The organism is Bradyrhizobium sp. ISRA442, from assembly GCF_038085055.1.
In the GTDB taxonomy this organism is placed as follows: Bacteria; Pseudomonadota; Alphaproteobacteria; order Rhizobiales; family Xanthobacteraceae; genus Bradyrhizobium.
This window is the reverse complement of sequence record NZ_JALGCN010000028.1, coordinates 1-57671: the sequence shown is the minus strand read 5'-3', so window position 1 is coordinate 57671 and position 57671 is coordinate 1. Positions and strand designations below refer to the sequence as shown.

Here is a 57671-nt window from a genome sequence, read left to right as displayed (position 1 = left end):
TCTCCAACGGCGAAGCGCAGAAGGCTGGCGCGCCATTCCCGAAGATCCGGCCGCAACGCTACTACTTGAAGCAGACCTTCGGCCTCGGCGGCGAACAGGAAGAGGTCGCTGACGCGCCGAACCAGCTTGCGGGCAAGCGCGACATCGACCGCGTCACGCTGATCGTCGGCCGCTTCGCCGTCGGCGATTTCTTCGACGGCAATTCATACGCCAAGGACCCTCGCGCCGACTTCATGAACTGGGCGATGTGGGCGTCGGGAGCCTATGACTTCCCCGCCGATCTTCCCGGTTATACCCGCGGCGCCGTGGTCGAGCTCAACCGCAAGGATTGGGCGATCCGCGCCGGCCTGTTCCAGGTGCCCGCCGCGCCCAACAGCGACGTGCTCACCTTCAAGACGGGAGGCACGGTGGTGGAGTTCGAGGAGCGCCATGCGATCTTCGAACAGCCCGGCAAGCTGCGCGTCGGCGTTTTTGCCAACAGCGGCAACACCGCCAACTATCGCGAAGTTTTGGACCTCGCCGCGGCCAATCCGGCGCTCGACATCAACGATATCGCCACCGCGACCCAGCGCAACCGGCCCAAATACGGCTTCTACGTCAACCTCGAGCAGCAGATCGTCAAGGACGTCGGACTGTTCGCCCGCGCAAGCTGGAACGACGGCCAGAACCAGATCCTGTCCTTCACCGACATCGATCGCAGCCTCTCCGGCGGTGTCTCGATCAAGGGCAGCCGCTGGGGACGGCCGGACGACACGGTCGGCGTCGGCGGTGCCATCAATGGGCTCTCGGCCCCGCATCGCGACTTCCTGGCCGCAGGCGGCACGGGTCTGTTGATCGGCGACGGACAGCTCAACTACCGCCACGAACGCATCCTCGAAGCGTACTACGCCTATTCGGTGATCAAGAACGTCACCCTGACGGCCGACTACCAACTCATCGTCAATCCCGCCTACAACGCCGACCGTGGCCCGGTCTCGATTTTCTCGGGCCGCCTGCACGCGGAGTTCTGAGCGGCCGCTGGCCGCATCGGCGGGAACAGTCCAATAGCCTGGGTGCGGCAATTTGATCGGAACCGGACAAATCCCGCAGTGATTGCCTATATTGGATGTTCGGACTGGCGTGCGCCGGACCGAATTCCAACCCATTGCGTACTATGCTCTCTGTCGAACTCGTCATCGTCGTCGTCCTGATCGTCATCAACGGGCTGCTGTCCATGTCCGAGTTGGCGGTCGTCTCGTCCCGCCCTGCCCGGCTCTCGCTGCTAGCCGCCAAGGGCGTGCGCGGTGCCGAGCGGGCGCTGACGCTGGCCGCCGATCCCGGCAAGTTCCTCTCGACGGTGCAGATCGGCATCACGCTGGTGGGCGTCCTGTCCGGCGCCTTCTCGGGCGCAACACTCGGACAGCGGCTGACGCAATGGCTGGTCGAGCTCGGCCTGTCGCCCGGCATCGCCGACATCGTCGGCGTCGGCATCGTTGTCACCCTCATCACCTATGCGACCCTGATCGTCGGCGAACTTGTGCCGAAACAGGTGGCGCTGCGCGACCCCGAGAGCATCGCGGTCAAGGTCGCACCCGTCATGGACTGGTTGGCGAGGATCTCGCTGCCGCTTGTCGTCCTGCTCGATCTCTCCGGCAAGCTGATCCTCACGCTGCTCGGCCGCGGCGGCAAGGCGGAGGAGAAGGTATCGGAGGACGAGATCCATCACCTCGTCAGCGAAGCCGAGAGCGCGGGCGTGCTGGAGCCGGGCGAGAAGGAGATGATCGCCGGCGTGATGCGGCTCGGCGACCGGCCGGTCGGCGCCGTCATGACGCCGCGCACGGAGGTCGACGAGATCGATCTGAACGACGATCCGGAAGAGATCCAGGCGTTCATCGCGAAAAGCCCGCATTCGCGCTTTCCCGTCTCCGACGGCGACCGCGACAACCCGATCGGCGTGCTCCAGGCCAAGGATTTGCTGGTCGCCTATATGCGCGAGCGCACGCCAGATTTGCGCGCGCTGGTGCGCGAGACGCCGATCATTCCGGCTTCCGCCGACGCGCGCGACGTGCTCGCGATCCTGAAGGCGGCGCCGGTGCATATCGGCCTCGTGCATGACGAGTACGGTGCCTTCGAGGGCGTGGTGACGGCAGCCGATATTCTGGAGTCGATCGTCGGCGCCTTTCATTCGGAGGAGGGCCCGCCGGAGCCGGCTTACGTCCAGCGTCCGGACTCCTCGCTCCTGATCTCCGGCTGGATGCCGGTCGACGAATTCGGGGAGCTCCTCGGCATCGAACTGCCGCCGCACCGCTACAACACGGTGGCAGGCCTCGTGCTGCAACAATTCAACGTGCTGCCGAACGTCGGCGACGCCTTCGACCTCGGCGACTGGCATGTCGAGGTGGTCGATCTCGACGGCCGAAGGATCGACAAGATTCTGGCGAGCCGGAGGGACGCGCGGGCGGCGGCGTGAGTGGCGAGCGGTGAGATCCGTCCGCACTACGAGTAGAGTAAAGCGCTGCCTCACTCTCCATTCGTCGTTCCGGCCTTCGTCGGGACGACGACTGAGTTTGAGGGACGAGCCCTCAAAATCCCAATAACCTCAATCGAACTTCACGCCGATGCGCTTTTCCTTGCGCCAGACGACGTGGCAGGGCACGTGCGTGCCGTCGGCCGGGACGACCAGTGTGAAATGCGCGGGGATGCCGACCGGGCTCGTGACATCGAGCGCGGCGCCGGCCGCCGACAGATTGCGCACCGTGCAGTCGATCGCGCCGCCGCCGAACTCGATCGTTCCGGCCTTCAGCACACGATGCCTGGTTTTGTCGCGGCGTTCGTCCATGGGGCGAATCTACATATAAAGTTGAATTAAACGTTAAGCCTCCGCACCGCTCGCGGCCAGTTTACCCGGTCGAAAGCTCACGTTGTCCTGCGGTGGGCCGGCGCCTCATAGCACCGGTTGGAAGGTCTCCGCCCGTGCCATCCGCCAGGCGTCGCGGAAGCGCGGATCTTCCGTACCTTCGAGCAGTTCGCCCGGGCGCAGCGACGGATAGAGCTGCGCGAAAGACCTCACCTCGGTCGTCGAGCTGCGCTGGGTGAAGTGGATCGGGCGGAGCTGCTGCGGATGCTCGAGACCAGCGGCCGCGATCAGCTCGGCCAGCGAGTGCAGCGTCGCGTGGTGATAATTGTGCACGCGGTCGATCTTGAGCGGCACATAGAGCGCGCGCGCCCGCGTCGGATCCTGCGTCGCCACGCCGGTCGGGCAGCGGTCGGTATGGCAGCTCAGCGATTGGATGCAGCCGAGCGAGAACATGAAGCCGCGCGCCGAATTGCACCAGTCGGCGCCGATCGCCATTGCTCGCGCCATGTCGAAGGCGGTGGCGATCTTGCCGGACGCGCCGATCTTGATGCGGTCGCGCGCATTGATGCCGACCAGCGCGTTGTGGACGAAATTGACGCCCTCCCGCATCGGCATGCCGAGATGATCCATGAATTCCAGGGGCGCTGCACCGGTGCCGCCCTCATTGCCGTCGACGACGATGAAGTCGGGGTAGATGCCGGTCTCCAGCATCGCCTTGCAGATCGCCAGGAACTCCCAGGGGTGACCGATGCACAGCTTGAAGCCGGCCGGCTTGCCGCCGGACAGTCTGCGCATCTCCGCTATGAATTGCATCATGCCAACCGGCGTGGAGAAGGCGCGGTGCGAGGCCGGCGAGATGCAGTCCTCGCCCATCTTGACGCCCCGGATCTTTGAAATCTCCTCCGAGACCTTGGCCGCCGGCAGCACACCGCCATGGCCGGGCTTGGCGCCCTGGCTGATCTTGAGCTCGACCATCTTGATCTGGTCCTCGCTCGACACGCGCGCGAACGCCTCCGGATCGAAGCTGCCGTCGGAATGACGGCAGCCGAAATAGCCCGAGCCGATCTCCCAGATGATGTCGCCGCCCATCTCGCGGTGATAGGGACTGAAGCCGCCCTCCCCGGTGTCATGCGCGAAGCCGCCCTTCTTCGCGCCGGCGTTCAGCGCACGTACGGCGTTCGGGCTGAGCGCGCCGAAGCTCATCGCGGAAATGTTGAAGACCGACGCCGAATAGGGCTTCTTGCAATCGGGACCGCCGATGGTGATGCGGAATTTGTCCTCCGCACGCGCCTTCGGCGAGACCGAGTGATGCATCCACTCATAGCCCTCGCGGTAAACGTCCTCCTGGGTACCGAACGGACGCTTGTCGAGCTCCATCTTGGCGCGCTGATAGACCACCGCACGGGTATCGCGCGAGAACGGCATGCCATCCTTCTCGCTCTCGAAGAAATACTGCCGCATCTCGGGACGTATCTCTTCGAGCAGGAAGCGTATGTGGGCCGAGATGGGATAGTTGCGCAGGACCGCGTGGCTCTTCTGCATGAGATCGCGGACGCCGAGCAGCGTCAGCGCGCCGAACATCAGGATTGGTATCAGCAGGATGTCGAAGATCTTGCGGTCGGCGAGGCCGATGCCGATCAGGAGCGCGGTGACGACCGCGCAGATCGTCAGGACGATGAAGCGCGGCGAGAAGGGAAGCAGCAGAGTTTCCATAATCCCCTCGTCCATCGCGGGCTTGGGCGACCTCTGCATTTTGTCATCGATGGGCACGGCGACACCCTCTTATCCAGAATGGCGGGACACACTACGCCATTGTCCCGTCTACGGATATGACGCGGCCGGTGGCCGGCGCAAATCAATCCATCCGATGGGCAGGGTCTTTTGCGGTGCAACAGACGACAGGTCAGCGACCATGCGGCATCGCCTCCAGACTTTGGAGCGAGCCTATAGCAAGGCCCGCGCGAAGGCCGCCAAAAACAAAGTCGAGGGATGGAGGTGGGTGCGGGAGATTGGCGGAGAGTGAAGCGAGTGCTCGAGATGCGCCGAGAAATCGGTCCCCGGACTCCAGCGTCTTCCCGGCGAAGGCCGGGACCCATAACCCCAGGGAGAAGTTGGGGCGCGAAACTAGTGGTTACTGGTCTTCGCCAAACTGCACCCTGGGGCTATGGGTCCCGGATCTGCGCTTCCGGGACGACGACGTTTGGGTGGCAACGCCTCAAATCGACGACTGCAACGGATCGAAGATCATCGCCAGCGGCGATCAGCGCTCCACGAACGCCTTCTCGATCACGAAATGACCGGGCGCGCTGCCCGAGCCTTCGACGAAGCTGCGGCCTTCGAACATGTTGCGCAGCTCCTCCAGCATCGCGGGGCTGCCGCACATCATGATGCGGTCGGTGGCGATGTCGAGCGGCGACTGGTCGATGTCGTTGAAGAGCTGCTCGGAGTTGATGAGGTCGGTGATGCGGCCGCGATTGCGGAACGGCTCGCGGGTCACGGTCGGGTAGTAAACGAGCTTCTCGGAGAGCAGCGGCCCGAACAGTTCGTCGTCACGCAGGCTGGCGACGAGCTGCTCGCCATAGGACAGCTCGGAGACCTGGCGGCAGCCATGCACCAGCACGATGGTCTCGAACTGGTCGTAAACGTCGGGGTCCTTGATCAGGCTGGCGAACGGCGCAAGCCCGGTGCCGGTCGACAGCAGCAGGAGCCGCTTGCCGGGGATGAGGTTGTCGGTAACGAGCGTGCCGGTCGCCTTGCGGCCGACCAGAATGGTATCGCCTTCCTTGATCTTCTGCAGGCGCGAGGTCAGCGGGCCGTCCTGGACCTTGATCGAGAAGAACTCGAGCTCTTCTTCGTGATTAGCGCTCGCCATGCTGTAGGCGCGCAGCAGCGGGCGGCCATCGACCTCAAGCCCGATCATCGCGAACTGGCCGTTCTGGAAGCGGAAGCCGGAATCGCGGGTGGCACGGAAGCTGAACAGCGTATCGGTCCAGTGGCGGACGGAAAGAACCTTCTCTCGGTAAAACGCGCTCATTTTTTCGATATTCCGAATATTTGCGGCTTTGGACAAAAGCGTTACCCGGCCTCTGACAACGAGACGAACACCACTTGCCATGGCGGAGGATTTCGCGTGTGTGATCTACGCCATTGAGGCCAATAATCAACCTCGTTCCGGCTGCAATTGACGCAGGTCAAATCGGCATTGACCGTTGATTTGACAGGAAAATTAACGATTTCCTCTGGATAGGTGCATTGCGGCAATTTCTTTGCTCAAAGGACCTTCCGGGCAGCAGATAATTTCCATTTCGCTCGCGAGAATTTCATTAAGAATAGCTCTGATTTTCGCTCGCGTTTGGCGCCCTTTCCCGCATTTTTGCGGTGTTCGGCAGGTGGAACGCGACATGACAGGCGGCGAGCGGATCTTCGTCCAGGCGATCAGGCGCTACTGCGCCCTTAACGACATCGCGGTCGATGTCCGCCCCGGTGGATGGCTGATCGCGATGCGCCGAGGCGAGAGGCGCCACTTCGCCTTCGGCTATGATATCGGCCTCAACAGCGCCATCGCGCATCGCCTTGCCAACGACAAATCCGCGACCGCTGAGGTGCTGGCGCTTAGCAGCGTGCCCTGCATTGCCCATCACCTCTTCCTCAATCCCAGCATGGGCGAACATGTCGCCGGGGCCGCCTGGCGCGAGGCGATGCGCGCGCTGCTTGCGCAGACCCCGCAAGGCGTGGTGGTGAAGCCCAATGAGGGCACCTCGGGACGCCTCGTGTTCAAGGCAACGAACCCCGACGAACTCGATCGCGCCGTCAGCGAGATCTTCTCGTCCAGCCTCGGCCTCGTGATCTCCCCCTACGTCGAAATCGAGGAGGAGGTCCGCGTCATCCTGCTCGATGACAGGCCGCTGATCGTCTACCGCAAGGAGCGTCCGTCGGTCGTCGGCGACGGCGTGCACACATTGCGCGAACTGGCGAACGCGGCGGGACACGGCCGGTGTCTCGGCGAACGCGAAGCACAGGCGCTGGATGCGATCGTGCCCCAGGGCGAGCGGCGCGTCCTCACCTGGCGGCACAATCTCGACATCGGCGCGCGGCCGGTGCTGGTCGGCGACGGCGACGTTCGCTCAGCCTGCGTGAAGCTCGCAATCGACGCCGCAAGCGCCATCGGCATCGCCTTCGCATCGATCGACGTCGTCCGCGCCGATGGTGCCTGGCAGGTGCTGGAGATCAACTCCGGCGTGATGATGGAAGCGCTGGCGAAGCTGTATCCGGACCTCGTGCAGGCGACCTACGGTGCGGCGCTGGATCGGGTGTTTGGGGAGAGCGGTGATTGAATTGATGCAGCAAAGCGCGCTGCACCCTCTCCCCTTGTGAGGGGAGAAGGGACAGCAGCGAGATTGCGGCCCGTTCGTCTCAGCGCAAATCCCGCTAATTATTCGCGCTCGGCGAGTCGTCCATCGCCTTGAACGCCTCTTCGAGCTGCAGCGAGATCGGCACGTTCAGCCGCTCGCCGGTGGGAAGCCGTGCGGTGAACCATTTGTTGTAGAGCGGGACCAGGTCGTGGTTTGAGCCGAGCTTGCGGAAGGTACGCTCCACCACGGCGGAGAGCTGCGGCTCGCCCTTGCGAAACATGATGCCGTAGGGATCATAGGACAGGTAGTCGCCGGTGACGCGGAACTTGTCCTGCGCCTTGTGGCGCACGATCAGGCCGTAGAGCAGGATGTCGTCGGTCGCGAAAGCGTCCGCCTTGCCCTCGGCGAGCATCTGGTACGACTGCTCGTGATCGTCTGCCGTGATGATATTCAGCCCGAGCGAGAACTTCTTGTCGGCCGCATGCATGGCTTGCTCGTTGGTGGTGCCCTTGGTCACCACCACGGTCTTGCCCTTCAGGTCGGTGACGGCGGCGACGCTGGAGGCCTTCGGCACCATCAGCTTGGTGCCGGCGACGAACATCAAAGGCGAGAAGGCGACGCGCCTGCCGCGCTCGGCATTGGCCGTGGTCGAGCCGCATTCCAGGTCGATCTTGTTCTGGAGTACGGCGTCGATGCGGTCGTCGGAGGTGACCTTGACGTACTCGATTCCGAGATTGGGATCGTCGACCTCGATGCCGATCTCCTCCACGATGGCCTCGCACAGCTCGAGGCTGTAGCCGATCGGCCGGTTGGCCTGGTCGAGGAAGGAGAACGGCGGCGAGCTCTCGCGGTAGCCGAGCCGCACGGTATGCGCATTCTTGATGGCCGACAGCGTCGGGCTAAGCCCTTCGCTGCCGCCGCTCTGCCCCGAGGCGCCGGTTGCCAGCAGACACGCCGCCAGCAACAAACCGCCACCCGCAATCGCCATTGAAGGGCGCATGACGCACTCCCATCAATGGCCGGCCATCGCGGGCACTTCGCCGGGCACCATGTCGCCCGGCACGGCATCGTCCGGTTCCATCGCGTGCTCGGGCCCGAGTTCTCCCTCCCACTTCGCCACCACCGAGGTCGCGAGCGTGTTGCCGATCACGTTGGTGGCGCTGCGGCCCATGTCGAGGAAGGTGTCGATACCCATGATCATCAACAGGCCCGCCTCGGGGATGTTGAACTGCGCCAGCGTCGAGGCGATCACCACGAGGGAAGCGCGCGGCACGCCGGCTACGCCCTTCGAGGTGATCATCAAGGTCGCCAGCATCGCGAGCTGCGTGCCGAGCGGCATGTCGATGTGATAGCTCTGCGCGATGAAGATGCTGGCGAAGGTGCAGTACATCATCGTGCCGTCGAGATTGAAGGAATAGCCGAGCGGCAACACGAAGCTCGAGATCCGCGACGAAGCGCCGAAGCGGTTGAGCCCTTCCAGCGTCTTCGGGTAAGCCGCTTCCGAGCTCGCGGTCGAGAAGGCGATCATCAACGGCTCGCGGATCAGCTTCAGCAGATGACTGTAGCGCGGCCCGATCACGATGAAGCCCACGATGACCAGGATGGCCCACAGGATCATCAACGAGAGATAGAAGCCACCCATGAAGACGACGAGCTTCCAGAGCACCAGGAGGCCGTTCTTGGCCACCGTCGCCGTGATCGCAGCCCAGACCGCGAGCGGCGCGAACAGCATCACGTAGCTCGTGACCTTGAGCATGATGTGGCCGAGATCGTCGATCAGCGCGAGGATCGGCTTGGAGCGCTCGGGCATCGCACCCATCGCCACCGAGAAGAACACGGCGAAGATCACGATCTGGAGAATCTCGTTCTGCGCCATCGCGTCAGCGATCGAGGTCGGGATCAGATGGGTCAGAAATTTCTCGATCGAGAACGCCGAGACCGGCAGACCGGTCGACTGCGCCCTGTCCGGCAGCGTGCCGGGGAAGTTCGCGCCCGGCTGGAGCAGGTTGACCATGACGAGGCCCAGCATCAGCGACACGAAGGAGGCGCTGACGAACCAGCCCATGGTCTTGGCGAAGATGCGTCCGAGCTTGGCTCCTGAGCCCATATGGGCGATGCCGCCGACCAGGGTCGCGAACACCAGCGGCGCGATGATCATCTTGATCAGGCGCAGGAACATCATGGCGATCAGGTTGATCGACGAGGCCCAATCGGCGCGCGTATCGGGCAGGAAGTTGTAGATCGCCGAACCCATCACGATGCCCAGCACCATCGCGGCCAGGATGTATTGCGTAAACCTGTTCGACATTGCTTACCCCTACGTACACCGGCGCTTCATGATGTCGCAGATACGACAACTAGGCAACACGCTTAGCGTGCATCGCGGCGCATGAATGTTCCCGTTGCGAAACGGAAGTCCGCGCTCTAGCCTTCATGCAGCGCACAACGAATGCGGCCTGCACCTTTTCTTTGCGGCGGCTGCACCAATAATCGCCAGACAATCACAGAGGGAACGCCATGAGCGCAAACGTCAATCGCCAGATACTTCTGGTGGAAAAGCCGAGCGGCAAGCTTGGTCCCGAACATTTCAAGATGGTGGAGAGCGCGGTGCCGGAGCCGAAGGACGGCGAGGCCTTGCTGCGCGTGCGATACATCTCGCTCGACGCCGCGAACCGCGCCTGGATGCATGGCGCGACCTACCGCTCCGCGGTCGAGGCGAACAGCGTCATGGCCGGCGGCGCCATCGCCGAGGTCGTGGGTGCAAAGGCGCCGGGGCTCGCGCCGGGCGACATCGTGTTCGGCGACACCGGCTGGCAGGACTATGCTGCGGTGCCGGCAAAGCATCTCACGAAAATGCCGAAGCTCGAACCGCTCACGCATCTGCTCAGTGTGTTCGGCATCGCCGGCCTCACCGCCTATTTCGGCCTGCTCGAGATCGGCAAGCCAAAGGAAGGCGAGACCATCGTGGTCTCGGCGGCTGCAGGCTCGGTCGGCTCGATCGTCGGCCAGATCGCCAAGATCAGGGGCTGCCGCGTGATCGGCATCGCCGGCGGCACCGACAAGTGCAACTGGCTGACCTCCGAGCTCGGCTTCGATGCCGCCGTCGACTACAAGGACGACGCGGTGTTCAAGGCGCTGCGCGCCGCCGCCCCCAAAGGCATCGACGTCTATTTCGACAATGTCGGCGGCGACATTCTCGAAGCCTGCCTGCCGCAGATGAACAATTACGGCCGCATCGCCTGCTGCGGAGCGATCTCGCAATATGACGGCGTGCCCTCCGCGCACGGCCCGCGCGGCGTGCCCGGGTTGATCGTGGTGAAGCGGCTCGTCATGCAAGGCTTCATCGTGATGGACTTCATGGAGCAGCGCGACCGCGCGCTGGCCGATCTCCAGGCCTGGGTCAAATCCGGCAGGCTGAAAGTCCAGGAGGATATCATCGATGGGCTGGAGAACACGCCGATGGCGCTGATCGGATTGCTTGCGGGTGAGAACCGCGGCAAGCGCATGGTCAAGCTCTGACGTCGTCACGTCACTTTCGGCGGGCACAATCTACTTGCGGTAGAAGTCAAAGCGGCCAATGATGCGGCTCGCGAGGTATCACTCGCGACGATTGCGATCGCATTAATTTTTGGGAGCCTTGAGCAGAACGCCGCGCGCTCCACCGACAGGGCAGGATTTTGCAGATGTTCAAGACAAGCAAGCATCTCGCAACGCGCCGTGCGTTGCTGGCGACGGCTCTCCTCGCAGTTGCGGCACCAAGCTTCGCGCAGGCGCCGACGGATGCCCAGAAGAGCGCGATCCGCTCCGCATGCCGGGCCGACTATCAGGCCCATTGCTCGAGCGTCACGCCGGGCGGCGCCGAAGCGCTGCAATGCCTCAGCAAGAACATGTCGAGCCTGTCGTCGGCCTGCCAGAGCGCGGTGCGCGCGATCGAGCCCGCGGCCGCGCCGAACACTGAACCCAAGAGCGAAGCTGCGCCGCCCAAATCTGAGCCGGCAAAGTCCGAACCAGCGAAGACCGAGGCGGCGCCCCCCGCTGCACCCGCGGCCAAGCCGGCCGCCGCAGCCGCTCCCAAAGCCGCCGCGCCAACGCAACCGAGCAGTGCGCAGGTCGCGGCAATCAAGAGCGCCTGCCGTGCCGACTATCCCAAGGTCTGCGCCAGCGTGCCGCCGGGCGGCGCGGCGGCGCTCGAATGCCTGGAGAAAAACAAGGCCAAGGTGTCGCCGGCCTGCGCGAAGGCCATGAACGCTGCATCCGGCGGCGCGGCGGCTGCGTCGGCAGGGGCGGCTCCTGCCGCTGCGGCGACGCCTGCCGCGGCGCCGACCGTGATCGTGCTGCGGCCGTTGCGGCCGCGCGAAGAGCTGTTGATCGTGCGGTCGGCATGCGGCGGCGACATCCGCACGCTGTGTGCCGGCGTCGCGCCGGGCGGCGGCCGCATCGCGCAGTGCCTTGCATCCAATGCGGCAGGGCTGTCGCCCGCGTGCAAGGAGGTGCTCGCGCCGTTCGCGGCACGATAGAACCGCGCGGGACAGCGTGCGCAGCCACATCTGGCGGCGTGTGAGGGATCCGGGTGCAGCGCTGCGTCTGACGGCCGGGTGGCCAAGCCACCGCCGTTTGGCTATGCTCGCCGGATGACGGTTTCGGAAATCGCGTCAAACGCGCGACCGGATCGTGTTCCGGGCGCCATGCCTTGCCGATAATTCCTCTGGCGCGGGAGGCCGGAGCACATTAGTCTACCCTGAGATAGTAAGTATACTGTCAATTAGGGAGGCAGACGTTGCGGATCGCCGTGATCGGCGGAGGGCCCGGAGGGCTCTACTTCGCCTATCTCTGGAAAAAGCGTCACCCCGAGGATCAGGTCGACCTGTTCGAACAGAACCCGGCCGACGCGACCTGGGGCTTTGGCGTCGTGTTCTCCGAACAGGCGCTGGAATTCCTGCGTGCCGACGACCCCGAGACCGTCGATGCAATCGCGCCGCACATGGAGAGCTGGGAGAACATCACGCTGAACCTGCAAGGCGACAGCGTCGCCATCGACGGCGTCGGCTTCTCCTCGATCGGGCGGCTCGAGCTGTTGAAGTTCCTGCAGCAGCGCGCGCTCGATGTCGGCGTTACATCACGCTTCGACACGCCAGTTCATGCGATCGACCAGCTCAACGGCCACGATCTGATCGTGGCCGCCGACGGCCTGAACTCGCTGGTGCGTCGCGCCTTCGAGGGCGATTTCGGCACCTCGCTGTCCTACTCCTCCAACAAGTTCGTCTGGTACGGGACCTCGAAGCGCTTCGACACGCTGTCGCAGACCTTCGTGAAGACCGACCGCGGCGCCTTCAATGCCCACCACTATCGCTATTCGCCGAGCATGAGCACTTTCCTGGTCGAATGCGACCATGCGACTTGGCAGGCCTACGGTTTCGCCTACAAGGATGTCGAGCAATCCAAAGGGATCTGCGAGGAGGTCTTTGCGGATACGCTCGGCGGCCATTGCCTGGTCTCCAACAAGTCGGTCTGGCGCAATTTCCCCTGGGTGTGGAACGAGCACTGGTCGTTCAAGAACATGGTGCTGATCGGCGATGCCCTGCACTCGGCGCATTTCTCGATCGGCTCCGGCACGCGGCTCGCGATCGAGGACGCCATTGCGCTGGTGAAGGCGCTGGAATCGGATGCGCATCTGGCCACCGCGCTGCATCGCTATCAGGCCGAACGCAAGCCGGTCGTGCAGAAGCTGGTCAATGCCGCCCGCACCTCGGCCGGCTGGTACGAGCATTTCGCCGACCATATGAATCTCGACCTGATGGATTTTGCCTACAGCTACATCACCCGGTCCGGGCGCATCGACGATGCCCGGCTTCGCGCGATGTCGCCGGCCTTCATGACGCAATATGAGGCCGCCAAGAACGGCGGAGGTGCGACATGAGCAGCGAGATCCGTGACCAGGTGCCCGCCGACGGTCCGGGCGCGCGCGAGATCGGCTTTGCCGTTCCGCAAACCTATAATGCGAGCCGCGTGTTGTTCGATAATCTTGCCAAGGGACGCGGCGACAGCATCGCGCTGGTCGGGCCGGCCGGCACGCGCACCTATGCCGAGCTCTGTGCCGAAGCTGGCCAGTGGGGCAACGGCTTCGCCTCGCTGGGGCTGCAGCGCGGCGATCGCGTGCTCATGTTCCTCGACGACACGCCGGCCTATCCGGCCGCCTTTTTCGGCGCGGTGCGCGCCGGCTTCGTGCCGCTGCTGATCAACACGCTGACGCCGCCGGACCTGCTGCAGTTCTATCTCGCCGATTCCGGCGCGAGCATTGCGGTGGCGGACGCCGAATTCGCATCGCGCTTCAACGCCGAGGCGTGCAAGGACACCGCCCTGCGCACGCTGATCGTCGTCAATGGCGAGGTGCGTGACCACGCCGCGCCGGAAGCAATCGCGGCTGCAGGCTGGCTCGCGCAGTTCCCGGCCGAGCTCGCGGAAACCGCAACGCATCGCAACGAGATGGCGTTCTGGATGTATTCGTCCGGTTCGACCGGTCGCCCCAAAGGCATCGTGCATCTCCAGCACGACATGGCCTATAGCGAGCTCGCCTTTGCGCAGAACGTGTTGAGACTGACGCCCGGCGACATCTGCTTCTCGGTACCAAAGATCTTCTTCGCTTACGGCTTCGGCAACTCCATCACCTTCCCGTTCTCGGCCGGCGCGGCAACGCTGCTCCTGCCCGGCCAGCCGAAGCCCGGGGCGATCTTCGCGGCGATCGAACAACACAAGCCGACGGTATTTTTCGGTCTGCCGACGCTCTACACGTCACTGACGAAGGCGGAGGAGGCAGACAAAACGAATTTTTCGTCGCTGCGCATGGCGCTCTCCGCAGCCGAGGTGCTCTCGGCCGAAGTCTTCAACGGCTGGAAGAAGCTCACCGGCCTCGAGATCGTCGAAGGGCTCGGCTCGACCGAGGTGCTGCACATCTATCTCTCCAACCGCGAGGGGCAGAAGAAGCTCGGCGCCGCGGGCTTGCGCGTGCCCGGCTACGAGGTCGCGCTGAAGGACAAGGACGGCCACGACGTCGGCGACAACGAGGAAGGCATCTTGTGGGTACGCGGCGATTCCAACACGCCGCTGTACTGGAACCGGCCGGACAAATCCGCCGAGACCATCCGCGAAGGCGGCTGGATCTACACCGGCGACCGCTTCGTGCGCGATTCCGACGGCTTCCACTTCTTCCGCGGCCGCGCCGACGACCTCGTTAAGATCTCCGGCCAGTGGGTCTATCCGCTCGAGGTCGAGCTGTGCCTGGCCGATCACCCCGACATTCGCGAATGCGCGGTGTTCGCAACTGAGCTGCCCGACCGCCGCATGACGCTGAAGGCGGTGGTGGTGATGAACAACCGCGCCGCCGATCAGAGCGAGGCGACACGCAGGCTGCAGGACTACGTCAAGGGCAAGCTGCTGCCGTACAAATATCCGCGCGAGGTGATCTTCATCGACGAACTGCCGAAGACGGGCACGGGGAAGATCGACCGGCAGGCGTTGCTGAGGATGTGAGGTAGCGGCCTCATCAATTTTCTCAGTGTCATCGCCCGCCTTGTGCGCAATTGCGCACTGGGGCGGGCGATCCAGTATTCCAGAGGCGGTAACGAATACGGAAAAGCCGCGGCGTACTGGATTCCCCGCTTTCGCGGGGAATGACGACCATTATTGTTGCGACAGCGTCCCCTCACCCCGACTTCCCCAAATGCTCAAGCGCATCCTCAGCCCGCAACGGCACGCGTGACGCCTCGTTGTTCAGATCGACGAGCTGCACCAGGAGCGCCATCAGCGCCTTGCGGTCGGCGGGCTTCAGCGGCTCCAGCATGCGCGCCTGGGCGCGCTCGACGGCGGGGATGATGTCGCGCAGGATCGCGGCGCCGGGCTTGGTCAGGTAGAGCAGCTTGATCCGCTTGTCCTCGGGCGCCGGCTTGCGCTCGATGTAGTCCTTGGCCTGAAGCCGCTCGATCACGCTGCCGAGCGTGGAGCGGTCGAAGGCGATCACCGCCGACAGCCGCGTCGCATCGATGCCGGGGTGGGTGTGAATCGCGATCAGCGCCGCATATTGCACCGGCGTGAGGTCAAAGCTTCGGCACTCCTCCATGAATATCGAGACCGCGATCTGTTGCATGCGCCGGAACAGATAGCCCGGCGCGGCATAGACCGCGTCCATCGTGATCGGAGGGGCGGGCTTACTCGGCATCGGGCTGCTTCTCCGGCGCGGCATTGGCGAACGCCGGCAGCGCCTTCGCCGCGGCTTCCGCCTTGAGCAGGCGCGGATAGGCCGAGACGTCGACGCCGAAGCGGCGCGCATTGCCGAGCTGCGGCACGAGGCAGAGATCGGCGAGCGTCGGCGCATTGCCGAAACAGAACGGACCCGACTCGTCCTTGATCAGCGTTTCGCAGGCCGACAGCCCTTCGCGGTTGACCCAGGCGGCCCATTCCTGGACCTTCTCCTCAGGCAGGCCGAGCTCGCGCAGCCGCACCAGCACCTTCAGGTTCTGGACCGGATGGGTGTCGCAGGCGATCGCCAGCGCGAACGCCCGCACCTTGGCGCGTTGCAGCGGATCCTTCGGCAGCAGCGGCGGGTTCGGATGGGTCTCCTCTAGCCATTCGATGATGGCGACCGACTGGGTCAGCACCGCGCCCGTATCGTTCTCCAACGCCGGTACCAGGCCCTGCGGGTTGACGGCGAGATAGGCGGGCGCGCATTGCTCGCCCTTGCGCAAATGATGCGGCAGATGCTCGGCTCCGAGCCCCTTCAGGTTCAGCGCGATCCGCACCCGATAGGCCGCGCTGGAGCGGAAATAGCCGTGCAGCTTCATCGGAACCCTCCCATGAATTTTCCCGTTCATCATTCGGGGACTCGCGAAGCGAGAACCCGGAATGACACTGCTATATAGGCGCCATTGACGCTACAAAGATTGTCAGTATGCTGTCAATCTAGACAAGAACGACAGGAGGCGCGCCATGGAAGCCGTGACCAAGACGCCGGAACGCGAGGCGTTTTACCGGAAGATCGACGGCGAAAATCTCACCGCGCTCTGGACTGTGATGAGCGACCTGATCACGCCGGAGCCGAAGAGCGCCTGCCGGCCGCACCTCTGGAAGTTCGATGTCATCCGCGACTACATGACCGAGGCCGGCAAGCTGATCACCGCGAAGGAAGCCGAGCGGCGCGTGCTGGTCCTGGAAAATCCCGGCCTGCGCGGCCAGTCGAAGATCACGACGTCGCTCTATGCCGGCGTGCAGATGGTGGTGCCCGGCGACGTCGCGCCGGCCCACCGCCACAGCCAGTCGGCGCTGCGCTTCGTGCTCGAGGGCAAGGGCGCCCACACCGCAGTCGACGGAGAGCGCACCGCGATGGAGCCCGGCGACTTCATCATCACGCCGTCGATGACCTGGCACGACCATTCCAACGAGACCAGCGAGCCGATGTTCTGGCTCGACGGCCTCGACATCCCGCTGGTGCAGTTCTTCGACTGCTCCTTTGCCGAAGGCTCGAACGAAGACCAGCAGAAGATCACGAAACCCGCCGGCGACAGCTTTGCGCGCTATGGCCACAATCTCCTGCCGGTCGACCTGAAGCGGAATTCGAAGACCTCGCCGATCTTCAGCTATCCCTATGCCTACACTCGCGACGCGCTGGAAAAGGCCAAGACGCGCGAAGAGTGGGACGCCTGCCACGGCCTGAAGCTGAAGTTCAGCAATCCCGAGACTGGCGATTTCGCGATGCCGACCATCGGCACCTTCATCCAGCTCCTGCCAAGGGGATTCAAGACCGCGCGCTACCGATCGACCGATGCCACCGTGTTCTGTCCGATCGAAGGGCGCGGCCGCACCCGCATCGGCGAGGCGACGTTCGAATGGGGCCCGCGCGACCTGTTCGTCGTGCCGAGCTGGCACTGGGTCACGCACGAGGCCGACGCCGACGCAGTGCTGTTCAGCTTCTCCGACCGCCCCGTGCAGCAAAAGCTCGACCTGTTCCGCGAGGACCGCGGGAATGCGTGAGGCGGGCCCCCGATGTCACATTCGGTGTCGTCCCGACGCGCTTGGCTAGCTACTTCCACCCCACCACCAGCGCATCGACGATCGTCACGCCCTGCCCCTCGGCGTGCACGAGCACCGGGTTGAGCTCGAGCTCCGCTATCTCGTTCGCATGTCGCGCCGCGAGCACGGAGACGTCGGCAATGAGCTGCGCCAGTGCCGCGACATCTGCCTTTGCCGCTCCGCGAAAGCCATTCAGGAGCGGTGCGGCCTTCAGGCTCGCCAGCATCGCGCCGGCCTCCTCCGCGCTCACCGGCGCCGGGCGATAGACGATGTCGCGGAACAGCGCGGTGGTGATGCCGCCGAGCCCTACCATCACCATCGGACCGAACGTCTTGTCCGTCATCGTGCCGACGATGATCTCGATACCCTTCTTCGCCATCGGCCCGACCAGCACGCCCTGAATCTCGGCTTCGGGTCGGTGCTTGCGCGCATTGCCGAGCAGCGCCTCGAACGCCAGGAATACTTCGCCCTTGGTCGTGATGTTGACCCGCACGCCGCCGACCTCGCTCTTGTGCGCGATATCAGGCGACTGAATCTTCATCACCAGCGGGAAGCCGACGCGCGCGATCGCCTGGTCGAGCGCAACCTTGTCGCTCACCAGCACCTCATCCGGCAGCTCAATTCCCGCGGCACGGAGCAGCGCCTTGCTGTCGGCTTCGGACAGAACCGGCGATTTCAAATGCACGGAGAGATCGCGCGCCGGCAGCCGCATCTCATCCGCAGGCTTCGGCAGCCTGAAGCGGGCATGATCGACGAGTTGCCGCATCGCGACCCCGACATGGGTGAGGCCGGAGAGCACGACCGCGCCGGATTTCGCAAGCTCGCGCCGGGCGAAGTCCGAGGGCAGCGTGTATGAATAAAACACCACCGGCTTGTGCTGCGCGGTTAGCACGGGCTTCAGCTCAGCTTCCTTGAACGGCATCCGCACCTCGCTCGACAGCGACAGCACGACCAGGATCGCGTCGACCTCGGCTGAGGCCGTGAGCAGATCGACGCTCTTTTGAAGACCGCCTGAAGTCACGCCCTGCGCGGTGACGTCGATCGGGTTGCGCGCAGTGCCGTAGGATGGCATCAGCGCCCTGATCCCGGCCTGGATGGACTCGGAGAGCTCAGGCACTTGCAAGCCGTGCAAAGCCACTGCATCCGCGCCCCAGATGCCGGCGCCGCCGGAGACGGTGACGACCGCGACGCGATCGCCCTTCGGCAGCGGGTTGCTTGCAAGCACCGCCGCGATGGTCAGGGCCTCGTCGAGATCGTTGGAGACGATGAAACCGTATCTGGCGAACACCGCATCATAGGCCGCCGACCAGCCGGCCATGCTGGCGGTGTGCGAGGCGGCCGCACGCATCCCCGCGCCGGAGCGGCCGACCTTGGTGACGATGACCGGCTTTTTCATCTCCGCGGCGCGACGCGCGGCGGCAAGGAATTTGTCGACGTCGCGGATGCCCTCGATGAACAGCAGGATCACGTCGGTCGAGGCATCCTGCACCAGGTAGTCCAGGAACTCGCCGGCGCCGAGATCGGATTCGTTGCCGGCGCTGACGACATAGCTTACGGCAACGCCGAGCGCCTTGGCGCGGTGATAGTAGGCAAAGCCGACGCCGCCGCTCTGTGCGACGATGCCGATCCGCTTTTGCGTGGCAACGAGCGGAACGACGCCCGGCTTGACGTCGACTGCCGGGCTGAAGGTCGCCGCCACCCGCTGCACCTGGCTGAAAAAGCCCTCGGCGTTCGGACCGGAAATCCGCATGCCGGTGCGCTTGGCCAAGGCCGCGATCGCGTCCTGCATCGCGGCGCTGTCGCCGCCCTCCTCGGCAAAGCCCGAGGAGATGATGACCGCATTCTTCACGCCGGCGCTAGCGCATTGCTCGAGCGCGGCGAGCACTGCGCGGGCGGGAATGATGATGATTGCAAGATCGATCGGCGCACCGACCTCGGCGATCGATTTGTAGCAGGCGAGCCCGTCGATCTCGGCGTAGTTCGGGTTCACCGGATAGATCTTTCCGGGATACTCGTTCTTGCGCAGCATCGCGAGCAGCCGCCCCGGTATCTTCTCATGATCGCGCGAAGCCCCGATCAGCGCGATGCTTGCCGGCGCGAAGAAGCTATCGAGCGGATGCGGCATGTGGCATTTCCCCTTCTTGTTTTTGTGAGCCCTTCCGCACTCAGCTCAATCCGTCATCCTGAGATGCGAGTTGTTTGCGGCTCGCGTTCCCACATCGTCATTGCGAGCGCAGCGAAGCAATCCAGGAATCTGTCCGCGGATTCATGTCTGGATTGCTACGCTGCGCTCGCAATGACGGAGTTTAGGCCGCGACGTAGCTCTTTCAATTCAGGTCTGAAGCGGCAGCCAAAGTTTCGCATCCTCGCAGCGTGACGGGTTACGATCAAGGGATCAACTGACGCGGAACGTCACCCCGCCCAGCAGAAACTCATTGCCCGCCACCGCGTGTCCCTTCGTCTTGGCAGCATGAAGCACGCTTGCGACGTCGCTGACGCGAAACTCCAGCGCGCTCATGATCTCGCCTGCGCCCCTCACGAAACGGAAGCTGGCATTGGGCAGCGTCAACTCATCTACGCCCCCCTCAGCCTTGCCAGGTGCGACGCCGACGATCTTGCCCCAATGTTCGGCCAGACTTTGCGGATCCGGGCTCTGCATCTCCACGCCCGTCAGCGCCCGCGTCACATCCTTGCGAATGAACTTCTGCCAATCCGGTCCCGCCGGCGGATACGGACCCAAGATGTCGTCGCTGCCTTCGGTGTGGTTGAACTCGATGAAGGCGGCGCGGCAGTCGCGCGGGTGGAGCTGCACGCCATGATAGGGCGCGTGATCGATCACGTTCGCCGTGCGCACGCCCATGGCATTCGCATTGCGGCCGCGCTCGTCCGGATCGTTGCAGCAGAAGATCGCCATGTAGCCGCCGCGGCCGGCGGTTTTCGCGATGAAGCGGCCGGCCGCGGTGCCGTCCCTGAACGGTGCCACCACCTCGAGCAGGATCGTATCGACCGGGAGCAACGCATTCTCCAAGCCGTATTTTGCGACATTGCCATCGCGATAGCAGACGGCGAGGCCCATGATCGCGGCGATATCGGAGATCACCGGCCCGAGCTGCGGCGCGACCAGGCAGATCTGCCGGAGCCGCATATAGGCCGCCATCGTCACGCGCCCTTGAACGCAGGCTTGCGCTTCTCGACGAAGGCCCTGGCGGCCTCCTTGTGATCCTCAGTGTCGCCGCAGCGGGTGTGATGGATCGCCTCGCCGTCGAAGCAATCCTCCAGCGCCAGATGCTCGGCATTGTTGATATTGCGCTTGATGTAGCCGAGTGCGATCGACGGTCCCTGCGCCAGCGACAGCGCGAGCTCGTGCGCTGCGGCATCGATCTCGGCATCCGGCACGACCTTGGTCACCAGGCCGATCGCATGCGCCTCCCTGGCACTCAGCACCGGCGACGTCAGATAAAGCTCGCGGGCCCGCGCGCCGCCGAGAAGCTGGGTCAGGAAATAGGTGCCGCCGTAGTCGCCCGAGAAGCCGACCTTGGCGAAGGCGGTCGTGATCTTGCAGGACTCGGAGGCGACGCGCAGATCGCAGGACAGCGCCATCGAAAGACCGGCGCCGGCCGCAGCACCGTCGAGCTGCGCCACCACGGGCTTTGGCATCTGATGCAGGATGCGCGAAACTTCCATGCCGCGGCGCAGGTTGGCGAGCTTGGTCTCGAACGGCAGCGGCGCGCGTCCCTCCGCCATCGACTTGACGTCGCCACCGACACAGAAGCTGCCGCCGGCGCCCTTGAACAGCACCGCGCGCACCTCCGGATCGTCAGCCGCGCGCCGCGCGGCTTCGACCAGGCCGCGCACCATGTCCGGGTTGAGCGCGTTTTTGCGCTCGGGGCGGTTCATGGTGATGGTGAGCAGTCCGCCTTCGAGCTTTTGCAGGACCATGTCGTTGCTCATGGAACGTTTCCCTTGTTGTTGTTTGATCGGACCATGTCCACACCGTCATTGCGAGCGCGGCGAAGCAATCCAGATATGCATCCGCGGAAAGATTCTGGATTGCTTCGTCGCTACGCTCCTCGCAATGACGGTGCCGGTTCCGTCATTGCGGGGCGCGCCCCTTGGCGCGAGCGCCCCGGAATGATGCTTCGCGTCACTTCTTTACCAGCGGGCAGCGCGACTGCTCCAGCGACTGGAACGCCTCGTTGCCGGGCACGGTAGCGAGCAGCTTGTAGTCGTCCCAGCGGCCCTTGGATTCCGACGGCTTCTTCACCTCGAACAGATACATGTCGTGGGTCATGCGGCCGTCCTCGCGAATCTTGCCGTTCTTGGCAAAGAAGTCGTTGATCGGCGTCTCCTTCATCACCTTCATGACGGCCGCGGAGTCCGTCGTGCCGGCCGCCTTCACGGCTTTCAGGTAATGCGTGACGGACGAATAGACGCCGGCCTGCGCCGAGGTCGGCGGCCGCTTCACACGCTCCTGGAAGCGCTTCGAAAACGCGCGCGTGTCGTCGTTGAGGTCCCAATAGAAGGCCTCTGCCAGCAGCAGGCCCTGCGCCGTCTCCAGTCCGATGGAATCGATATCGGTGACGAAGGCGAGCAGCGGCGAGATCTTTTGACCGCCCTTGGTGATGCCGAACTCGGCCGCCTGCTTGATGGCGTTGACCGTATCGCCGCCGGCATTCGCCAGCCCGATCACCTTGGCCTTGGAGGCCTGCGCCTGCAGCAGGAAGGAGGAGAAGTCCGACGTGTTGAGCGGATGGCGGACATTGCCAAGCACCTTGCCGCCGGTCTTGGTCACGACATTGCTGGTGTCCTTTTCCAGATCCTGGCCGAAGGCGTAATCGGCGGTGAGAAAGAACCACGTATCGAGGCCCGATTTCACGGCGGCGAGGCCCGTCACATTAGCCTGAGCGTACGTGTCGAACACATAATGCACGGTGTAGGGGCCGCAGGCCTCGTTGGTAAGGCGGATCGAACCGGGACCGTTGAAGATGATGATCTTGTTGCGCGCTTTCGCGATCTCGCCGGCGGCGAGCGCGGTTGCGGAGGCCGCGACGTCATAGATCATCTCGACGCCCTGGTTGTCGAGCATGTCGCGGGCGATGTTGGCGGCAAGGTCGGCCTTGTTGAGATGGTCGGCCGCCAGCACCTGGATCTTGCGGCCCAGCACCTCGCCGCCAAAATCTTCCACCGCCATCTTGGCCGCGGTCTCGCTGCCGGGACCGGTGATGTCCGCATACAGGCTTGACATGTCGAGGATGCCGCCGATCTTGAGCGGCGGCTTGTCCTGGGCCTGCGCGGCGCTCGCGCTCACGGCAAATGCGGCCGCAAAAATGCCGGACAAAATTCGCTTCATCAAAATCCTCCCTTGATCGCCTTACTCTGACGGCGGCTTGGTTATTGCTCTTGGTTATCGGTATTGCCGCAATCATGCCGCATGCGCGAGAGCGCAGCAAGCGGGGCCGCGATGCGAGCCACGCGATCAACGCGCGTTTTCCGCAAAACGGAATGGCGCGATCGGCGAATGTGTTTCCACATTCGTCATTGCGAGCGAACCGAAGCAATCCAGAATCCTTCCGCGGAGACAGTCTGGATTGCTTCGCTTCGCTCGCAATGACGGAGAATGAGGCGATGCCGGAGCAAAGTCGCAACAGTTGTAGCGTGGGCAAAGGTGCGCTCTTCGCACGCCGTGCCCACCAGTCCGTTTCGCTCGGCAAAGTGGTGGGCACGCTTCGCTTTGCCCTCCCTACGGCTTTGAGTTAAGAGAGACATACAACGCAACCTCTCCGGGCAACGTGAAGCGACCGCTTACTCTCATCGCCGCAGCAGCGCTCCTCATCGGATCGCACGACATCGTGCTCGCGGCGGCTTGCCAATTCGAGTCTCAAGGCGAGGGACGCGTCGCTGCGATCACCGATGCACGCAGCCTGCGTCTCGATGATGGCCGCGAGGTGCGTCTCGCCGGCATCGAGCCGACGGCCACGACGCAGCAGGCGCTGACGGCGCTGCTCGTCGGCCGCGACGTATCGCTTTACGGCAGCGACGACACGCCCGATCGTTACGGGCGGCAGCCCGCGCTTGTCTTCATCCGGGATAGCGCAACGTCGGCACAGGCTCTCCTGCTCGCCCAAGGCCAGGCGGTCGTCTCGGCCGAGATCGCGGACAAGGACTGCGCGGCCACCCTGATGGCCGCCGAAACCGAGGCGCGGCGCCAAAAAAGGGCAACTGGGCTGCCCCGTTGGCCATAAAAAACGCGGAAAGTCCGGACGATATTTTGGCCGGGATTGGGCGCTTCATGGTGGTCGAGGGCAGAGTCCGGTCGGTCCGGCAAGCTGGGGCAATGACATACCTCAACTTCTCCCGGAACTGGACACGTGGCTTTGCCGTGACTATTTCAAGGCGGATCGTACCGGCCTTTGAGAGCGCCGGGATCGCTCTTAAGTCTCTGGAGAATCGACAGATTCGAGTCCGAGGCTGGGTCGAGGGGAATACGGGGCCTCGGATTGACGTACGCCTCGTGGGACAGGTTGAGTTGCTGGACACAAGCGCGCCGGCAGGGGTAAGGCCGTAAAGGCCAGGCACGGGTTAAGCGACGTGAATGGGGTGCTAGAACGGCACGGAAAGGGTGATGGCCGCCGCCTTCGGGCTGCGCCGGCTACCCTATGCCTTTTGCTCGGCACGACCCTCGCCGGCTGCGGCGATATGGGGCGGTTCCAGGCCGCCGCACCGGCGCCGACGGTCGCGTTGCCCAAGCCGAAGCCGGCCGTCGCGCAAACGCCGGCGACCGAAAAGGAACACGAGCGCATCCTGGCGAGCTATGGCGGCACCTACGACGATCCGCGGCTGGAGTCGCTGGTCACCAAGACCGTCGAGCGGCTCGTCGCGGCCTCCGATCGCCCCGACCAGGGCTACAAAGTCACCATCCTCAATTCCGGCGCGGTGAACGCGTTCGCCTTGCCGAACGGACAGCTTTACGTCACGCGCGGCCTGCTGGCGCTGGCCAGCGACACCTCTGAATTGTCCTCTGTGCTCAGCCACGAGATGGCGCATGTGCTGTCGAAGCACGCCGCGATGCGCGAGGACCAGGCCCGCCAAGCCGCGATCGTCACCCGCGTCGTCACCGACATGAGCAACGATCCCGAGCTCACCGCGCTTGCGCTCGCCAAGACCAAGCTCACCATGGCGAGCTTCTCGCGCAACCAGGAGATCGAGGCGGACGGCATCGGGGTGGGCATTTCCGCCCGCGCGCATTTCGACCCCTATGGCGCGGCGCGCTTCCTCGCCGCGATGGAGCGCAATGCCGAGCTCAAGGCGGGCAAGAATTCGCTCGATCCGCGCGCGCAGGATTTCACCTCGTCGCATCCGGCCACCCCGGAGCGGGTGCAGAATGCGCAGACGATCGCCCGGCAATACGGCGCGCCCGAAGGCGGCGAGCGCGACCGCGAGAGCTACCTCGCCGCGATCGACAACCTCGTCTATGGCGAGGATCCCAGCGAAGGCTTTGTCCGCGGCCGCCGCTTCCTGCATCCAAAACTCGGCTTCACCTTCCAGGCGCCGGACAATTTTACGCTCGACAACACTGCGCAGGCTGTGATCGGCGTGCGCGAAGGCGGCTCGCAGGCGATGCGTTTCGACGTCGTGCGCGTTCCGGCCGAGCAGTCGCTCGGCGATTATCTCAACTCCGGCTGGATGGAAGGCGTCGAGAAGGCCTCGACCGAGGATATCACCATCAACGGCCTTCCGGCCGCGTCCGCCACCGCCAAGGGCGACCAGTGGCAGTTCAAGGTCTATGCACTGCGCTTCGGCAGCGACGTCTACCGCTTCATCTTCGCTACAAGGCAGAAGACGACCGAGAGCGAGCGCAATGCGCGCGAGACCGTCAATTCATTCCGCCGCCTGACGCTCGAGGAGATCCAGGCCGCGCGGCCCCTGCGCATCAAGGTGATCACCGTGCAGCCTGGCGACACCGTCGAATCGCTCTCTCATCGCATGGCGGGCGTCGATCACCCGACCGAGCGCTTCCGCGTGCTGAACGGCCTCGATGCGCATGCGCAGGTGAAGGTGCGCGACCGCGTCAAGATCGTGGTGGATTGACGCGCGTCAGCTTCTCGTAGGGTGAGCGAAGCGAAGCGTGCCCACCACTTTGACCGCAATGACGGGAAGATAGTGGGCACGGCGCTACGCGCCTTTGCCCGCTCTACGACGCCACAAACTCAATCGTCGTCTCGGCGAAGGTCGGAACGACGGCTGAGCAAGATCAGCCGCCTGCGCACCAACCAACCGCCCAAAGACTGCTTAGCGCCCCGCATCCATATCCCCCGCCTCGCGCTGGCCGCTGAGCCACAGCGCGACGAGGGTCCACAGCGCGCCCGAGAGCAGATAGGCGCCCGAAGCAATGACGCCCAGATTGGTGGCGAGCAGAAGGGCGGCGAGCGGGGCGAAGCCGGCGCCGAACAGCCAAGCCATGTCCGAGGTGAGCGCCGAGGCCGTGTAGCGGTACATCTGCTTGAAATTCGAGGCGATCGCGCCCGAGGACTGGCCGAAGGACAGGCCGAGCAGGATGAAACCGATCACCATGTAGATGGTCTCGCCGAAGGCGCCGGCGTCGAGAAGCTGCGGAGCGAAGCCGCTATAGACCGCGATCGCGATCGCCGAACCCATCAGCAGCGACTTGCGGCCGACCCGGTCGGCGATGATGCCCGAGACCACGATCGCGGCGACCCCGAACACGGCGGCGACGATCTCGATGATCAAGAAGCGCACCGGGCTTTCACGCGTGAACAGAAACACCCAGGACAGCGGAAACACCGTGACCATGTGGAACAGCGCGAAGCTCGCCAGCGGCGCGAATGCGCCGAGCATGATGTTGTGGCCTTCGCGCGCGACGGTGTCGGAGATGCGGGCCGGCTGCAATTCGCGGGTCTCGAACAGCGAGGCATACTCCTCCGTCGCTACCATGCGCAGGCGGGCGAACAGCGCCACGACGTTGATGGCGAAGGCGACGAAGAACGGATAGCGCCAGCCCCAGTCGAAGAAATCGTCCGCCGACAGATTACCGGCGAAATAGGCGAACAGGGCGCTTGCCACGATCAGCCCGAGCGGCGCCCCGAGCTGCGGCACCATCGCGTACCAGCCGCGCTTCGATGCCGGCGCGTTCAGCGCGAGCAGCGAGGCAAGGCCGTCCCACGCACCACCCCACGCCAGACCCTGGGCCGCGCGCGCCATCGCCAGGAGCCAGATCGCCGAGGCTCCGATCTCGTGATAGCCGGGCAGGAACGCGATCGCGACGGTGGCGGTGCCGAGCACGAACAGCGCGGTGACCAGCTTGGCCGTCTTGCCGTATTGCCGGTCGATCGTCATGAATATGACGGTGCCGAGCGGCCGCGCCATGAAGGCGAGCGCGAAAATGGCGAAGGAATAAAGCGTGCCGGTCAGCTCGCTCGCGAACGGGAAGACCAGACGGGGAAACACGATCACCGAGGCGATCGCGTAGACGAAGAAGTCGAAGAATTCCGAGGTGCGGCCGATGATGACGCCGATGGCGATCTCGCCGGGGCTGGCCTGGTCGTGGCCATGCTCGCCCGAGTGGAGGTCTGCCATTGCGGGGGTGTGTGCCGTCGCCATCGTGCGCCCTTAACGTCCTGAAAATCAAAGCCGACCACCCGGCGGGCGCCGGGCAACCTGCCCCTCTCTGAACCAACCTCCCGCACCGCAACATTGGACAAATTGTCCAATGTCCGGATTGTTGCGCCGCAGCTACCCGTTGGCCCCGCAAGGGAAACTCATTCTAGAAGGCTCGGCCCGTGTCTCGTCTCAAGATCCTGGCGCTACTACCTTTGGCAGTTGCGCTCAGCGGCTGCAACTACATCGTGCTGGCGCCAGCCGGCGATATCGCTGCCCAGCAGCGCGACCTCGTCATCATCTCCACCGTCCTGATGCTCCTGATCGTTCTGCCCGTCATGGCGCTGACGGTGCTGTTCGCCTGGCGCTACCGCCAGTCCAACAAGTCGGCGCGCTACGAGCCGGATTGGGACCACTCGACCAAGCTCGAGCTAGTGATCTGGTCGGCGCCGCTTCTGATCATCGTGTGCCTCGGCGCGCTGACCTGGATGGGCACGCACCTGCTCGACCCCTATCGCACGCTCGGCCGCATCAACGCGGAGCGCGCCGTGGACCAGGCCAAGGCCCCGCTCGAGGTCGACGTCGTCGCGCTCGACTGGAAATGGCTGTTCATCTATCCGGACTACGGCGTCGCCACCGTCAACGAGCTGGCTGCTCCCGTCGATCGCGCGATCAATTTCCGCATCACTGCATCCTCGGTGATGAACTCGTTCTACATCCCCGCGCTCGCCGGCCAGATCTACGCGATGCCAGGCATGGAGACCAAGCTCCACGCCGTGGTGAACCACGCCGGCACCTATAAGGGCTTTTCGGCGAACTACAGCGGCGCCGGCTTTTCCGGCATGCACTTCGCCTTCCACGGTCTCGACGACAAGGCCTTCGACGCCTGGATCGCCAGCGCCAAGTCGGCCGGCGGTTCGCTCGGTCGCGCGGAATATCTTCAGCTCGAGAAGCCGAGCCAGAACGAGCCGGTGCGGCGTTACGGCAGTGTCGATGCCGATCTCTACCGCCTGATCCTCAACATGTGCGTCGAGACCGGCAAGATGTGCCAGAGCGAGATGATGGCGATCGATGCCAAGGGCGGCCTCGGCCATGAGGGCCTGAACAACACCCTGCCGCTCGCCTACGACAAATACGCCCGCCGCGGCACCGCGCTTGGCGGCGAGCCGACCTTCGTCGCCGGCACCTGCACGCCCGATGCGCCGCAGGGCCAGACCACCGCGTCGATCAAGGCGCCGAGCGACGCCACGCCGCTGCTCGGTGCCGGCCTGAAGCGCCCGAGCTTCACGCCGCTCAAATCTTCGTCCTTCTTCCTCGGACAACGTCCGAAGTCAGACTCCTAACGAGAGCTCGCATGTCTCCTGATCTCATCAAGCTCATCTTCGGCCGGCTCAGCATCGAATCGTTGCCGCTGCACGAGCCGATCGTCGTCGGCACCTTCGTGGTGGTCGCGCTCGGCGGCATCACGCTGCTCGGCGGTCTCACCTATTTCCGGCTCTGGGGCTATCTCTGGCGCGAGTGGTTCACCACCGTCGACCACAAGCGCATCGGCATCATGTACATGATCCTCGGCATCGTGATGCTGCTGCGCGGCTTTGCCGACGCACTCATGATGCGCGGCCAGCAGGCGCTCGCGTTCGGCGGCTCGGAAGGCTATCTCAACGCCCACCATTACGACCAGGTCTTCACCGCCCACGGCGTGATCATGATCTTCTTCGTGGCGATGCCGCTGGTCACCGGCCTGATGAACTACGTCGTCCCGCTGCAAATCGGCGCCCGCGACGTGTCGTTCCCGTTCCTGAATAATTTCAGCTTCTGGATGACGGTCGGCGGCGCGGTGCTGGTGATGGCTTCGCTGTTCATCGGCGAATTCGCCCGCACCGGCTGGCTCGCTTATCCGCCGCTGTCGAACATCGGCTACAGCCCTGACGTCGGCGTCGACTACTACATATGGGCGCTGCAGGTCGCCGGCGTCGGCACGACCTTATCCGGCATCAACCTGATCTGCACCATCGTCAAGCTGCGGGCCCCGGGCATGACCATGATGCGGATGCCTGTCTTCACCTGGACCTCGCTCTGCACGAACGTGCTGATCGTCGCCTCGTTCCCGGTTCTGACCGTCGTGCTCGCGCTGCTCTCGCTCGATCGCTACGTCGGCACCAACTTCTTCACCAACGACTTCGGCGGCAGCCCGATGATGTACGTGAACCTGATCTGGATCTGGGGCCATCCCGAGGTCTACATCCTGGTTCTCCCCGCGTTCGGTATCTTCTCCGAGGTGACCTCGACCTTCTCGGGCAAGCGGCTGTTCGGCTACACCTCGATGGTCTACGCCACGGTGGTCATCACCATCCTGTCGTACCTGGTCTGGCTGCACCACTTCTTCACCATGGGGTCGGGCGCCAGCGTCAACTCCTTCTTCGGCATCACCACGATGATCATCTCGATCCCGACGGGAGCGAAGATGTTCAACTGGCTGTTCACGATGTATCGCGGCCGCATCCGCTTCGAGCTGCCGATGATGTGGACGATCGCCTTCATGCTGACCTTCGTGATCGGCGGCATGACCGGCGTGCTGCTCGCAGTGCCGCCGGCCGACTTCGTTCTGCACAACAGCCTGTTCCTGATTGCGCACTTCCACAACGTGATCATCGGCGGCGTGGTGTTCGGCGCCTTCGCCGGCATCGGCTACTGGTTCCCGAAGGCGTTCGGCTTCAAGCTCGATCCGTTCTGGGGCAAGCTGTCGTTCTGGTTCTGGGTCACCGGCTTCTACCTCGCCTTCATGCCGCTCTACGTGCTGGGCCTGATGGGCGTGACGCGGCGCCTGCGCGTGTTCGACGATCCGTCCCTGCAGATCTGGTTCATCATCGCCGCGATCGGCGCCGGCCTCGTCTTCCTCGGCATCATCTGCATGCTGGTGCAGTTCGCGGTCAGCTTCCTCCGGCGAGAGCAGCTCAAGGACGTCACCGGCGATCCCTGGGATGCGCGCACGCTGGAATGGGCGACCTCCTCGCCTCCGCCGGCCTACAACTTCGCCTTCACGCCCGTCGTTCACGACAATGACGCGTGGTGGGACATGAAGAAGCGCGGCTACCAGCGGCCGCTCACCGGCTTCAAGCCGATCCACATGCCGAGCAACACCGGCACCGGCATCATCCTCGCCGGCTTTGCGACTGCGATGGGATTCGGTCTAATCTGGTACATGTGGTGGCTGGCCGCCGCGAGCTTCATCGCGATGCTCGCCGTCGGCATCGGTCACACCTTCAACTATCACCGCGACTTCGACATCCCGGCCGATGAGGTCGTCCGGACCGAGGACGCGCGCACCCAACTGCTCGCCGGAGCCAAGTCATGACGATCGCTGTCAAACCCACCCAAACGGGCGAGCCGCTGTTCTACCTCGCCGACGAGCATCCGCATCCGGAAGGATGGAGCACCGCGCTCGGCTTCTGGATCTATCTGATGAGCGACTGTCTCATCTTTGCGATCCTGTTCGCCACCTTCGGCGTGCTCGGCGCCAACTACGCCGCCGGCCCGGCGCCGAAGGACCTGTTCGACCTGTCGCTGGTCGCGGTGAACACCTCGATGCTGCTGCTGTCGTCGATCACCTATGGCTTTGCCATGCTGACGATGCAGCAGAACCGCATCGGCCAGACGCAGATGTGGCTCGCCATCACCGGCCTGTTCGGCGCCGCCTTCATCGGCATCGAGCTCACCGAGTTCGCCCACATGATCCATGAGGGCGCGACGCCCCAGCGCAGCGCCTTCCTCTCCGCCTTCTTCACCCTGGTCGGCACCCACGGCCTGCACGTCACCTGCGGCCTGATCTGGCTGGTGACCTTGATGGTGCAGGTCTGGAAGTTCGGCCTGATCGAGGCCAACCGCCGTCGCCTGATGTGCCTGTCGATGTTCTGGCACTTCCTCGACGTGGTCTGGATCGGCGTCTTCACCTTCGTCTATCTCCTGGGAGTGCTGCGATGACCACCGACACCCACGCCACGGCTGCAGACCATCACCACCACGACGACCACGCGCACGGATCGCTCTCGACCTATCTGCTCGGCTTCGTGCTCTCGGTCGTGCTCACCGCGATCCCGTTCTGGCTGGTGATGAGCGGCGTGCTTCCCAGCAAGCAGATCACCGCGCTGGTCATCATGGCCTTCGCCGTGGTGCAGATCGTCGTGCACATGATCTACTTCCTGCACATGAACACGACCTCCGAGAACGGCTGGAGCATGATGGCGCTGATCTTCACCATCGTCATGGTCGTGATCGCGCTGTCCGGCTCGCTGTGGGTCATGAACCACCTCAACAGCAACATGATGCCGATCCACGAGATGAGCGGGATGAAGTGAGCAAGGCGGGGACCGTGAGCGACATGGAAAACGGGACGCGCGGCAAGACCGCGCGCCCCGCCTTGTGGCTTACGGTCCCCGCGCTCGCCGCGTTCGCGCTCCTGATCGCACTCGGCGTCTGGCAGATCGAGCGCCGCGCCTGGAAGCTGGCGCTGATCGACCGCGTCGAGCAGCGCGTCCACGCCGCGGCCCAGCCGATTCCTTCGCCTGCGGCCTGGCCCACGGTCTCCGCGGCAAATGACGAATACCGGCACGTCGCCGTGACAGGCCGCTTCCTGCACGACCGGGAAACGCTGGTTCAGGCCGTCACCGAGGAAGGCGCCGGCTATTGGGTGCTCACGCCGCTCCGGCGCGAGGACGGCACGCTGGTCCTGATCAATCGCGGCTTCGTGCCAGCCGAGCGGCGCGACGCATCGACGCGGCAGGACGGCAATCCGGAAAGCACCGTCGAGATCACCGGCTTGTTACGCATGACGGAGCCGAAAGGCGGGTTCCTGAGGAATAACGATCCCGTCCACGACCGCTGGTATTCGCGGGACGTTGCTGCAATCGCAGCGGCTCGCGGCATGCACGATGTTGCCCCCTTCTTCATCGATGCTGATGCGGCGCCGCGCGCAGGCGGAGGTCCAATCGGCGGATTGACCGTGATCCGCTTTCCCAATAACCACCTGATCTACGCGCTGACGTGGTTTGCCCTGGCCTTCATGCTGGCCGGTAAATTTTACGTCACATTCGGCGGCGGGCTGTTCCGCCGCACGCGCTTCGTCCACGAACCGGCCGGCGGCCCTGATGCCTCCGCCCGCAGGACGGGATCAGATGCTGGAACGATCGTCGAGCCAACCTGACGACGGGAAGACGCTTCCCCAGACGCCTGCCCATGGTGAGCTGGCCGTCACGCTGCAACCGCAGTCGGACGCGCGCAGCGGGCTGACCGGCGCCTCGCCGACAGACGACGAGACCAACCGCAAGAACATGGCGCTGCTGATCCAGCTCCGCTGGACCGCGGTGGTCGGCCAGGTCGTGACCATCGGTGCCGTGCATTTCGGGCTCGGCATTCCCTTGCCGCTGGAGCGGATGGGCGCGGTGATCGGTGCGCTGGTCCTGCTCAACGTCTCGAGCCTTGTCTGGGTGCGTCATCGCGCGGCGGTTACCAACAACGAGCTGCTGGTTGCTCTTATGCTCGACGTCGCTGCGCTGACCGCGCAGCTTTACCTCAGCGGCGGCGCGACCAATCCCTTCACCTCGCTGTTCCTGCTCCAGGTGACGCTGGGAGCGGTGCTGCTCGATGCCCGCTCGACCTGGTCGCTGGTCGCGCTGACCTGTGCGAGCTTCGTCTGGCTGACGGTGGCCTACCGGCCGCTCGAGCTGCCGCCCAATCCGCTCAGCGAGACCTATACCCTCACTGTTGCCGGCATGCTGCTCGGCTTCGTCCTCAATGCCGTGCTGCTGGTCGTGTTCGTGACCCGCATCAACAGGAACCTGCGCGAGCGCGACGCGCATCTGGCCGCGCTGCGCCAGCATGCGGCCGAGCAGGATCACATCGTCCGCATGGGCCTGCTCGCCTCCGGCGCCGCTCACGAGCTCGGCACGCCGCTCGCCTCGCTCTCGGTCATCCTCAGCGACTGGCGCCGCATGCCGGATCTCGCCGCCGATCGCGAGCTCGCCGAGGATCTCGCCGAGATGGAAACCTCGCTGCAACGCTGCAAGACCATCGTGACCGGCATCCTGGTCTCCGCAGGCGAGGCGCGCGGCGAAGGATCGTCGCCGACCACGGTGACGGCGTTCCTCACCGACATGGTCGAGGAGTGGCGCAATGCGCGCTCGGCGCGGACGCTGTATTTCGTCAACACGTTCGGCGAGGACGTCGCGATCGTCTCCGACGTGGCGCTGAAGCAGGTGATCTTCAACGTGCTAGACAACGCCTATGAGGTCTCGCGCGACTGGGTCGAGCTGCTCGCCGAGCGCGAGGACGACAAGCTTGTGCTGTCGGTCAGCGACCGCGGCCCCGGCTTCGCGCCCGAAATGCTGGCGCAACTCGGAAAGCCCTACCAATCGAGCAAGGGGCGCGCCGGCGGCGGGCTCGGCCTGTTCCTGGTCGTGAACGTCGTGCGCAAGCTGGGAGGCAGCGTGACCGCCGAGAACCACAGGAAGCGCGGTGCCACCGTCCGCCTCACGCTGCCGCTTGCAACGCTCGCAATCGGAGGCGGCTTTGACGCCTGACCGCTCGCTCATCGTCGTCGAGGACGATGCCGGCTTTGCCCGCACGCTCAAGCGCTCCTTCGAGCGGCGCGGCTATGAGGTCGTGCTGGCTGCATCGATCGAAGAGGTCCGGAAGGTTCTGGAGGAGCGCTCCTTCGGCTACGCCGTGGTCGATCTCAAGCTCGGCGGTGCCTCCGGCCTTGCCTGCGTCGAGCTGTTGCACAGCCACGATCCGGAGATGCTGATCGTCGTGCTGACCGGCTTTGCCAGCATCGCCACCGCGGTCGAAGCCATCAAGCTGGGCGCCTGTCACTATCTGGCAAAGCCTTCCAACACCGACGATATCGAGGCGGCCTTCCACAAGGCCGAAGGCAACGCCGAGGTCGCGCTCGATACGCGACCGACCTCGATCAAGACGCTGGAATGGGAGCGCATCCATCAGACGCTGATCGAGACGGATTTCAATATCTCGGAAGCAGCAAGACGGCTGGGCATGCACCGGCGCACCTTGGCGCGGAAGCTCGAGAAGCGGCCGGTGAAGTAAGGCTCGTCGTCCCGGGGGCGCGCAAAGCGCGAGCCCGGGACCCATGACCCCAGGATTGGGTTTGACGAAGACTCTTGGTTGCGAGTGTGCACCACAACTCCTCCCTGGAGTTATGGGTCCCCGGCCTGCGCCGGGACGACACCGGGTTGGTGGAATCAGCCTCGCACCACCACTCTCGCTACAGACACAAAAAGCCCGGCCGAACGGCCGGGCTTTTGATCTGTTGCGATCGACGTGAGAGCTTACGCCGCCTCGTCGGCGACCGTGGTGTCGTCGCCATCGCCATCATCGGCGTCGCCCTCGGCATCCGTGTCGGCTTCGCCGTCGGCGGCTTCGGCCTTGGCGGACGCGCGGCGCGGGCTCTTGGCGAGCTGGGCCTCGATCTCCTTGACCGCTTCGGTCTCGGTCGAGTGCTGCACCACCGCGATCTCGCGGGACAAACGATCGAGCGCCGCTTCGTAGAGCTGGCGTTCGGAGTAGGACTGCTCGGGCTGCGACTCCGAGCGATAGAGATCGCGCACGACTTCCGCGATCGCGACGATGTCGCCCGAATTGATCTTCGCTTCGTACTCCTGGGCGCGGCGCGACCACATGGTGCGCTTGACGCGAGCGCGGCCCTTCAGGGTCTCGAGCGCCTTCTTCACCAGCGCGGGCTCGGAGAGCTTGCGCATGCCGACGTTGGCGACCTTCGCGGTCGGAACGCGAAGCGTCATCTTGTCCTTGATGAAGTTGATGACGAACAGCTCGAGCTTGGCACCGGCGATCTCCTGCTCCTCAATGGCGAGGATCTGGCCGACGCCGTGAGCGGGATAGACGACGAATTCGTTGGCCTTGAAGCCCTGGCGCTGGGTCACGACCTTCTTCTCCTCGACCTTCGGCGCAGCAGCGGGCTTCACGGCCGGCTTGGCAGCGACGGGGGCCTTGGCAGAGGCGGCAGCAACGGGCGTCTTCGGCGCAGGCTTGGCGGCAACAGGCTTGGCAGGCTTGGCAGCAGGCTTCGAAACGGTCGCTTTCGCGGCAGTTTTGGCAGTCTTGTTCGGCATTGCACTTCTTTTGTTCTTGGAGGACTTTGCAGCCGACGCCTTCGTGGCGGCACGGCCCTTGGATGCGCTACGGCTGGCCGCGGCGACTTTTTTGGCCTCCTTATGGGAAGCCCTCGCAGAAGTACTCTTTTTACGCGTTTTCTGTGACACAGCCTGCGCGCGGAAACTGCCACGCCCCTGTTCGACATTTGGTTTCACGGGAACCCAGAGGGGCCAATCGGGGCTGACGGGGTTCGGCTTAATGTGCCCAATATAGCACATTTCCCGCAAAAATCAATGATTTAGGGGCTTTTAGGGCTGGTTTTCGGCGTATTCGGCGCTATTAGGGTTAAGTTTGAGCGCGGATCAGTCCCCGGAGCCGGGGTTCGGAGAAAAATATTTCTCGAACTTGCCCTCCATGCCGTCGAATTCCTTCGCGTCGGCGGGTGATTCTTTCTTCTGCGTGATGTTCGGCCAGCTCTTGGCGTAGTCGGCGTTGACCTGGAGCCACTTTTCCAAGCCCGGTTCCGTATCGGGCTTGATGGCGTCGGCGGGGCATTCCGGCTCGCACACGCCACAATCGATGCATTCGTCAGGATGGATGACGAGCATGTTGTCGCCCTCGTAGAAGCAGTCGACAGGGCAGACCTCGACGCAGTCGGTGTACTTGCACTTGATGCAGTTCTCAGTGACGACGTAAGTCATCCAACGCTCCGAAAAGCTCTTTTAAAAGTCGAGGCTTGCGTAGCGCGGATGGCCCGGCGCTGCAAGATCGACAGGGGCGATCAGGACCGCTTTCCGCGCTTGATCGGCCAAGAAGTGAATACGATGCGCAATTAATTGCGCTTTGCATCGCCGACCTCCTCGTAGAGCACGCGGGCCGAGGCCGCATCGCCGCGACGCTCGTTGAACGCGGTCACCTTCAGCACGCGCACCGCGCGATCGAGCGCGATGGTGAGGACGTCGCCGATCTTGATCGCGTGCCCCGGCGAGGTCTCGCGCACGCCGTTGACGCGGACGTGGCCTGAGACGACGAGCTCGGCCGCCGAGGTACGCGCCTTCACCACCCGCGCATGCCACAGCCATTTGTCGAGACGCTGGCGCTCGGTCGTCGTGGGATTACTCCTTCCGACCGGCGAGCTGCTCTTTCAGCGCGGCGAGCTTGGCGAAGGGCGAGTTCGGATCGATCGGACGATCGCGCTCGCGCGGGTTCGCGCTCGAGGCGTAGGGGCGGTGCGCGGGACCGGACTCGCGATCGCGGCGGTCGCGGCCCTTGTCGCGGTCGCGGCCACGATGCTCACGGCCGCCGTCGCCGAACTTGCCCTTGCTTCGATCGCGATCCTTGCCCTCGAAGCGGCGGTTCTTGTCGTCGCGCTGCTCGCGGCGATCGCCGCCCTCGCCCTGCTCGCGTCCCTTGCGGAAATCCTTGCGACCGCCATGACGATGGCGCTCGCCGCGCTGCTCGCCATCGGCGGCCTGCGCCGCCTCGCCTTCCGCGGGCGCAGCGCCTGCTTGAGCGCCCGCCTGCGGGCGCTGATGACGCTGGTGGCGATGGCGCTCATGACGCGGCTTGCGATCCTCGTGCCGGCCACCGGGCCGCCAGACCTCGACGAGCTCGGGCTCGGCGGGCGTGGCCGCAGCCTCCACGGGCGCAGCGGCATCGGCCGATACGGCCGCTTCCGTCGCAGCGGTCTCGGCGGGAGCGGCTTCAAGGCCTGCAGCCTCGGTGGGCGCAGCGGCTTCCTCCGCCGGCGGCGCGATGCCGGGAGCGTCTTCCGGCGTGACGGGCGCGTCAACCGAAGTCTCGAGCGTGGGCGCGGCCTCGTGTACCGCCTCGTCATGCTGCTCCATCCCGGGCGCGTCCTCGACGGTGACCGGCTCGGCAGCCGCTTCGGGTGCAGCCTCGGTGGATGTGCTCGGTTCCTCCGGCAGACCCGCGACGGCCTCCGCCGCAGTCTCAGTCGAAGTCTCCGCGCGGCCTTCGACCGGCGGCGTCTCCGCCGCGACCGTCTCGACGACCTGCGGCTTCGGCGGCAGCGGCGGACGCTTCTCCATGCGATAGCCGAGCGCGCGCAGCACCGAGGCGAAATCCTCGCCGGCCGAGCCGGTGAGCGAGGTCATCGCCTGCGTCACGACAAAACCGCGGCCGTCGAACGCGCCGGCGGGCTTTTCGCCGGGCGAGCTCTCGCGCCAGGCCAGCGCCGGACGGATCAGGTCGGCGAGCCGCTCCAGGATGTCGACGCGCACGGCGCGTTCGCCGGCCTGCTTGTAGCCGAGCACGCGATAGGCATCGCGCGGCAGTGCCTTGTCGACCGGGAACGAGGTGCGGCCCGAGCTCGCCAGATGCTGCGCGCCGGACAGCGCCGAGAGATCGACATTGTCCTGCTTCAGCGCCCAGAGCAGCGCGGCGAGCGCACGCGCGGCAGGCTTCAAAAGGCCGGGGAAATAGATGTGATAGGCGCCGAAGCGGACGCCGTATTTCCGCAACGTGGCACGCGAGGGCTGGTCGAGATCCTTCAGCTCACTCGCGATCTTCGGACGTTCGAGCACGCCGAGCGCCTCGACGAGCTGATAGGCGATGCCGCGGGCAATGCCGGTGACGTCCTCGGCCTTGGACAGCTCGAACATCGGCCCGAGCAGCTTTTCGATATGCGTCTTGAGCCAGAGGTCGAGCCGCGCCTGCACCTTGTCGCGGGGCGCGCCGGTGAGCCGCTCGTCGGAGATGATGCGCAGGCGCGGATGCAGCGCCTCATCTGCGGCAGTGAGCCGCGCCACGGCATCGCCGGTCCAGCGGATGGTCCCGTCGGAGGTCAGCACGAACTGCTCGTCGGGCGCCGAGGAGAGCTTTTCCGCACGCGTCGTGATCTCGCCGGCGAGCACGGCTTGCGCTGCGGCCTGCAAGGCTTTCGCATCGGAGCCGGCTTCCGCCGCATCCGGTGCAAAGGTGAATCCATCGAGGCGGCCGATGACGTGGCCTTCGACGATGACTTCGCCGGTCTTGCCGATTTCAGTATTCAAGCTCGTGTTCTCCCGCAGGCGGCGCATCAATACACTGGTCCGACGATCAACGAAACGCTCAGTCAAGCGTTCATGGAGCGCATCCGACAATTTATTTTCGACCTCCCGCGTGATCCCCTGCCAGTGTTCGGGGTCCGCGAGCCAGTCCGGCCGGTTGGCGGCGAAGGTCCAGGTGCGGATCTGCGCGATCCGGGCCGACAGCGTGTCGATGTCGCCGTCGATGCGGTCGGCCTGGTCGACCTGGGCCGCGAACCAGGCATCGGGAATGCGGCCTTTCTGCATCAGGAAGCCGTACAGCGTGGTCACGAGCTCAGCATGGGCGGCCGGCGACAGCTTTCGGTAGTCCGGGACCTGGCAGGCCTCCCACAGCCGTTCCACGGCGGCCTTGCCATGCGCGATATCGCGCACCTCGGCGTCGCGGGCGGCGTGATCGAGCACACGCATGTCCTCGGCGATCGGCGCGCGCGTCAGCGCCTCGTGGCCGGGGGCTAAGTTGAGCGACACCTGCAGCGCCCCGAGCGAGGAGAAATCCAGCTTCGAGTTGCGCCATTGCAGCATCTTCACGGCGTCGAAGGTGTGGTTCTGCAGCGCATTGACGAGCTCGGGCTCGAACGGCGCGCAGCGGCCGGTGGTGCCGAACGTTCCGTTCCGCGTGGCGCGGCCGGCACGACCGGCGATCTGCGCGAACTCGGCCGGCGTCAGCCTGCGGAACTGATAGCCGTCGAACTTGCGATCGGAGGCGAAGGCGACGTGGTCGACGTCGAGGTTGAGGCCCATGCCGATCGCGTCGGTGGCGACGAGATAGTCGACGTCGCCGTTCTGGAACATCGCCACCTGCGCATTTCTGGTCCGCGGCGAGAGCGAGCCGAGCACCACCGCCGCGCCGCCATGCTGGCGGCGGATCAGCTCGGCGATGGCGTAGACCTCGTCGGCTGAGAACGCGACGATCGCGGTGCGCCGCGGCTGGCGCGTGATCTTGCGGTCGCCGGCGAATTCCAGGCTCGACAGCCGCGGCCGCGTGATCATGGAGACGCCGGGCAGAAGGCGCTCGATGATGGGGCGCATCGTCGCGGCGCCAAGCAGCAGCGTCTCGTCACGGCCGCGGCGGTTGAGGATGCGGTCGGTGAAGACGTGGCCGCGCTCGAGATCGGCGCCGATCTGGACCTCGTCAACGGCGAGGAAGGACACGTCGAGATCCCTCGGCATCGCTTCGACGGTGGAGACCCAGTAGCGCGGGTTCTTCGGCTTGATCTTCTCCTCGCCCGTAACAAGCGCGACGGCCTCGCTGCCGGCGCGATCGGCGATCTTGTTGTAGACCTCGCGCGCGAGCAGGCGCAGCGGCAGCCCGATCATGCCAGAGGAATGCGCGAGCATCCGCTCGATGGCGAGATGGGTCTTGCCGGTGTTGGTCGGCCCGAGCACCGCAGTGACGCCAGCGCCGGGAGCGCGCTCGGAAGCAAAGGGAGAGGGAGGAAAGGCCATTCTGGAGATTAGGTAGTGGCGATTTGGGCGAATGTCAGTGCCGTTTTGGGGCGGCGAGGCGGCTGAGGGTGGACCCGTCGTACTGGCGCGAAGCGCTCACCGCATGCATCACTGTCATCGCCCGGCTTGACCGGGCGATCCAGTATTCCAGAGGCGGCGCAGCTAAAGCCGAGAGGCCGCGGCGTACTGGATGCCCCGGTCAAGCCGGGGCATGACAGCGGAGAAGGCGGTGATGCTCCCCAACTTTCGCGCAACTGTCTCACTTTGCGACGCTTTTTCCGCTCTTCTTAAGCCTCGGAACGACTCTAGAACGAATCGCGGCCGAATCGCTGACTCCCCTTTGCTTCCTGTTACGTTCACGCAACATGTCGCGGGACGCTTCTTGGGTGCGCACTAGATGGAGTTTTGCCCTGGCGCACAAGCGATCAGTTGCGGGCGAGTTCCTTAAAATTGGGGACGGCGCGGAGTCGAATCAGAATCGGGGCGGAGTCAAATGGATTCCGGGCTCACTTTTCCCTCCCCCCTTGTGGGGGAGGGAAAAGCATCGGAGCTACCTCAACGTATTTTCGCGAAAACAACCCCATGCAAAGCAGAAGCGGTTGGCGGGGTGACGGCGCGTAACGTGTTGAAGCGGCGATCAAAACGCTCTTGCATGGGATTCCGGGCGCTCTTACCCTCCCGTTGTGGGGGAGGGTTAGGCGTCACGCGCGACGCTTACTGCGTCTTCGCAACCCGCGGCGGCTGGGGCGTCGTGATGAAGCTGGTCGCTTCCAGCATCGCCGGGCCCAAGGGCGTCGGCACTTTCAGCCAGAACGGCACTAGGATGCGCGTTCCCGCGACCGGGGCGAAGGCGATCTCGATGTTGCGCTGGGCGGCGAGGTATTTGATCACGGGACGATCGGGGATGTAGCCGGCGACCGGCACGAAATACAGCGCGCAGACCACGACCGGGCCGTGATAGCCCTTCTCGGCCTTGACCGTTTCGATGCGCTTGAAATCGAGCTTGAGATCGTAGCGCATGCGGCCGTCGAACACCGGCGCGCCGTTGTGGCAGGCGTCCGGCGACAAGGGATCGCCGGTGCCGGGCACGCGCAGCATCGAGGCCGTCATCGGATCCCAGACGCCGCGGCGATGCGCGTCCGTCACCGGAATGCGGTCGGGATCGACCGGCGGCTCCGGTACGATGCCGAACTCCTTCACATTGCCCTTGTCGAGGACAATGCGGATCTCCTCTTTCTTCTTCGAGGTGGTGGTGGAGGCCTGGTAGCCGGTCGCAACCAGCGCGCCATTGACCACCCGCCCCTGGCTCGCGCCGGTGCCGGACCCGCCCGCAAAGGATTTCAGGATGCCCGTGGTGCCGCCCGAGGCCGCAGCGGAGAACACGTCGTCCCCAATGTCGATGCTCCAAGCGCCCCGGCCGACCGGAATGCCCGCCAGCGAGGCCTCATATTGCGCCTCGAGCTTGCCCTGCGCCGCTGCCGGCGCCGCCCCCCACGCCAGCACCAGCCCGCCAAGGGCGGCCAAAGCGAGCCTGCCGGCGATGCGCAGCCGGTGCGGAAAAAGGGGGGAAATGGGCACGAAGCGATCCAATCGGGATGCGAGTGGCTGTTACTTAAGCGGAAAATCGCAGCAGGCAATGACGAGCCGGGAACTCACCGGACTATTCGGGTGCGAATGCGCCCTTTATGTGGTGGTAAGGCATTTTAAACATTGCCGTTTTTGTGATCGGGGCGTGTTCAGGGGCGGCAACCCCTCTGCCCGCTTCCTCCGCTGTCATGCCCCGGCTTGACCGGGGCATCCAGTACGCCGCGGCCCCTCTGTTCAACCGCAGGCGCCTCAGTGTACTGGATCGCCCGGTCAAGCCGGGCGATGACACCTGAGGGTGGGCCAAAACCCGCCCCAAAACCTTGACTACCCGCCCCTTCCCCCCTATACGTCCGCCCGCTCCCTGCAAGGACAGAGAATTTACGACCCCCGTGGCGCCCCGAATGGCCGCCGCAACGCTTGGGGGAAAGGATAAGGATTTTTGCCATGTCTCGCCGCTGCGAACTGACGGCCAAGGGCCCCCAGGTCGGCCACAAGGTCAGCCACTCCAACATCAAGACCAAGCGCCGCTTCCTGCCGAACCTGTGCAACGTGACCTTCATCAGCGAGGCACTCGGCCGCAACGTGCGCCTGCGCGTCTCCTCGAACGCGATCAAGAGCGTCGACCACAATGGCGGCCTCGACGCCTTCCTGCTCAAGGCCAACGCCGGCAACCTCTCGCCGCGCGCGCTCGAGCTGAAGCGCCAGATCCAGAAGAAGGTCGGCGGCGAGCCGGCGAAGCAGGCGAGCTAAGCAATTTTAAAAGTTTGGGCGGGGGCTAAGTTGCGTCGCGTGGCGTAAGTCTTAGCCAATAGAGTTTGCGTGACGGCCGGATCGAAAGATCCGGCCGTTTTTGTTTTGTCGAATCCACCAAAGGTCGCTCTAGACAGGTAGCCGATCGATAGAAAAACTTCTGATTGATGCAACAAATTTGGATCGAGTGGTTCGGTGGCACTTCCTATACCTGTCCAGCGTCAGCGGGAAGTCGTCTGCCTACCTGCCAAAGGCCACCAAGTAATTCTCGGCACGGCAGGAAGTGGTAAGACGACAATGGCTATCCTTCGCGCAGCGTATCTGTCCGATCCCGAACTACCGGGAAACGGCCCGACCCTGCTTCTTACTTATAATAAATCGCTTTGCTCCTATATCCGCACAATAGCAGCATCAGAGCTCTCCAACGTCACCGTCGAGCACTATCATAAGTTTGCACGGGGCTATTTGAATTTTCGAGGGAAGATGCGCCGCAATGGCATCATCAAGGGTGCGGCGCGGGAGCGCGTGATCACCGACGCTCTTGCGCAGATAAAAGGCGCATAGACCATCGTTCACTTGTAAAGATCCGGATGGACGCACGGTTGAGGTTTTCCAGCGGTGATCTGATCGATCACGCATCCGTCGGAAGATGGCATTCCTGCGACAATTGCGTCTCCGATTGTGCATAGTTTCCGCCATGCTCGCGCCCCGGCAGCATCACCCGGAGGGACATACCGTCGAGCACGAGCGCAAGTCTGAGCCGAAATGGCCTCGTCATCTGCTGTGACGGCACCGCCAAGCAAGCCCCGCATGCGTTAACCGTCCATTAACCAACGCAGCCTAGCCTGCTGTCATCGTCCAGCCATCATCAGCCCGAAATGCCCGCCCGGTTCGCTCCCGGAGGAGAGCCGATGTCTGTTGAGTCGTTGACGTATGCCGCCTTAAGTGCCCGCCTCGACATCTCGCGCGAGGCCGCGCGTTCGCTGGCGAGACGACGCCGGTTGCCGCGCTTGCGTTCGGCTGACGGCAAGGCGTTGGTGAGCGTCGATTTTTCCGAACTCCGCTACAGGCCCCGCCCGCGAATTGGTCGGCGGACGGACCCCATCGCCGCCTCCATGGCAAAGATCGAGGCATTCAAGATCGAGGCGTTCAAGGCGGAGATCGCGCGGCTCGAAGCTAGGGCCGCCGGCTACCGGGCGGATTTCGAGCGCGAGCGGGAGCGCGCCGATCGTCTGGCTGTCGAGCTGATGCAGGCGGCTGCCGAGACGAGGGCCGTCAATGCGTGGGCGGCACGATTGGAAGATGAAGTGGCGGACTTACGGACCGGTCGTCGCCCTGGCGGCGCGATCGCGGGACAAGCCGGGCTTCGATTGGGACATCTGGCTGCTTCCATCGTGGAAGCAGACCGCGCGGCTTGCAGGTAGCACTTTGATACTTTCTCCATCCCCGGCTTGCCGGAGCAACGCGAGGGAATAATGACTGGCATTACCGATATTCGTGAAATGAAGGCCCGCATTGTCGTGTTCGGGGTCGGCGGCGCCGGCGGCAACGCGGTCAACAACATGATCACGGCCGGGCTGCAAGGGGTCGAGTTCGTCGTCGCCAATACCGACGCGCAGGCGCTGGCGATGTCGAAGGCCAAGCGCCTCATCCAGCTCGGCACCCAGGTCACCGCAGGCCTTGGCGCCGGCTCGCAGCCCGAATTGGGACGCGCCGCAGCCGAAGAGGCCATCGATACGATCCGCGATCATTTGACCGGCGCCCACATGGTGTTCGTCACGGCCGGCATGGGTGGCGGGACCGGCACCGGGGCCGCACCCATCGTCGCCAGGACGGCGCGCGAGCTTGGCATTCTCACCATCGGCGTCGTCACTAAGCCATTCTACTTCGAGGGCCAGCGCCGCATGCGCTTTGCCGAAGCCGGCATCGAGGAGCTGCTGAAGACGGTCGACACCCTCTTGATCATCCCGAACCAGAACCTGTTCCGCGTGGCCAGCGAGAAGACCACGTTCGCCGATGCCTTCGCCCTGGCCGATCAGGTGCTGTATTCGGGCGTCGCCTGCATCAGCGACCTCATCGTCAAGGAAGGTCTGATCAATCTCGATTTTGCCGACGTCCTCTCCGTGATGAAGGAGAAGGGCAAGGCGATGATGGGACGGGGCGAGGCGTCCGGCGAGAAGCGCGTGCTCGCCGCCGCGGTGGCGGCCATTTCCAATCCATTGATCGAGAACCCCTCGATCAAGCGCGCCAGCGGCCTCATCATCTCCATCACCGGCGGCAAGGATCTCATGCTGTTCGAAGTCGACGAAGCCGCGACCCGCATTCGCGACGAGGCTGATCCGGACGCCAACATCATCGTCGGCGCGTCCTTCGATGAAAGCCTCGAAGGGATCGTCCGCGTCTCGGTGGTGGCGACCGGTATCGATAATCTCGACCCGGCGCTTGAGGCGCAACCGGCGGAAACCGCACTCACGCAGCTCGCCGGCAGGCTGCGGAGCGACAGCCGCCGCATCGCCGATCGCATCGAGCGCGGTGCACCCCTCCCGCAAGTGGAAAGCCCGCCGCTTCGCCCCGAGGCCGGCCGCCCTGTTGGGCAACCGGCAAGGCCGAATCCGGACTATGCGCGCCAGGCGGCGCCGCGGCCGCTCGATCCTTACGGGCGCTCTTCGCCGCGCAATGTGGCGGACGAAGGCATTCTCGATATCCCAGCCTTCTTGCGCCGCACCGCGAACTAGCGGTCTGCTTGTAAGAGACTCGCTGCAGCAACAAACTCCGCCGTCGTCCCGGCCTAGTGCGCAATTGCGCACGGGGGGCCGGGACGACGGCTTTGTTGTGGCTGGAGCAACGCTCCTACGGAATCGGTGAATTCCGAACGTCAGCTCTGGAAGACAAGCTTCTTACGCTGCGCAGTAGCGCCGATCCTTCACGCTGCCGTGCTGCGCGAGCTCTCCGCTGGTTCCGGCTTTTCCGCCTGCTTGTCGCGAGACAGCCATGCCGGGAAACGAAGCAGGCTGTCGATGCTCTCTTTTGGCGATTCGACGGGCGGCGCTTCCGTGGCCGAACTCGGCAGGTCCAGTGCAGCCTGGCCTAGCCGCACCGCATCGGCGCGCTGATCCAGTCCGCGCAACAGGGGATCGAGCACGCTGTCGATTTCGCTCGCCACCGACACCAGGAAACTATTGAGATCGCGCGCCTCGGGCACGACGGCCGCGGCCGATTCGATCGCCTTGGAGAGGCCATCGACGACAGGTGTGAACGCGCTGGAGGCCTGTTTGATTCGCGTTTTTATCGCTTCGATTTCGCCCAGGACGCGATCACGCTCGCGCCGTTTCTTCTCCTCAGAAAGGCGGGCTTCGATTTCGGCGATCTGCGCCGTCAGGGTGGTGGCTTCGGATGCAAGCGCATCGCGTCGTCCGCGCACGCGATCGAGGTCGCGGGTGAGATTGTCCACTAAGTCGTCCTTTCCGAACATGGCTTTGCTCCGTAGGACAGCCGTTTTGGTCTGTAGGACGGCCTTGGCGCGAACCGCCAGCCTGGCAACCGATCGAACGGCTGGATCGGCCAAAACAGGCATCAACTTCGGTCGCGTCACATGGGCCGACATGGTGATCCCCCATCGTCCACATTAGGCGACCGCATGGTTAACAAGAGGTTAATTTCAACAGCCCTTCCGCTATACTCGGTCCGGTCGCATTTCCGGGAGGGGCATACCGTGGAACACGCGAAGACCGAGCCGAAAAACATCGTCATCTGCTGTGACGGCACCGGCAACGAGATCAGCGAGAACATCTCCAATGTCCTCAAGCTCTATCGCTGCCTGCGCAAGACCGACAAGACGCAGCCGCGGCAGCTCGTGTTCTACGATCCCGGCGTCGGCACGGTGACGGAGCCGACCACGTGGCACCGCTGGAAGGCCAACATCAATCTGGTGCTGGGGCTCGCCACCGGCTACGGGCTCGATGACAACGTGCTGTCGGCCTACCGCTTCCTGGTCGAGCATTATGCGCCCGGCGACAGGATCTATTTGTTCGGCTTCTCCCGCGGCGCCTATACCGTGCGGGTGCTGGCGGGGCTGATCCACAAAGTCGGCCTGATCTCACCGGAGCAGGCCAACCTCGCCGGCAGCGGCCTCATCTCCTACAAGCAATATTCCGGAAGCGGGCGCGGCAACGATGTCGCCGACCTCACGGACGCAGGAAGCGACGAGGACGGGCCGCTGCCGAAGGACAAGTTCGATCTCGCCGCGCAGTTCGCGCGCATCACCTCCTCGCGCTGGCCCACGATCCACTTCATCGGGGTGTGGGACACGGTGGCGAGCGTGATCGTGCCGCGCGCCGACCGGCTCTATTGGCCGAGCCTGGAGGAGCTGGCGTTCACGCTGCGGAACCCGAGCGTGCAGATCTTCCGCCAGGCGATCGCGATCGACGAGCGGCGCTGCATGTTTCGCCTGAAGCAGTGGAAGGAGCCGCAGGACTACTGGAGCAACCGCTTCGTGCCCGACGACAAGAAGGTGCCGCAGGACAGCTTGCAGGTGTGGTTCTCAGGCGTGCATTGCGACGTCGGCGGCGGCTATGCGGAAGCCGAGAGCAGCGCCTCGAAATATCCGCTGCTGTGGATGATCGATGAGGCGCACAAAGCCGGCCTCAACTTCAACCCGCGCACCGTGAACCAGCTCGCCTGGGGCATCCAGCGCAAGAACAGCCCGTTCACCTACGTCGCGCCCGATGCCGCGGGCATGCTGCACAATTCGATGACGGCGGCCTGGCGCGTGCTGGAGTATGTGCCGAAGCGCGCAACGTACAAGGAGTGGCCGGAGCGGAAGGCCGTAGCTGGCTTCTACATCCCCGATTGCGAGCCGCGCGTCATCCCCGACGGCGCGCATGTGCATGAGAGCGTGGTGAAGCGGATGCAGGCGGAGCCGGGCTACCGGCCGGTGAACTTGCCGAAGGATTTTGTGACGGTGCCGATGCCGACGCCCCCGCATGCGGAGGTGGCGGGGGAGATGGAGAAGGCGTGAGGGGGTGCGGACGGGTACATCGACCTCGTCATTGCGAGCGCAGCGAAGCAATCCAGACTGTCACCGCGGAAAGATTCTGGATTGCTTCGCTGCGCTCGCAATGACGGTGATGGAGGCAGGCTCGCGCCACATCAAAGCCGCCGTCCCGGCGAAGGCCGCTACCGCCCCCAATTCGCCGCCACTTTTCCTTAAAATTCTCACCTCAACCTTAGCCCTATCGCATCATCTCCCTTGCATGATCGGCCAACACCGCCACGACCAGCGGAATTGGAGGAGACGTGCCAGTGCATCCGCGCCGATATGCCCGTGTGAAGCCGAGCGGGCTGGTGTCCCGCCAGGCCAAGATCATCACCGGCCCGCGCGCGCCGGTAATCAACTGCACGCTGATCGACTATTCGCCCGGCGGCGCCTGCGTCGATCTCGGCGGCCAGGTCGCGATCCCCGACCGCTTCGAGCTCTTGCACGTCAACACCAAGAAGCGCTGCCGCATCGCCTGGAAGCGCGGCACGCGGGTGGGCGTGGTGTTTTGAGGGATGGTCATGCGCTAGCCGGCGCGCGCCGCGAACGCCGCCCTGCTCCCTCCCCCCTTGCGGGGGAGGGTTGGGGAGGGGGGTGGCCCAGCAATTAGTGATGGCCGCGTGCCGCGATCGCGGCAACAGAATTCTAGCGCAACATGAAAGAGTGTGCCGTGTGGCACCCCCCTCCCTGGCCCTCCCCCGCAAGGGGGGAGGGAACGCACCGGTGCACTCTGTCGGTTCATCACTTCGATTGCTTCGAATGCAGGGTGCGCTCCATCCGCCCCTCCCCCGCCCTCACCTACCGCATCCGCGCCTTTGCTCCCGCGACGATCTGCATGGCGACGCCGGCGACCCAGGCGATGAGGACGAGCCAGGTCAAGGCGTCGTGGGGGTCGAGCCGCAGCACGATGACGGCGACGGAGGCGAATGCGGCGAAGGTGGCGCAGAGCGTGCCGGCCGAGCTCAGCAATTCCGCGGCGTCGATCTGGCTGTGCTCCTCGTCGAAGGGAAGCTGCGGCGTGTCGATGCCGATATAGAAGCCGATGACGCCGAGCAGCATCATCACCAGCAGGAAGCCTTGCGTGGTGAGGTGCGAGATCGCCGAGCCCACATAGGCGCCGACGAACAGTCCGCACGCGGCCCCTGCCATCGCAAGGCCCACGCGCTCAAAGACGTGGGCAGCCTTCCGGGCACGAAAACGCATGGCGAGCCTCGCTTTGCGCGACTGAGGCAAGGTTAGGCCAATTTTGGCTACGGCGGAAGGTAACGGGTGTCACGGAGGGGTGAGGCGGAACGCGCGATGATGCCGGCGATCATCGGCCGAATGGGGTAATCCCGATGAGGTGGCGAGAGATGAGATCGCGCTACACCCTTGCTGTCGTCCCGGCGAAAGCCAGGACCTCCGCGCGAGCGCTTGCGCTCGTCACGATTACCCCAGGGGGAAGTTTGGCGATGACCCTTAGTTGTTTAGTTGTTGTTCGACGACAACTCCTACCGCGCGCCGTTGATGGACCTCGCGGTATGGGTCCTGGCTTTCGCCAGGACGACAGTTGAGATTGCGGCGCTGCTATCGCCTCCAACGCAATCCGCGCCCGCTACCTCGCTCCGAACGTGGTCTTGCCGAACAGCGCCTTTTGCGTTGACGGCTGCGAGCGCCAGTATTGCGGCGGGGCTGCGACTTCGCCGCCGAGTTCGGCGGCGGCGTGCCAGCCGAAGCGGGGGTCGTAGAGCATGGCGCGGGCGAGCGCGACCATGTCGGCCTTGCCGGATGCGACGATCTCCTCGGCCTGTTTGGCTTCGGTGATCATGCCGACGGCGATGGTGGGAACGCCGGTCTCGCGGCGGATGCTTTCTGCGAACTGCACCTGGTAGCCGGGGCCGAGCGGAATCTTCTGCAGCGGGGAGACGCCGCCGGAGGAGGCGTCGATCCAGTCGATGCCGCGGCTCTTCAAAGCCTTGGCGAATTCGATGGTCTGCGCGAGGTCCCAGCCGCCGTCGACCCAGTCGGTCGACGACACCCGCATGCCGACCGGCTTGTCAGACGGGAAGGCCGCGCGCACCGCGTCGAACACCTCGAGCGGGAAGCGCATGCGGTTCTGCAAGGACCCGCCATAGTCGTCGGTGCGGCGGTTGGAAATCGGCGAGAGGAATTGGTGCAGGAGATAGCCGTGCGCGCCGTGCAGCTCGATCGCGTCGATGCCGAGCCGGTCGGCGCGCTTGGCGCTGTCGACGAAGGCTTCGCGGATGCGCTTCAGGCCGGCGCTATCCAGCGCCAGCGGCGCGGCCTCGCCCTCCTTGTGCGGCACCGCGCTTGGCGCCACCGGCTGCCAGCCGCCCTGGCCTTGCGGAATGAGCTGGCCGCCGTCCCAGGGCCGCGCGCTGGAGGCTTTGCGGCCGGCATGGGCAAGCTGCATCCCGATCGCGATGGAGGAGTGTTTTCGCACGGAGGCGAGGATTTGCTTGAGCGCCGCCTCGCAGGCATCGCTGTAGAGCCCGAGGCAGCCCGGCGTGATGCGGCCGATCGCCTCGACATGGGTCGCCTCGATGCAGAACATCGCGGCGCCCGACAGCGACAGATTGTTGATGTGGCTGAAGTGCCAGTCGGTGGCGACGCCGTCGTCGGCCGAATACTGGCACATCGGCGACACCACCAGACGGTTCTTCAGCGTCAGGCCGCGCAACTTGATCGGGGAAAACAGGGCGCTCATGCGGGGTGTTCCGAGGGGTGGAGGGGCAATTGAGAGAAGTGTAATGAGCGGAACCCGGATTACCACCAGCGCGGCAGGAATGCCCGCCCGCGCCGGGGCGCATTGCGCTCTCACATGGTCGCAAGCTGCGGCCACGCTCTCCGCCGTCGTCCTGGCGAAGGCCAGGACCCATACCGCGAGGTCTATCGATGGTGGACGGTCGGGTACCGCACCACGAGTCTTCGCCAAACCACTCCCTGGGGTAATCGCGACGAGCGCAAGCGCTCGCGCGGAGGTCCTGGCTTTCGCCAGGACGATGAAGTTTGCGCGGCCGGGACGACAGTTACTCCACCAGCGTGAACTGCAGCAGCAGCGTGCGCTGGAGCAGGGAAAAATTGTCGTCGGAAACGAGCGTCAGCACCGTCTCGCCTTCGGGGGTGACGTGGGCGTCGATGCCTTCCATGTTGTCGATCTCGTGGCCGAGATCGGCGTTGAAGAGCGCGGGCCCGTCGACCAGCGCGCCCGGCGCGATCGCCTTCAACGGGATGGCGCGGATGCGGATGTTGACGCCGCTGAACCAGGAGAATTTGCGCTCGAGAATCAGGAGCTCGCCGGAGGGCAGCAGCACAGCATCGCTGATGTCGAACTTGTCGGTGCGACGCACGCTGAACTGGCCGGGCGTGGGACCGCCGACGAGGAACGCGATCAGATTGCCGTCGGCATCCAGCCCGCGCTCGGACAGCGCGATCAGCGTGCCCGCGATCGGCAGGCCCTTTGGCACGACGACCAGTGCCTCAAGCCCCTTGTTGTACGGCAGTTTGCGCGCGGCAGGGGGCAAGGGGACCACCTCGCCGCGGGCGCGGGTAAAACCCTTGGAGAAATCGAAGCGCATGAGCTGGTTGACGCGCTCCAGCCCGACATAGACGAAGGAGCCGTCGAGCGCGATCGACTCGGTGTCGTACCAGAGCCGCTTGTCGGTGATCGGCCGCCCGTCCGCGCCCAGCATCGGCGCGGCCTCGACCTCGTCGAGCGCGACCATGCTGCGGCCTTCGTAGCGGATGCGGCCGGTGAACCAGGCGCCCTGATCGGAGATCGCGACGAAGCGCTCGCCCTTCGTGTCGAGGAAGCGAAAGCCGGACAATCCGCCGAAGCCGCGATAGGGCGAGGTCAGCACCAGGCCGCTGCGATAGTCCAGCGCGCCGAAGCGCACGCGCGAACGGTCGCGCGGCTCGAACGCCGGGATTTGCCGTGCGTTGACCTCGATCGCGACCGGCTCTTTGACGGCGTGCTCGACCTGTCCCGGGATTTGCGCCGCCTTGGGCGGCGGCTCGGTCAAGGGCTGTGCCCGTGCAAGCGTGGGGATTGCGAGAGCGGAAAATCCCGCCGCCGCGTGGCCGAGGAAGCGGCGGCGGGATGAAAGCGTGCTCACGAATGCAGTTTGCGGCGCGGGCGGCTCGGCGCGGCCTGCGCCGGCGCGGCATGCGTCTCGCTGAAGAGCTCGGCGAGCTTTTCGGTGATGGCGCCGCCGAGTTCTTCCGCGTCCACGATCGTCACCGCGCGGCGGTAGTAGCGGGTCACGTCATGGCCGATGCCGATCGCGATCAGCTCCACCGGGGAGCGCGTCTCGATCTCCTCGATGATGTGGCGCAGATGCCGCTCGAGATAGTTGCCGGGATTGACCGACAGCGTGGAATCGTCGACCGGCGCACCGTCCGAGATCATCATCAGGATCTTGCGCTGCTCGGCCCTCGCCAGCAGGCGCTTGTGCGCCCAGTCCAGCGCCTCGCCGTCGATGTTCTCCTTCAAGAGACCCTCGCGCATCATCAGGCCGAGATTCTTCCGCGCACGACGCCAGGGGGCGTCGGCCGACTTGTAAATGATGTGGCGGAGGTCGTTGAGGCGTCCGGGATTGGCCGGCTTGCCGGCGGCAAGCCAGGCCTCGCGGGACTGGCCGCCCTTCCAGGCGCGGGTGGTGAAGCCCAGAATCTCGACCTTGACGCCGCAACGCTCCAGCGTGCGGGCAAGGATGTCGGCGCAGGTCGCCGCCACCGTGATCGGACGTCCCCGCATCGAGCCGGAATTGTCGAGCAGCAGCGTCACCACGGTGTCGCGGAAGGTCGCCTCCTTCTCGCGCATGAAGGACAGCGGATGATAGGGATCGGTCACCACGCGCGACAGCCGCGCCGGGTCCAGGATGCCCTCTTCGAGGTCGAACTCCCAGGCTCGGTTCTGCTGCGCCATCAGCCGGCGCTGCAGCCGGTTGGCGAGCCGGGCGACGATGCCCTGCAGATGCGCGAGCTGCTTGTCGAGATAGGCGCGAAGGCGCTCCAGCTCGTCATGGTCGCAGAGGTCTTCGGCCGAGATCACCTCGTCGAACTTGGGCGCGAAGGCGTGGTATTCCGGGCCGCGCGGCTCGTTCTGCCCACGTGAGTTCGGCCGCGTCGCCTCGCCCGGCGTCTCGTCATCGCCGAGCTCGCCATCGTCGAACGTATCGGACGTCGAGGCCTGCGCGCTTTCCATCGCGCTCTCGCTCAGCTCCTCCGTCGTCGCCTGTGCCTGGTCGGCGCTCATCTCCTGGGCGGCATCGGAATCGGGCGAGCCCTCGGCGCCGGACTGGTCGTTGTCGCCGTCGCGGTTGTCGTCCTGGTCGTCGTTGTCGTCGGTGTCGGCGTTGCGCTCGTCGCCGAGATCGAGCGCCGACAACAAGTCGTGCACGGCGTCGCCGAACTTGGTCTGGTTCTCGACCAAGCCGTCGAGCCGGTCGAGCCGCCGGCCGATCTTGTCTTCGAGAATAGGCCGCCAGAGATCGACCATCTTCTTGGCGGCCGCCGGCGGCGCCATGCCGGTCAGCCGCTCGCGCACCAGCATCGCCAACGCATCGGCGAGCGGCGCGTCGGCGCGGTCGGTGATCTCGTCGAACTTGCCGCGATGGAAATGGTCATCGAGCATCGCGGTGAGGTTTTTCGCAACGCCCGCCATGCGGCGCGCGCCGATCGCCTCGACCCGCGCCTGCTCCACCGCCTCGAACACGCCGCGCGCCTGCGGATTGCCCGGCATCAGCTTGCGATGCAGTTTGGGGTCGTGACAGGCGATCTTCAGCGCGATGGAGTCGGCATGGCCGCGCACCACCGCCGCATCCCGCTTGGTCATCTTGCGCGCAGGCTCGGGCAGCCGCGCCTTGCCGGGCGCGAGCCCCGGGCGCTCAGCGGCGAAGCTGATGTCGAGCTCCGGCGTCTTGGCGATCGCCTTCAGGCAGGCCGCCACCGAACGCTTGAACGGCTCGGTTGGGGCTTCCTTGTTGCCGGTCCGGAATTTGCTGTTGGAGGTGCTCATGTCGCCTTATCCGTCGCCCCCGGCGCAGGCCGAGGCCCATAACCACCTGCCGTCGTTACGTCGGGAAAAACTCACAGCGTCGCTTCATCGAGGGACCTCGCGGCATGGGTCCCGGCTTTCGCCGGGACGACATCACGAGAGGGATCAGCTAAGCGCCACGTTGACTGCCGATTCCGGCAGCTCCGCGTTGAAGCAGCGCTGATAGAACTCGGCGACCAGCGGACGCTCGAGCTCGTCGCACTTGTTGAGGAAGGTGACGCGGAAGGCGAAGCCGATATCGCCGAAGATGTCGGAGTTCTCCGCCCAGGTGATCACCGTGCGCGGGCTCATCACCGTCGACAAATCGCCATTGGCGAACGCGTTGCGGGTGAGGTCGGCGAGGCGGACCATCTTGTTGACGATGTCGCGGCCTTCCTGGGTGCGATAGTGCCTCGCCTTGGCGAGCACGATCTCCACTTCCTCGTCATGGCCGAGATAATTCAGCGTGGTCACGATCGACCAGCGGTCCATCTGGCCCTGGTTGATCTGCTGGGTGCCGTGATAGAGGCCGGAGGTGTCGCCGAGCCCAACGGTATTCGCGGTTGCAAAAAGCCGGAACGCCGGATGCGGCTTGATCACCTTGTTCTGGTCCAGCAGCGTCAGGCGGCCGGAGACCTCCAGCACGCGCTGGATCACGAACATCACGTCCGGGCGGCCGGCGTCGTATTCGTCGAACACCAGCGCGACGTTGTTCTGCAGCGCCCACGGCAGGATGCCGTCGCGGAATTCGGTGACCTGCTTGCCGTCTTTAACCACGATCGAGTCCTTGCCGACGAGGTCGATACGGCTGATGTGGCTGTCGAGGTTGACGCGCACGCAGGGCCAGTTCAGCCGCGCGGCGACCTGCTCGATGTGGGTGGATTTGCCGGTGCCGTGATAGCCGGTCACCATCACGCGGCGGTTCTTGGCAAAGCCGGCGAGAATGGCGAGCGTGGTGGCGCGGTCGAAGCGATAGTCGGAGTCAACTTCCGGAACATGAGGATCGACTTCGGAATAGGCCGGCACTTCGAGATCGCTGTCGATCCCGAACACCTGGCGGACCGACACCTTCATGTCGGGCTGACCGGAAATTTCCTCAATTTTGGACAGGGCGGCGGTCGTCATCAATCCTCCGAGGCCCCGGGCGGTCCCGAGACCAGTTATTTGCACGTTGGCTGCGGCTGGGTGCGGTTGCGAACCTATCAGAGACAATGAGCCGGCAGAAGCCCGCGCGCAAATCAAAGTTCCATTGTCTTTTCATTTAGATAGGCAAGGAACGCGATTTTGGGAAGGCTGCCCTGCGAATCATGCTCGAATTTCGCACTGGCGAGGCGCCCTCCCTGCTTGAATGGCACTTTTGCCGCCTCGCCCCACTTAATGTGGATCTGAACCCCCGAGCCCATGGCCAATACAGAGAAGACGTGACGTCCTTCCTCGATCCATTCATTTCGTTCGTTTCGGCCCACGCCTGGCTGGCCTACCTGACCCTGTTCCTGGCAGCGCTCCTCGAAGCCGTTCCGGTGGCGGGCTCTGTAGTCCCCGGCTCGACCATCATCCTGGCGCTGAGCGCCCTGGTTCCGGGCGGGGACCTCAAATTGCAATGGGTGCTGCTGGTGGCGGCCCTCGGCGCCATCCTGGGCGACGGCTCGGCCTACTGGATCGGGCACAGGCGGCAACGCGAGATCCTCGACACCTGGCCGCTGACCAACCATCCGCGCGTGATCGCCGAGAGCGAGAGCTTCTTCCGCCGCTTCGGCACCTGGGCCGTGTTCTTCGCCCGTTTCGTCCCGCCGATCCGCGCCTTCGTCCCGGTCACCGCGGGCGCGCTGGGCATGGCGCCGGGACGCTTCTACTCCGTCAACATCCCCGCCATCCTGGTCTGGGCGCCAGCGCACGTGCTGCCGGGTGTGCTGGCCATTTCGGCCTGGCACAGCTATGCCGGCCTGCCGCACCACGGGCATCCCGTCAAACACATCTGGATCCTCAGCGTCGTCGGCGTCGCGATCATTGTGGGCCTCGCGCTCTGGATCATCCGCCACCGGCATGGCGACGGCGTCGCTGCGGCCAAGCCGCGGGGTTAAGCGGCCGCCACACAATAGGCGTCGTCCTGGCGTTCGGTACGCCTAGCGTCCCCAATCGATAGATTCCGCGGTACGGGTCCTGGCTTTCGCCAGGACGACGGAGATCATGGGCGCGGCGGAGCGATCAGGTGAGGAGTGCTCTCAGCTCTTCGCATCAGCAGCCCCCGTCCTCCGCCCCGGCGCTGGACCCACATAACGCGCCCGCGGACGAATCAGCTTTCCGAACTGCAATTGCTCGCTGGCATGCGCGATCCAGCCGACGCTGCGCGCCATGGCGAACAGTGCGAGTTCGCTGCCGGGTGGCAGGCGAAGAGCATGCACGAGCACCGCGAGGACATAGTCGATATTGACGAACTCGCCGGTCGCTTCCGCGATCCGTTCCGGTACTTCGCGGGTGAATTTGCGCGGCGCGCCGGCGCGCGCCAGGGCGTTCAGCAGCGACTGCGCCCGCGGATCGCCGCGCTTGTAGACGCCGTGACCGAAGCCCGGAAAACGCTCGCCGAGCGCGACGCGCTCGCGCACCATCGGCTCGACGTCGCGGTCGACCAGCGTCTTCACGAGCTGCGAGGCCAGCACGCCGGCGCCGCCGTGCTTGGGCCCTTTCAGCGCGGCGAGACCAGCGATAACGGCGTCGTAGAGATTGAGGCCGGTCGACGCGGCGCAGCGCGCAGTGAAGGTCGATGCATTCAGCTCGTGGTCGGCGAGCAGCACCAGTGTACGGCGGATGAGATCGGGCGCATGCTTGTTGTCGGGCGCCCACACGCGCGCAATCTGCTGATGCAACGGCTCGGCCGAGGGCTCGGTATTGAGCATGGCCGCAACCAAAAGCCGGACGATGCGCGCGCCGACCATGGCGCGGCCGTCGGGGGCGCGGGTGAAGGCGCGCGGGTCGGCGCTCGTTGCCAGCGCCAGCACCGCGATGGCGCGATCGATCGGCGCGGCGCGGCGCGCGGCCTGCGCAATGATGCGCATCTCGTCGGAAATCTCGGGGCAGTTCTCGGGCGCAAACGGATCAACGCCGGAGACGTCCCACAGCAGCGTCGCCGCGTGCTCCAGAGTGTCGTTCTCGGCGAGGTCGACACAGTTCACGCCGCGATAGATCGGGCCGTCCTCGGTGATGGTCGAAATCTCCGAGTCCATCACCGGCAGATCGGCATCGAAGCTTCGCAAGCCGCGCGGCTCGGGCGACGGGGCGCGACGCTCCTTGAGGGTGCGGACATCCTCGGCGCGATAGCGATTCTTGCGCGAATCCGGCGTCGGCTCGGAGCGGATCAGGCCGCGGCTGACATAGGCGTAGAGCGTGGCCGGCGAGACCGCGAGCTCGGCCGCGGCCTCCCGGGCCGAGAGGTACAGCTCCGGAGAATTTTTCATATTGATTTATGTAATCAAGATTGATCAATCTGTCGAGAGGCCCGATCTTTCCCTCCGTGAAAGGAGATTGGGCCATGAACATCCACCTCACCAAAAGCCAGATCGGACTGGACGGCGTTCCGGCCGCCGAAACCGTGCTGAGCCATGTCGACGGCGAGCGCGGCGAGCTGATCATCGCCGGCGAGCATGTCGGCACTCTCGCCGCCAAATCGAGCTTTGAGGGCGTCACCGCCCGGCTCTGGAACGGCGCCAGCAACAGCACGCTCAGCGAAGCCAATGTGCGGGCAAGCCTCGGGCTGGCGCGCGAGCGCGCCTTCGCCCGCCTGCCGGACCTGCTGCCCGCAACACGCGGCATGGGCATCATCGACGGGTTTCGCGCGGCGGTCGCGGGCCTGCGTGCCGAGAACGGGCTCGCGCACGAGGCGACCATCGTCGGCGCGTTTCCGGTGATATCAGGCGCGCTGGTCCGGCGCGCCAAGGGTCTCGATCCGGTCGCACCCGATCCGAACGCAAGCCATGCCGCCGATACGCTTCGGATGCTGCGTGGCGCTTCGCCGGAGCCGCGCGAGGTCGCGGCGCTGGATGCCTATCTCGTCACGGTGTGCGATCACGGGATGAATGCCTCGACCTTCACCACGCGCGTGGTGGCCTCGACCCAGGCTGACCTGTTCGCCGCGGTCACCGCCGGCTATTGCGCGCTGACCGGCCCCTTGCATGGCGGAGCGCCGGAGCCGGTGCTGGAGATGCTCGATGCGATCGGATCGCGCGAACGGATCAAGCCCTGGGTCGATGCGGCGCTGGCGCGCGGCGAGCGGCTGATGGGCTTTGGCCATCGCGTCTACCGCGTGCGCGATCCGCGCGCCGACGTGCTCAAGGCGGCGATCGAGCGGCTTTCAGCCGACGGCGCCGGCCTGCCCTTCGCCGGCGAGGTCGAGGCCTATATCCGGCAAGCGCTGCGCAAGAAGAATCCGGACCGGCCGCTAGAGACCAATGTCGAGTTCTTCACCGCGATCCTACTCGATGCGCTCGCCATCCCGCGCCAGGCCTTCACGCCGATCTTCGCGGTCGCCCGCGCCGCAGGCTGGACCGCGCATGCCCGCGAGCAGCAGCGCACCGGGCGGATGATCCGGCCGAGCTCGTCGTATGTCGGAGTGATGCCGAAGGAGTGAAGTCTTCCGTTGGGTATCGGATGAAATGCGACGCGCTGCCCCCTCCCCCCTTGTGTGAGAGGGTGGCTCGCCGCGTAGCGGCGAGACGGGTGAGGGGTTCTCTCCGCGCGCGCCCCTCTTGCATCAGAATTCGCGGAAGCAACCCCTCATGCGGCGCTG

General features: G+C 64.9%; 47 protein-coding genes and 3 pseudogenes (1 of these 50 running past the window's edge). 26 read left to right on the top strand and 24 right to left on the bottom strand.

Features of this window, described 5'->3' with window-relative positions:
- Both MTR72_RS35455 and MTR72_RS35450 read left to right on the top strand, forming a co-directional pair.
- A protein-coding gene (locus tag MTR72_RS35455; RefSeq protein WP_280967901.1) for a carbohydrate porin crosses the window boundary here: on the top strand, window positions 1-1010 show its 3' portion. The gene continues 967 nt to the left of window position 1, outside the view; the window shows 1010 of its 1977 coding nt (coding positions 968-1977); its start codon lies beyond the left edge, outside the window; the stop codon is at window positions 1008-1010.
- A gap of 143 nt (window positions 1011-1153) precedes the next feature.
- Window positions 1154-2449 (top strand): hemolysin family protein, encoded by a 1296-nt coding sequence (locus tag MTR72_RS35450; RefSeq protein WP_280967900.1) that lies wholly within the window; start codon window positions 1154-1156, stop codon window positions 2447-2449.
- Between the two features lie 129 nt (window positions 2450-2578).
- Here MTR72_RS35450 and MTR72_RS35445 read toward each other — a convergent pair whose 3' ends face one another.
- The 3 genes from MTR72_RS35445 to MTR72_RS35435 form a co-directional block, all read right to left on the bottom strand.
- Window positions 2579-2818, bottom strand: a complete 240-nt coding sequence (locus tag MTR72_RS35445; RefSeq protein ID WP_280967899.1) for a PilZ domain-containing protein — start codon at window positions 2816-2818, stop codon at window positions 2579-2581.
- Window positions 2819-2923: 105 nt separating this feature from the next.
- Window positions 2924-4549 carry an FMN-binding glutamate synthase family protein gene (locus MTR72_RS35440; RefSeq protein WP_280967898.1) on the bottom strand — a complete coding sequence of 542 codons (1626 nt, stop codon included), beginning with the start codon at window positions 4547-4549 and terminating at the stop codon, window positions 2924-2926.
- 547 nt (window positions 4550-5096) lie between these two features.
- Window positions 5097-5870 (bottom strand): ferredoxin--NADP reductase, encoded by a 774-nt coding sequence (locus MTR72_RS35435; RefSeq protein ID WP_280967897.1) that lies wholly within the window; start codon window positions 5868-5870, stop codon window positions 5097-5099.
- A 367-nt stretch (window positions 5871-6237) separates the two neighbouring features.
- Between MTR72_RS35435 and MTR72_RS35430 the strand changes: the two genes are divergently transcribed.
- Window positions 6238-7170: an ATP-grasp domain-containing protein gene (locus tag MTR72_RS35430; RefSeq protein WP_280967896.1), complete on the top strand. Its 933-nt coding sequence runs from the start codon at window positions 6238-6240 to the stop codon at window positions 7168-7170.
- A gap of 94 nt (window positions 7171-7264) precedes the next feature.
- On the opposite strand, the gene MTR72_RS35425 is transcribed toward MTR72_RS35430, so the two are convergent.
- Together MTR72_RS35425 and MTR72_RS35420 are read right to left on the bottom strand one after the other, a co-directional pair.
- Entirely contained in the window at window positions 7265-8188 is a 924-nt protein-coding gene (locus MTR72_RS35425) for an amino acid ABC transporter substrate-binding protein (protein WP_280967895.1), read from the bottom strand.
- Window positions 8189-8200: 12 nt separating this feature from the next.
- Complete coding sequence (locus MTR72_RS35420) at window positions 8201-9496, bottom strand: dicarboxylate/amino acid:cation symporter (protein WP_280967894.1); 1296 nt, start codon at window positions 9494-9496, stop codon at window positions 8201-8203.
- 209 nt (window positions 9497-9705) lie between these two features.
- Here MTR72_RS35420 and MTR72_RS35415 point away from each other — a divergent pair, with 209 nt between their 5' ends.
- The 4 genes from MTR72_RS35415 (at window position 9706) to MTR72_RS35400 (ending at window position 14715) form a co-directional block, all read left to right on the top strand.
- Window positions 9706-10707: an NADP-dependent oxidoreductase gene (locus tag MTR72_RS35415; RefSeq protein ID WP_280967893.1), complete on the top strand. Its 1002-nt coding sequence runs from the start codon at window positions 9706-9708 to the stop codon at window positions 10705-10707.
- Window positions 10708-10871: 164 nt separating this feature from the next.
- Entirely contained in the window at window positions 10872-11705 is an 834-nt protein-coding gene (locus tag MTR72_RS35410; RefSeq protein ID WP_280967892.1) for a cysteine rich repeat-containing protein, read from the top strand.
- Window positions 11706-11965: 260 nt separating this feature from the next.
- Window positions 11966-13105 carry an FAD-dependent monooxygenase gene (locus MTR72_RS35405; RefSeq protein ID WP_280967891.1) on the top strand — a complete coding sequence of 380 codons (1140 nt, stop codon included), beginning with the start codon at window positions 11966-11968 and terminating at the stop codon, window positions 13103-13105.
- Window positions 13102-14715, top strand: coding sequence for a benzoate-CoA ligase family protein (locus MTR72_RS35400; protein ID WP_280967890.1), 1614 nt, complete (start codon window positions 13102-13104; stop codon window positions 14713-14715). Before MTR72_RS35405 ends, MTR72_RS35400 begins: the two co-directional genes overlap by 4 nt.
- A gap of 172 nt (window positions 14716-14887) precedes the next feature.
- Here the strand turns inward: MTR72_RS35400 and MTR72_RS35395 are convergent, their stop codons facing one another.
- The gene (locus MTR72_RS35395; RefSeq protein WP_280967889.1) at window positions 14888-15400 is read right to left on the bottom strand and encodes a MarR family winged helix-turn-helix transcriptional regulator; all 513 of its coding nucleotides are present in this window, start codon (window positions 15398-15400) and stop codon (window positions 14888-14890) included.
- On the bottom strand, window positions 15390-16022 hold the full coding sequence (gene maiA, locus MTR72_RS35390) for a maleylacetoacetate isomerase (RefSeq protein WP_280967888.1): 633 nt from the start codon (window positions 16020-16022) through the stop codon (window positions 15390-15392). Before maiA ends, MTR72_RS35395 begins: the two co-directional genes overlap by 11 nt.
- Before the next feature lie 145 nt (window positions 16023-16167).
- Here maiA and gtdA point away from each other — a divergent pair, with 145 nt between their 5' ends.
- Window positions 16168-17208, top strand: coding sequence for a gentisate 1,2-dioxygenase (gene gtdA, locus MTR72_RS35385; RefSeq protein ID WP_280967887.1), 1041 nt, complete (start codon window positions 16168-16170; stop codon window positions 17206-17208).
- Between the two features lie 49 nt (window positions 17209-17257).
- Here the strand turns inward: gtdA and MTR72_RS35380 are convergent, their stop codons facing one another.
- The 4 genes from MTR72_RS35380 to MTR72_RS35365 form a co-directional block, all read right to left on the bottom strand.
- Window positions 17258-19372, bottom strand: coding sequence for an acetate--CoA ligase family protein (locus MTR72_RS35380; protein WP_280967886.1), 2115 nt, complete (start codon window positions 19370-19372; stop codon window positions 17258-17260).
- A 270-nt stretch (window positions 19373-19642) separates the two neighbouring features.
- Window positions 19643-20404 (bottom strand): hypothetical protein, encoded by a 762-nt coding sequence (locus MTR72_RS35375; RefSeq protein ID WP_280967885.1) that lies wholly within the window; start codon window positions 20402-20404, stop codon window positions 19643-19645.
- A 2-nt stretch (window positions 20405-20406) separates the two neighbouring features.
- On the bottom strand, window positions 20407-21198 hold the full coding sequence (locus MTR72_RS35370) for an enoyl-CoA hydratase (protein WP_280967884.1): 792 nt from the start codon (window positions 21196-21198) through the stop codon (window positions 20407-20409).
- 193 nt (window positions 21199-21391) lie between these two features.
- Window positions 21392-22597 (bottom strand): ABC transporter substrate-binding protein, encoded by a 1206-nt coding sequence (locus tag MTR72_RS35365; RefSeq protein WP_280967883.1) that lies wholly within the window; start codon window positions 22595-22597, stop codon window positions 21392-21394.
- A 50-nt stretch (window positions 22598-22647) separates the two neighbouring features.
- On the opposite strand from MTR72_RS35365, the gene MTR72_RS35360 reads away from it, so the two are divergent.
- The 3 genes and pseudogenes from MTR72_RS35360 to MTR72_RS35350 all read left to right on the top strand — a co-directional run bounded on the left by MTR72_RS35360 (window position 22648) and on the right by MTR72_RS35350 (window position 25335).
- Window positions 22648-23004 carry a hypothetical protein gene (locus MTR72_RS35360; protein WP_280967882.1) on the top strand — a complete coding sequence of 119 codons (357 nt, stop codon included), beginning with the start codon at window positions 22648-22650 and terminating at the stop codon, window positions 23002-23004.
- A 32-nt stretch (window positions 23005-23036) separates the two neighbouring features.
- A pseudogene (locus tag MTR72_RS35355) lies at window positions 23037-23812 on the top strand (thermonuclease family protein).
- 131 nt (window positions 23813-23943) lie between these two features.
- Window positions 23944-25335 carry a M48 family metalloprotease gene (locus MTR72_RS35350; RefSeq protein ID WP_280971178.1) on the top strand — a complete coding sequence of 464 codons (1392 nt, stop codon included), beginning with the start codon at window positions 23944-23946 and terminating at the stop codon, window positions 25333-25335.
- 201 nt (window positions 25336-25536) lie between these two features.
- On the opposite strand, the gene MTR72_RS35345 is transcribed toward MTR72_RS35350, so the two are convergent.
- Complete coding sequence (locus MTR72_RS35345; RefSeq protein WP_280967880.1) at window positions 25537-26865, bottom strand: MFS transporter; 1329 nt, start codon at window positions 26863-26865, stop codon at window positions 25537-25539.
- 179 nt (window positions 26866-27044) lie between these two features.
- Here MTR72_RS35345 and cyoA point away from each other — a divergent pair, with 179 nt between their 5' ends.
- From cyoA to MTR72_RS35310, 7 genes are read left to right on the top strand one after another with little or no spacing between them, the layout of a single operon-like run.
- On the top strand, window positions 27045-28205 hold the full coding sequence (gene cyoA, locus MTR72_RS35340) for a ubiquinol oxidase subunit II (protein WP_280967879.1): 1161 nt from the start codon (window positions 27045-27047) through the stop codon (window positions 28203-28205).
- Between the two features lie 11 nt (window positions 28206-28216).
- Window positions 28217-30217 carry a cytochrome o ubiquinol oxidase subunit I gene (gene cyoB, locus MTR72_RS35335; RefSeq protein WP_280967878.1) on the top strand — a complete coding sequence of 667 codons (2001 nt, stop codon included), beginning with the start codon at window positions 28217-28219 and terminating at the stop codon, window positions 30215-30217.
- Window positions 30214-30843, top strand: coding sequence for a cytochrome o ubiquinol oxidase subunit III (cyoC, locus tag MTR72_RS35330; protein ID WP_280967877.1), 630 nt, complete (start codon window positions 30214-30216; stop codon window positions 30841-30843). Before cyoB ends, cyoC begins: the two co-directional genes overlap by 4 nt.
- Window positions 30840-31217, top strand: coding sequence for a cytochrome o ubiquinol oxidase subunit IV (cyoD, locus tag MTR72_RS35325; protein ID WP_280967876.1), 378 nt, complete (start codon window positions 30840-30842; stop codon window positions 31215-31217). The genes cyoC and cyoD overlap by 4 nt, the downstream gene beginning before the upstream one ends.
- A 23-nt stretch (window positions 31218-31240) precedes the next feature.
- Complete coding sequence (locus MTR72_RS35320; protein ID WP_445819671.1) at window positions 31241-32062, top strand: SURF1 family protein; 822 nt, start codon at window positions 31241-31243, stop codon at window positions 32060-32062.
- A complete protein-coding gene (locus MTR72_RS35315) occupies window positions 32034-33437 on the top strand; it encodes an ATP-binding protein (RefSeq protein ID WP_280967874.1) in 1404 nt (467 codons plus the stop codon). The genes MTR72_RS35320 and MTR72_RS35315 overlap by 29 nt, the downstream gene beginning before the upstream one ends.
- Window positions 33427-33960, top strand: a complete 534-nt coding sequence (locus MTR72_RS35310) for a response regulator transcription factor (protein WP_280967873.1) — start codon at window positions 33427-33429, stop codon at window positions 33958-33960. Before MTR72_RS35315 ends, MTR72_RS35310 begins: the two co-directional genes overlap by 11 nt.
- A 242-nt stretch (window positions 33961-34202) precedes the next feature.
- On the opposite strand, the gene MTR72_RS35305 is transcribed toward MTR72_RS35310, so the two are convergent.
- From MTR72_RS35305 to MTR72_RS35285, 5 genes and pseudogenes are all read right to left on the bottom strand, one after another.
- Window positions 34203-35003, bottom strand: a complete 801-nt coding sequence (locus MTR72_RS35305) for a CarD family transcriptional regulator (RefSeq protein ID WP_280967872.1) — start codon at window positions 35001-35003, stop codon at window positions 34203-34205.
- A 345-nt stretch (window positions 35004-35348) separates the two neighbouring features.
- The gene (gene fdxA / locus MTR72_RS35300; protein ID WP_018643465.1) at window positions 35349-35687 is read right to left on the bottom strand and encodes a ferredoxin FdxA; all 339 of its coding nucleotides are present in this window, start codon (window positions 35685-35687) and stop codon (window positions 35349-35351) included.
- A 131-nt stretch (window positions 35688-35818) separates the two neighbouring features.
- Window positions 35819-36088: pseudogene (locus MTR72_RS35295) on the bottom strand (RNA-binding S4 domain-containing protein); the annotation flags it as partial.
- A 13-nt stretch (window positions 36089-36101) separates the two neighbouring features.
- Complete coding sequence (locus tag MTR72_RS35290; RefSeq protein ID WP_280967870.1) at window positions 36102-39482, bottom strand: helicase-related protein; 3381 nt, start codon at window positions 39480-39482, stop codon at window positions 36102-36104.
- Window positions 39483-40196: 714 nt separating this feature from the next.
- Window positions 40197-41006, bottom strand: a complete 810-nt coding sequence (locus MTR72_RS35285; RefSeq protein WP_341512009.1) for a DUF3108 domain-containing protein — start codon at window positions 41004-41006, stop codon at window positions 40197-40199.
- 507 nt (window positions 41007-41513) lie between these two features.
- Here MTR72_RS35285 and rpmB point away from each other — a divergent pair.
- The 4 genes and pseudogenes from rpmB to ftsZ form a co-directional block, all read left to right on the top strand.
- Window positions 41514-41819, top strand: coding sequence for a 50S ribosomal protein L28 (gene rpmB, locus MTR72_RS35280; protein WP_280967868.1), 306 nt, complete (start codon window positions 41514-41516; stop codon window positions 41817-41819).
- Window positions 41820-42116: 297 nt separating this feature from the next.
- Window positions 42117-42383: a hypothetical protein gene (locus tag MTR72_RS35275; protein WP_341512002.1), complete on the top strand. Its 267-nt coding sequence runs from the start codon at window positions 42117-42119 to the stop codon at window positions 42381-42383.
- A gap of 314 nt (window positions 42384-42697) precedes the next feature.
- The gene (locus MTR72_RS35270; protein WP_280967866.1) at window positions 42698-43243 is read left to right on the top strand and encodes a hypothetical protein; all 546 of its coding nucleotides are present in this window, start codon (window positions 42698-42700) and stop codon (window positions 43241-43243) included.
- A gap of 51 nt (window positions 43244-43294) precedes the next feature.
- A pseudogene (gene ftsZ / locus MTR72_RS35265) lies at window positions 43295-44245 on the top strand (cell division protein FtsZ); the annotation flags it as partial.
- Window positions 44246-44742: 497 nt separating this feature from the next.
- Here ftsZ and MTR72_RS35260 read toward each other — a convergent pair.
- Window positions 44743-45291 (bottom strand): hypothetical protein, encoded by a 549-nt coding sequence (locus tag MTR72_RS35260; protein ID WP_280967865.1) that lies wholly within the window; start codon window positions 45289-45291, stop codon window positions 44743-44745.
- Between the two features lie 240 nt (window positions 45292-45531).
- On the opposite strand from MTR72_RS35260, the gene MTR72_RS35255 reads away from it, so the two are divergent.
- Both MTR72_RS35255 and MTR72_RS35250 read left to right on the top strand, forming a co-directional pair.
- The gene (locus tag MTR72_RS35255; protein WP_280967864.1) at window positions 45532-46836 is read left to right on the top strand and encodes a DUF2235 domain-containing protein; all 1305 of its coding nucleotides are present in this window, start codon (window positions 45532-45534) and stop codon (window positions 46834-46836) included.
- Between the two features lie 284 nt (window positions 46837-47120).
- Window positions 47121-47366, top strand: coding sequence for a PilZ domain-containing protein (locus MTR72_RS35250; RefSeq protein WP_280967863.1), 246 nt, complete (start codon window positions 47121-47123; stop codon window positions 47364-47366).
- Between the two features lie 286 nt (window positions 47367-47652).
- Here the strand turns inward: MTR72_RS35250 and MTR72_RS35245 are convergent, their stop codons facing one another.
- The 5 genes from MTR72_RS35245 to cobS all read right to left on the bottom strand — a co-directional run bounded on the left by MTR72_RS35245 (window position 47653) and on the right by cobS (window position 54016).
- Window positions 47653-48057 (bottom strand): hypothetical protein, encoded by a 405-nt coding sequence (locus MTR72_RS35245; RefSeq protein WP_280967862.1) that lies wholly within the window; start codon window positions 48055-48057, stop codon window positions 47653-47655.
- 391 nt (window positions 48058-48448) lie between these two features.
- Window positions 48449-49561 carry an NADH:flavin oxidoreductase/NADH oxidase gene (locus tag MTR72_RS35240; protein ID WP_341512001.1) on the bottom strand — a complete coding sequence of 371 codons (1113 nt, stop codon included), beginning with the start codon at window positions 49559-49561 and terminating at the stop codon, window positions 48449-48451.
- Between the two features lie 322 nt (window positions 49562-49883).
- Complete coding sequence (locus tag MTR72_RS35235; RefSeq protein ID WP_280967860.1) at window positions 49884-50969, bottom strand: esterase-like activity of phytase family protein; 1086 nt, start codon at window positions 50967-50969, stop codon at window positions 49884-49886.
- Window positions 50966-52873 (bottom strand): cobaltochelatase subunit CobT, encoded by a 1908-nt coding sequence (gene cobT, locus MTR72_RS35230; RefSeq protein ID WP_280967859.1) that lies wholly within the window; start codon window positions 52871-52873, stop codon window positions 50966-50968. The genes MTR72_RS35235 and cobT overlap by 4 nt, the downstream gene beginning before the upstream one ends.
- 144 nt (window positions 52874-53017) lie before the next feature.
- A complete protein-coding gene (gene cobS, locus MTR72_RS35225; protein WP_280967858.1) occupies window positions 53018-54016 on the bottom strand; it encodes a cobaltochelatase subunit CobS in 999 nt (332 codons plus the stop codon).
- Window positions 54017-54312: 296 nt separating this feature from the next.
- Here cobS and MTR72_RS35220 point away from each other — a divergent pair, with 296 nt between their 5' ends.
- On the top strand, window positions 54313-54972 hold the full coding sequence (locus tag MTR72_RS35220; RefSeq protein WP_280971177.1) for a DedA family protein: 660 nt from the start codon (window positions 54313-54315) through the stop codon (window positions 54970-54972).
- A 141-nt stretch (window positions 54973-55113) separates the two neighbouring features.
- Here the strand turns inward: MTR72_RS35220 and MTR72_RS35215 are convergent, their stop codons facing one another.
- Entirely contained in the window at window positions 55114-56343 is a 1230-nt protein-coding gene (locus tag MTR72_RS35215; protein ID WP_280967857.1) for a citrate synthase family protein, read from the bottom strand.
- Window positions 56344-56417: 74 nt separating this feature from the next.
- Here MTR72_RS35215 and MTR72_RS35210 point away from each other — a divergent pair, with 74 nt between their 5' ends.
- The gene (locus MTR72_RS35210) at window positions 56418-57512 is read left to right on the top strand and encodes a citrate synthase/methylcitrate synthase (RefSeq protein WP_280967856.1); all 1095 of its coding nucleotides are present in this window, start codon (window positions 56418-56420) and stop codon (window positions 57510-57512) included.
- Window positions 57513-57671 lie beyond the last annotated feature (159 nt).

What these genes read in the sequence shown, in the direction of transcription:
- MTR72_RS35315 (WP_280967874.1), top strand. Translation starts at nt 32,034, where the DNA reads ATGCTGGAACGATCGTCGAGCCAACCTGACGACGGGAAGACGCTTCCC.
- MTR72_RS35375 (WP_280967885.1), bottom strand. Translation starts at nt 20,404, where the DNA reads ATGGCGGCCTATATGCGGCTCCGGCAGATCTGCCTGGTCGCGCCGCAG.
- MTR72_RS35275 (WP_341512002.1), top strand. Translation starts at nt 42,117, where the DNA reads ATGGCTATCCTTCGCGCAGCGTATCTGTCCGATCCCGAACTACCGGGA.
- MTR72_RS35305 (WP_280967872.1), bottom strand. Translation starts at nt 35,003, where the DNA reads ATGCCGAACAAGACTGCCAAAACTGCCGCGAAAGCGACCGTTTCGAAG.
- MTR72_RS35350 (WP_280971178.1), top strand. Translation starts at nt 23,944, where the DNA reads ATGGGGCGGTTCCAGGCCGCCGCACCGGCGCCGACGGTCGCGTTGCCC.
- MTR72_RS35270 (WP_280967866.1), top strand. Translation starts at nt 42,698, where the DNA reads ATGCCCGCCCGGTTCGCTCCCGGAGGAGAGCCGATGTCTGTTGAGTCG.
- MTR72_RS35345 (WP_280967880.1), bottom strand. Translation starts at nt 26,865, where the DNA reads ATGGCGACGGCACACACCCCCGCAATGGCAGACCTCCACTCGGGCGAG.
- MTR72_RS35320 (WP_445819671.1), top strand. Translation starts at nt 31,241, where the DNA reads ATGGAAAACGGGACGCGCGGCAAGACCGCGCGCCCCGCCTTGTGGCTT.
- cyoD (WP_280967876.1), top strand. Translation starts at nt 30,840, where the DNA reads ATGACCACCGACACCCACGCCACGGCTGCAGACCATCACCACCACGAC.
- fdxA (WP_018643465.1), bottom strand. Translation starts at nt 35,687, where the DNA reads ATGACTTACGTCGTCACTGAGAACTGCATCAAGTGCAAGTACACCGAC.
- MTR72_RS35370 (WP_280967884.1), bottom strand. Translation starts at nt 21,198, where the DNA reads ATGAGCAACGACATGGTCCTGCAAAAGCTCGAAGGCGGACTGCTCACC.
- maiA (WP_280967888.1), bottom strand. Translation starts at nt 16,022, where the DNA reads ATGAAGCTGCACGGCTATTTCCGCTCCAGCGCGGCCTATCGGGTGCGG.
- MTR72_RS35240 (WP_341512001.1), bottom strand. Translation starts at nt 49,561, where the DNA reads ATGAGCGCCCTGTTTTCCCCGATCAAGTTGCGCGGCCTGACGCTGAAG.
- cobT (WP_280967859.1), bottom strand. Translation starts at nt 52,873, where the DNA reads ATGAGCACCTCCAACAGCAAATTCCGGACCGGCAACAAGGAAGCCCCA.
- MTR72_RS35420 (WP_280967894.1), bottom strand. Translation starts at nt 9,496, where the DNA reads ATGTCGAACAGGTTTACGCAATACATCCTGGCCGCGATGGTGCTGGGC.
- MTR72_RS35430 (WP_280967896.1), top strand. Translation starts at nt 6,238, where the DNA reads ATGACAGGCGGCGAGCGGATCTTCGTCCAGGCGATCAGGCGCTACTGC.
- MTR72_RS35400 (WP_280967890.1), top strand. Translation starts at nt 13,102, where the DNA reads ATGAGCAGCGAGATCCGTGACCAGGTGCCCGCCGACGGTCCGGGCGCG.
- MTR72_RS35425 (WP_280967895.1), bottom strand. Translation starts at nt 8,188, where the DNA reads ATGCGCCCTTCAATGGCGATTGCGGGTGGCGGTTTGTTGCTGGCGGCG.
- MTR72_RS35445 (WP_280967899.1), bottom strand. Translation starts at nt 2,818, where the DNA reads ATGGACGAACGCCGCGACAAAACCAGGCATCGTGTGCTGAAGGCCGGA.
- cobS (WP_280967858.1), bottom strand. Translation starts at nt 54,016, where the DNA reads ATGACGACCGCCGCCCTGTCCAAAATTGAGGAAATTTCCGGTCAGCCC.
- MTR72_RS35215 (WP_280967857.1), bottom strand. Translation starts at nt 56,343, where the DNA reads ATGAAAAATTCTCCGGAGCTGTACCTCTCGGCCCGGGAGGCCGCGGCC.
- cyoC (WP_280967877.1), top strand. Translation starts at nt 30,214, where the DNA reads ATGACGATCGCTGTCAAACCCACCCAAACGGGCGAGCCGCTGTTCTAC.
- rpmB (WP_280967868.1), top strand. Translation starts at nt 41,514, where the DNA reads ATGTCTCGCCGCTGCGAACTGACGGCCAAGGGCCCCCAGGTCGGCCAC.
- MTR72_RS35365 (WP_280967883.1), bottom strand. Translation starts at nt 22,597, where the DNA reads ATGAAGCGAATTTTGTCCGGCATTTTTGCGGCCGCATTTGCCGTGAGC.
- MTR72_RS35260 (WP_280967865.1), bottom strand. Translation starts at nt 45,291, where the DNA reads ATGTTCGGAAAGGACGACTTAGTGGACAATCTCACCCGCGACCTCGAT.
- MTR72_RS35290 (WP_280967870.1), bottom strand. Translation starts at nt 39,482, where the DNA reads ATGGCCTTTCCTCCCTCTCCCTTTGCTTCCGAGCGCGCTCCCGGCGCT.
- MTR72_RS35440 (WP_280967898.1), bottom strand. Translation starts at nt 4,549, where the DNA reads ATGGAAACTCTGCTGCTTCCCTTCTCGCCGCGCTTCATCGTCCTGACG.
- MTR72_RS35245 (WP_280967862.1), bottom strand. Translation starts at nt 48,057, where the DNA reads ATGCGTTTTCGTGCCCGGAAGGCTGCCCACGTCTTTGAGCGCGTGGGC.
- MTR72_RS35410 (WP_280967892.1), top strand. Translation starts at nt 10,872, where the DNA reads ATGTTCAAGACAAGCAAGCATCTCGCAACGCGCCGTGCGTTGCTGGCG.
- gtdA (WP_280967887.1), top strand. Translation starts at nt 16,168, where the DNA reads ATGGAAGCCGTGACCAAGACGCCGGAACGCGAGGCGTTTTACCGGAAG.
- MTR72_RS35435 (WP_280967897.1), bottom strand. Translation starts at nt 5,870, where the DNA reads ATGAGCGCGTTTTACCGAGAGAAGGTTCTTTCCGTCCGCCACTGGACC.
- cyoB (WP_280967878.1), top strand. Translation starts at nt 28,217, where the DNA reads ATGTCTCCTGATCTCATCAAGCTCATCTTCGGCCGGCTCAGCATCGAA.
- MTR72_RS35380 (WP_280967886.1), bottom strand. Translation starts at nt 19,372, where the DNA reads ATGCCGCATCCGCTCGATAGCTTCTTCGCGCCGGCAAGCATCGCGCTG.
- MTR72_RS35450 (WP_280967900.1), top strand. Translation starts at nt 1,154, where the DNA reads ATGCTCTCTGTCGAACTCGTCATCGTCGTCGTCCTGATCGTCATCAAC.
- MTR72_RS35210 (WP_280967856.1), top strand. Translation starts at nt 56,418, where the DNA reads ATGAACATCCACCTCACCAAAAGCCAGATCGGACTGGACGGCGTTCCG.
- MTR72_RS35395 (WP_280967889.1), bottom strand. Translation starts at nt 15,400, where the DNA reads ATGCCGAGTAAGCCCGCCCCTCCGATCACGATGGACGCGGTCTATGCC.
- MTR72_RS35415 (WP_280967893.1), top strand. Translation starts at nt 9,706, where the DNA reads ATGAGCGCAAACGTCAATCGCCAGATACTTCTGGTGGAAAAGCCGAGC.